Source organism: Pseudomonas sp. PA-7-1E (assembly GCF_021605325.1).
GTDB lineage: Bacteria > Pseudomonadota > Gammaproteobacteria > Pseudomonadales > Pseudomonadaceae > Aquipseudomonas > Aquipseudomonas fluorescens_BV.
This window is the reverse complement of record NZ_WKFA01000019.1, coordinates 56,831-98,718: the sequence shown is the minus strand read 5'-3', so window position 1 is coordinate 98,718 and position 41,888 is coordinate 56,831. Positions and strand designations below refer to the sequence as shown.

Annotated in this window: 32 protein-coding genes and 4 tRNA genes; 21 read left to right on the top strand and 15 right to left on the bottom strand. The window is 60.3% G+C overall.

Going from position 1 to position 41,888, the window contains the following annotated elements; genetic code table 11:
* Positions 1-1,431: dihydropyrimidinase (hydA, locus tag GIW79_RS14970; RefSeq protein WP_236477383.1), on the bottom strand; the 1,431-nt coding region annotated here is incomplete at its 3' end.
* A 593-nt stretch (positions 1,432-2,024) separates the two neighbouring features.
* On the opposite strand from hydA, the gene GIW79_RS14965 reads away from it, so the two are divergent.
* A complete protein-coding gene (locus GIW79_RS14965; RefSeq protein ID WP_034127956.1) occupies positions 2,025-3,512 on the top strand; it encodes an NCS1 family nucleobase:cation symporter-1 in 1,488 nt (495 codons plus the stop codon).
* Positions 3,513-3,657: 145 nt separating this feature from the next.
* Positions 3,658-4,941, top strand: a complete 1,284-nt coding sequence (locus GIW79_RS14960; RefSeq protein ID WP_236455075.1) for a Zn-dependent hydrolase — start codon at positions 3,658-3,660, stop codon at positions 4,939-4,941.
* A 123-nt stretch (positions 4,942-5,064) separates the two neighbouring features.
* Here the strand turns inward: GIW79_RS14960 and GIW79_RS14955 are convergent, their stop codons facing one another.
* The 3 genes from GIW79_RS14955 to GIW79_RS14945 are packed head-to-tail and all read right to left on the bottom strand — an operon-like array spanning position 5,065 to position 10,844.
* Positions 5,065-6,480, bottom strand: a complete 1,416-nt coding sequence (locus GIW79_RS14955; RefSeq protein WP_205548649.1) for an efflux transporter outer membrane subunit — start codon at positions 6,478-6,480, stop codon at positions 5,065-5,067.
* On the bottom strand, positions 6,464-7,633 hold the full coding sequence (locus tag GIW79_RS14950; protein WP_181125308.1) for an efflux RND transporter periplasmic adaptor subunit: 1,170 nt from the start codon (positions 7,631-7,633) through the stop codon (positions 6,464-6,466). The genes GIW79_RS14955 and GIW79_RS14950 overlap by 17 nt, the downstream gene beginning before the upstream one ends.
* Entirely contained in the window at positions 7,623-10,844 is a 3,222-nt protein-coding gene (locus tag GIW79_RS14945) for an efflux RND transporter permease subunit (protein WP_089042219.1), read from the bottom strand. Before GIW79_RS14945 ends, GIW79_RS14950 begins: the two co-directional genes overlap by 11 nt.
* Before the next feature lie 206 nt (positions 10,845-11,050).
* Between GIW79_RS14945 and GIW79_RS14940 the strand changes: the two genes are divergently transcribed.
* Entirely contained in the window at positions 11,051-11,461 is a 411-nt protein-coding gene (locus GIW79_RS14940) for a PA0061/PA0062 family lipoprotein (RefSeq protein WP_034127951.1), read from the top strand.
* Here the strand turns inward: GIW79_RS14940 and GIW79_RS14935 are convergent.
* Positions 11,458-11,619, bottom strand: coding sequence for a hypothetical protein (locus GIW79_RS14935; protein ID WP_164919344.1), 162 nt, complete (start codon positions 11,617-11,619; stop codon positions 11,458-11,460). The genes GIW79_RS14940 and GIW79_RS14935 overlap by 4 nt on opposite strands.
* A gap of 212 nt (positions 11,620-11,831) precedes the next feature.
* Between GIW79_RS14935 and GIW79_RS14930 the strand changes: the two genes are divergently transcribed.
* Positions 11,832-12,497: a peptidase C39 family protein gene (locus tag GIW79_RS14930; RefSeq protein WP_127880778.1), complete on the top strand. Its 666-nt coding sequence runs from the start codon at positions 11,832-11,834 to the stop codon at positions 12,495-12,497.
* Between the two features lie 52 nt (positions 12,498-12,549).
* Here GIW79_RS14930 and pbpG read toward each other — a convergent pair whose 3' ends face one another.
* A complete protein-coding gene (pbpG, locus tag GIW79_RS14925; protein ID WP_236455073.1) occupies positions 12,550-13,473 on the bottom strand; it encodes a D-alanyl-D-alanine endopeptidase in 924 nt (307 codons plus the stop codon).
* Between the two features lie 207 nt (positions 13,474-13,680).
* Positions 13,681-14,535, bottom strand: coding sequence for a bifunctional methylenetetrahydrofolate dehydrogenase/methenyltetrahydrofolate cyclohydrolase FolD (gene folD / locus GIW79_RS14920; RefSeq protein WP_003192259.1), 855 nt, complete (start codon positions 14,533-14,535; stop codon positions 13,681-13,683).
* 275 nt (positions 14,536-14,810) lie between these two features.
* Here folD and GIW79_RS14915 point away from each other — a divergent pair.
* The 10 genes from GIW79_RS14915 to GIW79_RS14870 all read left to right on the top strand — a co-directional run bounded on the left by GIW79_RS14915 (position 14,811) and on the right by GIW79_RS14870 (position 24,238).
* Positions 14,811-14,887: transfer RNA gene (locus tag GIW79_RS14915), tRNA-Arg, on the top strand.
* Between the two features lie 32 nt (positions 14,888-14,919).
* Positions 14,920-14,995 (top strand) — tRNA-His (locus GIW79_RS14910).
* Between the two features lie 57 nt (positions 14,996-15,052).
* Positions 15,053-15,137, top strand: a tRNA-Leu gene (locus GIW79_RS14905).
* Between the two features lie 77 nt (positions 15,138-15,214).
* A tRNA-His gene (locus GIW79_RS14900) sits at positions 15,215-15,290 on the top strand.
* 403 nt (positions 15,291-15,693) lie between these two features.
* A complete protein-coding gene (tig, locus tag GIW79_RS14895; protein ID WP_034127949.1) occupies positions 15,694-17,004 on the top strand; it encodes a trigger factor in 1,311 nt (436 codons plus the stop codon).
* A gap of 91 nt (positions 17,005-17,095) precedes the next feature.
* Positions 17,096-17,731: an ATP-dependent Clp endopeptidase proteolytic subunit ClpP gene (gene clpP / locus GIW79_RS14890; protein ID WP_003192255.1), complete on the top strand. Its 636-nt coding sequence runs from the start codon at positions 17,096-17,098 to the stop codon at positions 17,729-17,731.
* Between the two features lie 112 nt (positions 17,732-17,843).
* Positions 17,844-19,127: an ATP-dependent Clp protease ATP-binding subunit ClpX gene (clpX, locus tag GIW79_RS14885; RefSeq protein ID WP_003192254.1), complete on the top strand. Its 1,284-nt coding sequence runs from the start codon at positions 17,844-17,846 to the stop codon at positions 19,125-19,127.
* Positions 19,128-19,316: 189 nt separating this feature from the next.
* Positions 19,317-21,713 (top strand): endopeptidase La, encoded by a 2,397-nt coding sequence (lon, locus tag GIW79_RS14880; protein ID WP_034127948.1) that lies wholly within the window; start codon positions 19,317-19,319, stop codon positions 21,711-21,713.
* Between the two features lie 149 nt (positions 21,714-21,862).
* Positions 21,863-22,135, top strand: coding sequence for an HU family DNA-binding protein (locus GIW79_RS14875; RefSeq protein WP_003174819.1), 273 nt, complete (start codon positions 21,863-21,865; stop codon positions 22,133-22,135).
* A 228-nt stretch (positions 22,136-22,363) separates the two neighbouring features.
* Positions 22,364-24,238, top strand: a complete 1,875-nt coding sequence (locus GIW79_RS14870) for a SurA N-terminal domain-containing protein (RefSeq protein WP_034127947.1) — start codon at positions 22,364-22,366, stop codon at positions 24,236-24,238.
* Positions 24,239-24,438: 200 nt separating this feature from the next.
* Here the strand turns inward: GIW79_RS14870 and nhaA are convergent, their stop codons facing one another.
* Both nhaA and GIW79_RS14860 read right to left on the bottom strand, forming a co-directional pair.
* Complete coding sequence (nhaA, locus tag GIW79_RS14865) at positions 24,439-25,782, bottom strand: Na+/H+ antiporter NhaA (protein ID WP_034127946.1); 1,344 nt, start codon at positions 25,780-25,782, stop codon at positions 24,439-24,441.
* A gap of 118 nt (positions 25,783-25,900) precedes the next feature.
* The gene (locus tag GIW79_RS14860) at positions 25,901-27,082 is read right to left on the bottom strand and encodes an MFS transporter (protein ID WP_127880739.1); all 1,182 of its coding nucleotides are present in this window, start codon (positions 27,080-27,082) and stop codon (positions 25,901-25,903) included.
* Between the two features lie 117 nt (positions 27,083-27,199).
* Between GIW79_RS14860 and GIW79_RS14855 the strand changes: the two genes are divergently transcribed.
* Both GIW79_RS14855 and GIW79_RS14850 read left to right on the top strand, forming a co-directional pair.
* The gene (locus GIW79_RS14855; RefSeq protein ID WP_169918742.1) at positions 27,200-28,099 is read left to right on the top strand and encodes a LysR family transcriptional regulator; all 900 of its coding nucleotides are present in this window, start codon (positions 27,200-27,202) and stop codon (positions 28,097-28,099) included.
* 88 nt (positions 28,100-28,187) lie between these two features.
* Entirely contained in the window at positions 28,188-28,979 is a 792-nt protein-coding gene (locus tag GIW79_RS14850; RefSeq protein WP_181125311.1) for a DUF2242 domain-containing protein, read from the top strand.
* 366 nt (positions 28,980-29,345) lie between these two features.
* Here the strand turns inward: GIW79_RS14850 and GIW79_RS14845 are convergent, their stop codons facing one another.
* On the bottom strand, positions 29,346-30,380 hold the full coding sequence (locus GIW79_RS14845; protein WP_034127942.1) for an AraC family transcriptional regulator: 1,035 nt from the start codon (positions 30,378-30,380) through the stop codon (positions 29,346-29,348).
* A 4-nt stretch (positions 30,381-30,384) separates the two neighbouring features.
* Positions 30,385-31,515, bottom strand: coding sequence for a carbon-nitrogen hydrolase family protein (locus tag GIW79_RS14840; protein ID WP_034127941.1), 1,131 nt, complete (start codon positions 31,513-31,515; stop codon positions 30,385-30,387).
* A 211-nt stretch (positions 31,516-31,726) separates the two neighbouring features.
* Here GIW79_RS14840 and GIW79_RS14835 point away from each other — a divergent pair, with 211 nt between their 5' ends.
* Positions 31,727-33,766, top strand: a complete 2,040-nt coding sequence (locus GIW79_RS14835) for an NADPH-dependent 2,4-dienoyl-CoA reductase (RefSeq protein ID WP_236456086.1) — start codon at positions 31,727-31,729, stop codon at positions 33,764-33,766.
* A gap of 56 nt (positions 33,767-33,822) precedes the next feature.
* The gene (locus GIW79_RS14830; protein ID WP_236456084.1) at positions 33,823-34,764 is read left to right on the top strand and encodes a 1-aminocyclopropane-1-carboxylate deaminase/D-cysteine desulfhydrase; all 942 of its coding nucleotides are present in this window, start codon (positions 33,823-33,825) and stop codon (positions 34,762-34,764) included.
* Between the two features lie 68 nt (positions 34,765-34,832).
* On the opposite strand, the gene GIW79_RS14825 is transcribed toward GIW79_RS14830, so the two are convergent.
* The 3 genes from GIW79_RS14825 to GIW79_RS14815 form a co-directional block, all read right to left on the bottom strand.
* A complete protein-coding gene (locus GIW79_RS14825) occupies positions 34,833-35,387 on the bottom strand; it encodes a cytochrome b (protein WP_034127939.1) in 555 nt (184 codons plus the stop codon).
* Between the two features lie 114 nt (positions 35,388-35,501).
* On the bottom strand, positions 35,502-36,329 hold the full coding sequence (gene phnX / locus GIW79_RS14820) for a phosphonoacetaldehyde hydrolase (protein WP_236456082.1): 828 nt from the start codon (positions 36,327-36,329) through the stop codon (positions 35,502-35,504).
* Positions 36,330-36,426: 97 nt separating this feature from the next.
* A complete protein-coding gene (locus GIW79_RS14815; RefSeq protein ID WP_034127937.1) occupies positions 36,427-37,551 on the bottom strand; it encodes a 2-aminoethylphosphonate--pyruvate transaminase in 1,125 nt (374 codons plus the stop codon).
* A gap of 112 nt (positions 37,552-37,663) precedes the next feature.
* Here GIW79_RS14815 and GIW79_RS14810 point away from each other — a divergent pair, with 112 nt between their 5' ends.
* Positions 37,664-38,518 (top strand): LysR substrate-binding domain-containing protein, encoded by an 855-nt coding sequence (locus tag GIW79_RS14810; protein WP_057974941.1) that lies wholly within the window; start codon positions 37,664-37,666, stop codon positions 38,516-38,518.
* Here the strand turns inward: GIW79_RS14810 and GIW79_RS14805 are convergent.
* The gene (locus GIW79_RS14805) at positions 38,494-39,384 is read right to left on the bottom strand and encodes a LysR substrate-binding domain-containing protein (protein WP_034127935.1); all 891 of its coding nucleotides are present in this window, start codon (positions 39,382-39,384) and stop codon (positions 38,494-38,496) included. The two genes, GIW79_RS14810 and GIW79_RS14805, sit on opposite strands and share 25 nt — an antisense overlap.
* A 258-nt stretch (positions 39,385-39,642) precedes the next feature.
* Between GIW79_RS14805 and GIW79_RS14800 the strand changes: the two genes are divergently transcribed.
* Together GIW79_RS14800 and GIW79_RS14795 are read left to right on the top strand one after the other, a co-directional pair.
* Entirely contained in the window at positions 39,643-40,968 is a 1,326-nt protein-coding gene (locus GIW79_RS14800; RefSeq protein ID WP_236455936.1) for an MFS transporter, read from the top strand.
* A gap of 109 nt (positions 40,969-41,077) precedes the next feature.
* On the top strand, positions 41,078-41,782 hold the full coding sequence (locus tag GIW79_RS14795; protein WP_003192227.1) for a YebC/PmpR family DNA-binding transcriptional regulator: 705 nt from the start codon (positions 41,078-41,080) through the stop codon (positions 41,780-41,782).
* The last annotated feature ends 106 nt before the right edge of the window (positions 41,783-41,888 follow it).

Below are 41,888 nucleotides of genomic sequence, written 5' to 3'. Positions count from 1 at the left end.
TTCCGTGGTCTCGTGGGCTCGGAGATGTGTATAAAGAGACAGCTCGAACACCGAGGGATACGCCGGCCGCTGCACATACCGCCCGGCCCCTCGCTGCGCGCGCAGGTCACCATCGGCCCATACCAGCTTGCCCTGGCTGATGGTGTGGCTGGGCACGCCGCGCACGGTCTTGCCTTCGAAGATGTTGAAGTCCACCTGCTGATGGTGGGTCTTGGCGGAAATGGTCCGCGTGCCCTCGGGGTCCCATAGCACCAGGTCGGCATCGGCGCCTACGCGTATCGCGCCTTTGCGTGGGTAGAGGTTGAAGATCTTCGCGGTGTTGGTGGAGGTCAGCGCGACAAATTCCTGCATCGACAAACGCCCGGTATTGACGCCTTCGTGCCACAGCAGCGCCATGCGGTCTTCAATGCCGGCGGTACCGTTGGGGATCTTGCTGAAGTCGTCACGCCCGGCGGCTTTTTGCTCGGCGCAGAAACAGCAGTGGTCGGTGGCGGTGGTGTGCAGGTTGCCCGCTTGCAGGCCGTGCCACAGCGCCTCTTGGTGCCCGCGTGGGCGGAATGGCGGGCTCATCACATAGCCGGCGGCGGTCTGCCAGTCGGGGTGCTGGTACACGCTGTCATCGAGCAACAGGTGGCCGGCGAGCACCTCACCGTACACCGCCTGGCCCTTGCCACGGGCATAAGTGATTTCATCCAGGGCTTCCTTTGTCGACACATGCACCAGGTACAGCGGCGTGCCGATGGTCTCGGCAATCCGGATGGCACGGCTGGCCGCTTCGCCTTCCACCTGGGACGGACGCGACAGCGGATGGGCTTCCGGCCCGGTGATACCCTGGGCCATCAGCTTGCGTTGCAGGTGGTACACCAGCTCGCCATTTTCGGCATGCACCGTGGGCACCGCGCCGAGTTCCAGGCAGCGTTCGAAACTGGCGACCAAGGTGTCATCGGCAGCCATGATCGCGTTCTTGTAGGCCATGAAATGCTTGAAGCTGTTGATGCCGTGATGGCTGACCAGCTCGGCCATTTCCTCGCGTACCTGCTCGCTCCACCAAGTGATCGCTACATGAAACCCGTAGTCGGCGGCAGACTTTTCGGCCCAGCCGCGCCACTGGTGGAAAGCTTCCATCAGCGATTGCTGTGGGTTGGGAATCACGAAGTCGATGATCGACGTGGTACCACCGGCCAAGCCTGCCGCCGTGCCACTGAAAAAGTCTTCACTGGCCACGGTGCCCATGAAGGGCAGTTGCATATGGGTATGGGGGTCAATGCCGCCTGGCATCAGGTATTGGCCGCTGCCATCGAGTATTTCGCAGCCTGTGGGAATATCCAGATTCGTGCCAATGGCGCGAATTAGACCCTCTGCGCATAACACATCGGCGCGGTAACTTTCATCATGGGTAATAACGGTGGCGCCACGGATCAACAGCGACATGTCGAGTTCCTCACAGGCTTGACCGGCTTGTGCCAGTTCTAAGTGTTGTAATGCTGCGTACCGAGGGTCGGTTAATTCCTGTCATCGGTGACAGGAATAGAAACTAGCCCGAGTTTTTCGAATGAGCAAGAAGATTTTTATCAAGCTTTTAATGTTTTTATCTAATTGATTTATAAGGTAAAAATACTATTTTCACCAAAATGAAGCACGCCAACCCTGTTTTGACGCACTTGACAGGTTCTTGATCTGTTCAATATTTCTTATTGCAAATCAGGCGCTTGAGATATGCCGCTTGACGGCGTCGAGAAATAAAAATAATTGTGATGCACCAGTTTGAGACCTGCAGGTTCCGGCAACTTGCGTATTGTTTAGCCTGACGCGTGCGGCAAGTAGCACAGGCTCAATTGGAAAGCTGATAAACATCAGCAAGTTATACAAGCGGTGCGGGTTCAGAGGCGGTTGTCGGCACGGTTATTGAGTGCACGGGCAGTTGGCCGGAACCCTGGATGTCATGTTGTTGATGCGGTACTCCGGCCACCTGAACCTAGCGTGCAGGTGAGCAACAATAATTTTAAAAAAACCGTGGAGCGGCCATGCAACAGAACAGATCGCAAGTCATCGAGCGCAACGGCCTGTACGAACTCGACGCCGGCCCCGACGTCCTCGACAGCCCTCGCTACAACCACGATATGGCACCTACCAAAGTGCACGAGCGCACCTGGAACAAATGGCACATCACTGCGCTGTGGGTCGGCATGTCGATCTGCGTGCCCACCTACACGCTGGGTGGGGTGCTCACGGCGTATTTCGGGCTGTCGGTGGGGGAGGCGCTGATGGCGATCCTGCTGGCCAATATCGTGGTGTTGATCCCGCTGACCCTCAACGCGTTTCCCGGCACCAAGTACGGCATTCCGTTTCCGGTGCTGTTGCGTTCGTCCTTTGGCATCCTCGGTTCCAACGTACCGTGCCTGATCCGCGCGCTGGTGGCCTGCGGCTGGTTTGGTATCCAGACGATGTTTGGCGGTCTGGCGATCCACCTGTTCCTGGGCTCGATTTTCGACGGCTGGAAAGCCCTCGGCGGGACCGGTGAGGTGATCGGTTTCATGCTGTTCTGGTGCTTGAACCTGTGGGTGGTGCTGCGCGGCGCCGAGTCGATCAAGCGCCTGGAAACCTTGTCGGCGCCGCTGTTGGTCGCCGTAGGAGTTGGTCTGCTGGTATGGGCGATGCCGAACGTGTCCCTCAGCGAGCTGATGGCTATTCCACCCAAGCGCCCCGAAGGCGCCAGCCTCACCGGTTACTTCATGGCGGGGCTTACGGCGATGGTGGGCTTCTGGGCCACCTTGTCACTGAACATTCCCGACTTCAGCCGCTACGCCAACAGCCAGAAAGACCAGATTCTGGGGCAAATCTTCGGCTTGCCGCTGACCATGTTCCTGTTCGCCGCCCTCGGCGTGGTCATGACCGCCGCCTCGGTGAAACTGGTGGGGGTGAGCGTCTCCGATCCGGTGAGCCTGATTGGTCATATCCAGAGCCCGGTGTGGGTGGCCATCGCCATGGCGCTGATCATCGTCGCCACCTTGTCCACCAACACTGCGGCGAACATCGTCTCGCCCACCAACGACTTCCAGAACATCGCGCCCAAGCTGATCAACCGCACTACGGCGGTGATCCTCACCGGCCTGGTAGGGCTGGCGTTGATGGCCCATGAACTGCTGAAAAAACTCGGGCTGATTGTCTCGGACGTCAGCCTGGAAACCGTGTATTCCAATTGGCTGCTGGGCTATTCAAGCCTGCTGGGGCCGATTGCCGGGATCATGGTGGTGGACTATTTCATCACCCGCAGACAACAGTTGGACCTGGCCGGCCTGTACCGCGACGACGTGTACCCGGCCTGGAACTGGAGCGGCTTTGTCGCCTTTGGCGTACCGGTGGTGCTGACGCTGCTGTCGCTGGGCAGCGATGCGTTCAGCTGGTTCTACAGCTACGGCTGGTTCACCGGCTCGGCGTTGGGCGGGGTGTTGTATTACGGGCTCAATGCCAAGCGCGCTAGCACTCCACTCACCGCCAAATCCCCGTTGTAAACACGGTTCAGGTGGGAGCTGGCTTGCCTGCGATAGCGGACTATCAGTTAAAGCCGTGTCGCCTGACACACCGCTATCGCAGGCAAGCCAGCTCCCACAGTTGACCGCGTTAATTCATAAGAACCTGTAGCCTGAGGAGACCCCCATGAACGCTGCCCTCGACGTTCTGCAATCGACCCATCAGCACATCAACCGCGACCGTCTGTGGCAGTCGCTGATGGACCTGGCCAAACTCGGCGCCACCCCCAAAGGCGGAGTGTGTCGCCTGGCCCTTACCGACCTCGACCGCAAGGCTCGCGATCTCTTCGTGCAGTGGTGTGAAGCGGCGGGTTGCACCGTGACCATCGACGGCATCGGCAATATCTTTGCGCGCCGTCCCGGCCGCAATCCCGACCTGCCACCGGTGATGACCGGCAGCCATATCGACACCCAGCCCACCGGCGGCAAGTTCGACGGTTGCTTCGGCGTGCTGGCCGGTGTGGAAGTGCTGCGCACCCTTAACGACCTGAATGTGGAAACCGAGGCGCCGCTGGAAGTGGTGGTATGGACCAACGAAGAAGGCTCGCGTTTCCCGCCGTGCATGATGGGCTCAGGGGTGTTTGCCGAGAAGTTCAGCCTCGCCGATACCCTGGCCAAGGTCGATACGGACGGCGTCAGCGTGGGGGATGCGTTGAACGCGATTGGTTATGCCGGAACACGGTCGGTCAGCGGGCATAAGGTCGGCGCGTATTTCGAGGCCCATATCGAACAAGGGCCGATTCTGGAGGATGAACACAAAACTATCGGCGTGGTGCTCGGCGCCCTCGGGCAAAAGTGGTTTGACCTGAAGCTGCGCGGTGTTGAAGCCCATGCCGGCCCTACACCCATGCACTTGCGCAAGGATGCCCTGGTAGGCGCGGCAGCGGTGGTGGCCGCCGTGAACGCTGCGGCCTTGGCGCACCAGCCCCATGCATGCGGCACGGTGGGGTGCCTGCAAGCGTATCCGGGATCGCGCAACGTGATTCCCGGTGAGGTGCGCATGACCCTGGATTTTCGTCATCTGGAACCGGCACGGCTGGACTCGATGATTGCCCAGGTGCGTCAGGTGATCGATGACACCTGCGCCAAACATGGCTTGAGTTTCGATATGCAGCCCACGGCGGACTTCCCGCCGCTGTACTTCGACAAAGGCTGCGTGGAGGCGGTGCGCGATGCCGCCAATGGCTTGGGCTTGTCGAACATGGACATCGTCAGCGGGGCAGGGCACGACGCGATTTTCGTCGCTGAGCTGGGCCCGGCGGGGATGATCTTTGTACCGTGTGAAGGCGGCATCAGCCACAACGAAATCGAAAATGCCGCGCCGGATGACCTGGCGGCAGGTTGTGCGGTGTTGTTGCGCGCGATGGTGGCCGCTTCAGCGGCCATTGCCAGCGGCAAGTTAGCCGCCTGAATGATCGTTCCCACGCTCCGCGTGGGAACGCCGCTCAGGACGCTCTGCGTCCGCCCTTGAAATCGTGACGCGGAGCGTCACAGGGTGCATTCCCACGCAGAGCGTGGGAACGATCAGTGGGTATTAACCCGGCTGCCAGCCGCCGCCGAGTGCGGTCAAAAGTCCCACGCTCGCCTGCAACTGCCGGGTCTGCACCGCCTGCAACGTTCTCTGTGCCTGCAACGCGGCGGTTTGGGCGGTGACCACGTCCAGGTAACTCACCGCCCCGGCCTGATAGCTGTTCATCGCCAAGGCTTGGGTATGTTGCGCCGCCTCTGCGGCCGCTTGTTCGTCCTCGGCTTGCTGCTGCAAATCCCGCAGTTGCGCGAGGTTATCTTCCACCTCACGCACGGCTTTCAATACGTGGGTACGGTACTGTGCCGAGGCTTCCTCGAATTCGGCCTTGGCCTGGCGCTCGTTGGCGCTCAAGCGTCCGCCATCGAAGATCGGCAGGTTCATCAGCGGCCCCAGTGCCCAATACCGGTTGCCGGCGGACAGCAGGTTGCCAACGCCTTGGGTCTGCCCGCCCAGCACACCGGTCAAACTGAAATCCGGGAACCACGCCGCCTTGGCCACGCCGATCGTTGCGTTGGCCGCAAACACACGACGTTCAGCTGCGGCAATGTCTGGACGACGCTGCAGCAAGTGGCTGGGCAACTGCGCCGGAATGCTTGGCAACGCCATTAGCTGCGGGCTGGGCGGCAATGAAAAATCACTGGCCGTCACGCCCACCAATTCGCCGATGGCATGCTCGGCGAGGTTGCGCTGGCCACGCACTTCGTCCAGCTGCGCCTTGGCTTCGGCCAGTTGGTTCTGCGCGCGGGTCAGGTCCAATTCCGAGGCAATCTGGCCTTCATAACGGCTGCGGGTCAGTTGCAGCGCCTGGCTGAAGTCTTGCAACGAAGTGCTCAGGATTCGGCGCTGCGCATCCAGCCCATTGAGCTGCACATACAGGCTCGCCAACTGCTGTTGGAGGCTCAAGCGCACCACCGCCAAATCATCAAAGGACGCTTGTGCCTGGGCATCGCCCGCGGCGACCTGGTTGCGGATTCTGCCCCACAGGTCGAGGTCGTATCCCAGGGAGAACCCAGCGGTATTGCTGTTGTACACCGACGGCTGTGTAGTACCGCGTAACGGTCGTGAATCCGATTGACGCTGGCGCAGCGGTTGCACGCTGGCGGTGATTTGCGGGAAAAGGCCCGCGTGCAGTTGACTGGCATAGGCCTGGGACGCATCGAAGTGCGCCAGCGCCGCGGCAAGGTCCGGGTTGGCCTTGAGCAGTTGCTGTTGCAGCGCGTTCAGGCGCGAATCGTTGTAAAGCTGCCACCACTGGGGCGCCAGTTGATCCGACGGTTGCGCGCTGTGCCAGGGGCCATCGCTGGTTTGTTCGCGGTAGTGGGCGGGCAGGTCAATCGACGGCACCGTATAGGTGGGCGCCATCGAGCAACCCTGCAACGCCAGTACCATCAGTGCCGCCAGCGGCTTAAGCCTTGGGCGCATGCGCACCTCCCGAGGCGTCGGCCAGTTGCACCGGGTCGCCTTCGCGCAGGGCGTCGGGCGGGTTGTCGATGATGCGGTCAGCAGGCTTCAGGCCTTGGTCGATCACCAGGCGCTCGCCGAGGTCCAGGCCAATATGAATGTCTTGCAGGTGCACATGGTTGCGACCGTCCAGTACCGCAACCTGGGTGCCCTGGGCGCGGAAGATCAAGGCGCTGGCCGGGATGCTCACGCCATGGGTATCGGCCGGAATCGGCAGGGTGACTTCGGCGTAATCGCCTGGCAGCAGTTCGCCGTTGGGGTTGTCGGCAACGAACTGGGCGAGCAGGGTGCCAGAGCGGCGGTCGATGGCAGTGGAGTCACCGATCAGGTGTGCCTTGAAGTGCTCGCCGGGGTGCTCGGGGACGGTCAGTTCGGCCTCAAGGCCCGTATGAATGACCGCTGCATAGTTCTGCGGCACCGGCACGTACAAGCGCAATTGGTGGGTGTCGGCAATGTTGAACAGTTCCGGATCGCTGGCGTTATCGGCCTTGATCAACTGGCCGATGTCCGTGTTGCGGGCAGTGATGGTGCCAGCGAATGGCGCTCGAAGGGTCTTGTAGCTTTCCAGGGCGCACAGTCGTGCGTAGTCCGCTGCCGCGGCTTCGGTGTTGGCCTTGGCGGCTGCGGCGTTGGAGGTTTTCTCATCGGCGTCCTGGCGCGATACCGAATGGCTGGCCAGCAGGTTTTGCCAGCGGGTCGCCGTGGTGGCTGCCAGGCGTGCATTGGCTTGTTGCTGGATCAGGCGGGCATGGGCCTGGGCCAGTTGTTGGTCGAGGTCTGGGCTGTCGATTTCGGCGAGGATTTGCCCGGCCTTGACCTGGGCACCGATGTCGACTTTCCAGTCCTTCAAGTAGCCGCTGACCCGCGCATGGATCGCCGCTTTGCTCCATGCGTCCAGGTGGGCGGGCAGGCGCAGGGTGTCACCGCCGGCGTTTGGCTTGGGTTGGAACACCATTACCTGGGGGACGGCGGCGGCTTCGGTCCAGGCGGTGACCGACTGCTCGTGCAGCGTACGCGCGTGCAGGCCGCTGGCGACTAACAGGGCAGCCAACGTCAGGCCACCCACACCCAGGAGCATCAGACGCTTGCGCGAGGGTTTTTGATCAGGCGACATGGGGCGTTTCTCCAGCAGTTGCGCGAGTAGGATGACGACCGTGGACCAGGCTGAAGACCACGGGAACAAACAACAAAGTGGCGATGGTGGCGAAGACCAGGCCACCGATGACCGCCCGGCCGAGCGGGGCGTTCTGCTCCTCGGAAATCGCCAGGGGCAACATGCCAATGATCATTGCCAGGGCGGTCATGCACACCGGGCGAAAGCGCGTATAGCCGGCTTCTAGCGCGGCTTTCAACGCATCGCCGTGTTCGGCCAGGCGCTCACGGCAGAAGCTCACCACCAGGATCGAGTTGGCGGTGGCCACGCCCATGCACAAGATGGCGCCGGTGAGTGCTGGCACCGACAACGAGGTGCCACTGAGAAACAGCATCCACACGATGCCCGCCAATGCTGCCGGCAACGCCGTGATGATCACAAAAGGGTCGGCCCATGATTGGAAGTTGACCACGATCAGCAAGTAGATCAGCACCACCGCGCCGAGCAGTCCGAAGCTCAAACCACTGAACGCCTCATGCAGCGCATCGATCTGCCCGTGCAGGCTGATGGTCGCGCCTTTGGGGCGCAGGGACGCAGTGTCATCCAGCACCTTTTGCACATCACGGGCCACACCGCCGAGGTCGCGGCCTTGCACGTTGGCGTACAGGTCCAGGGTAGGCTCGATGTTGTAGTGGGTCACCACGGCCGGGCTCTGTACCCGGGAGATGGTTGCCACGCCGCCGAGAATTTGCGCCTGCCCATCGGCACCGGTCACTGGCAGCGCTTCCAGGGACGGCAGGCTGTCGAGGCGGTATTGCGGGGTGGCGGCGACGATGGAGTAAGACACGCCGTTGGCCGGGTTGAGCCAGAAGGTCGGCGCGGTTTGCGAGCTGCCGGCGAGGGAGGCGACCATGCTGTTGGTGACGTCACGCTCGGTGATGCCCAGGCCATTGGCGCGCATACGGTCCACGTTTACTTGCAGCGAGGGGTAGCCGGTGGACTGCTGGATCCGCAGGTCGGCAATCCCCGGTACATGTTGCAAGCGCCGTTCAAGCTCGACGGCATAGGCGCGGTTTTCCGCGTCATTGCGCCCGGAGATTTTGACGTCCAGAGGGGCGGGAGCGCCGAAGTTGAGGATCTGGCTGCTGATGTCCGCCGGCAGGAACGCAAAGTGGCTGCCGGGGAAACTTTGCGGCAGGGCTTCGCGCAGTTTTTTCACATAGTCGGCGGTGGGCGCGTGGTGCGTTTTTAAGCTGACTTGAATATCGCCATCTTGCGGGCCGATGGTGCCGCTGCTGCTGTAGGCCATGTCGATGCCGCTGAGCGGAATGCCGATATTGTCGACGATGGTGTCCAGTTCTTCGGCCGGGATGACCTCGCGGATCCGCTCTTCGATGCGGTCGAACGCCGCGGCGCTTTCTTCGATGCGCGTGCCCAGTGGCAAGCGCACATGCAGGGCCAAGGCACCCGCATCGGTGGCCGGGAAAAAGTCCTGGCCCAGGCTCGGCAACAGCAGGAACGACGCGAGTACGCAGGCCAGGAACCCGACAATAAAGCGCTTGCGTGCGCCCAGCGCCAGCGTCAGCAGGCCATGGTAGGTGTCGCGGATATTGGAAAAGTGTCGTTCGAATCCCTGTTGAAAATTCAGCACCGATTGCAGCAACGCATTGCGCGGCCTCACGTGCTGTTCACCCTCGTGGTGATTGATGAATGCATCTTCCGGATGATGCCCCGCGCCTGCCTCCGGCCTATGTGGTTTGAGCAAATACATCGCCAGCGTCGGCACCAGGGTACGCGAGAGAATGAACGAACTGGCCATGGCAAAGATCACCGCCAGCGCCATTGGCCGGAACAGGTAACCGGCGATGCCTTGCAGCAAAAACATCGGCACGAACACGATGCAGATGCACAACAGCGAGACGAAAGCCGGGCCGACGATTTGCGCGGCGCCGTCGAGAATCGCGGCCTTCACCGCCTTGCCTTGCTCCAGGTGCCAGTTGATGTTCTCGATGGTCACCGTGGCGTCGTCCACCAGGATGCCCACCGCCAACGCCAGCCCGCCCAATGTCATCACGTTGAGGGTTTGCCCACTGACGGCCAACAGCGCGATGGCCGACAGCACTGCCAGAGGAATCGACGCGGCGATGATCAAGGTCGAGCGCCAACTGCCGAGAAACAGCAGGATCATCGCACTGGTGAGCAGTGCGGCAATGATGCCTTCCTGGGCCACGCTGCCCACCGACTGCTTGACGAACACCGAGGCATCGCCCAGCAGCGAGGTTTTCAGCGACGGTGGCAAGGTTTCGTTGATGCGCGGCAGCATCTGCCGGATACCGTCGATGATCGAAAGCGTGGAGATGCTGCCGTTTTTCAGCGCCGGCATCAGCACGGCGCGATGGCCGTCGACCCGCACGATATTGGTTTGCGGTGGTGAACCGTCGCGCACATGGGCCACTTGGCCGATGGTGATCAGCGCACCGTCGACGGTCTTGATCGGCAAGTCGTTGAGCTCATCAATCGCCTTGGGGCTGTTGTTGAGCAGGATCGTGTATTCGTTGGGGCCGAGCTTGGCGGTGCCCACCGGGATGATCTGGTTCTGCAGCGCCAGGGCGTTGCCCACGTCTTGGGCCGACAAGCCTTTGGCGGCCAGGGCTTGAGGGTCGAGGTCGAGGGTGATCTGCCGTTGCTTGCCACCCATTGGGGTGGGCATGGCCAGGCCGGGCAGGGCGCTCAAGGGCAGGCGGATATTGTTCTGCACCAGGTCGCGAATTTTGGCTTCCGAAAGGCTGGGGCTGGAGAACGCCATTTGCAGGATCGGCACCGTGGAAGCGCTGTAGTTGAGGATCAGCGGCGGGGTGATGCCCGGTGGCATTTGCTTGAGCACGGTTTGTGACACCGCCGTGACCTGGGCATTGGCGGTACGGATATCGACGCCAGGCTGGAAGAAGATCTTGACGATGCCCATGCCGGGCAACGATTGCGACTCGATATGTTCGATGTCGTTGACGGTGGTGCTCAGGGAGCGTTCGTAGGTGTAGATCACCCGGCCGGCCATGGCGTCCGGAGACAGGCCGTTGTACTGCCACACCACGGCGACCACGGGAATGCCGATATCGGGAAAAACATCCGTGGGCGTACGCAGGGCCGCCATCGGCCCGATGATGCAGATGAATATAGCCAGCACGATGAAGGTGTACGGCTTGTGCAGTGCGGTCTTTACCAGCCCGAGCATGCGTGAGTCTCCGAGAAGAGCAGGATTGCAAACCCCGGCAGTCTTGACCGACCCACCTAACACGCACCTTTCAGCCAGGTGAAGGAAGTTTTAGTCAAGGGCTGAAGATACTTTCATAGGGATTCATTTGTTCCAGGAAGGGCGGCTCATCAAGCTTGTCAGCCATCGGATACGAGCTTTTCATTCATGCCCTTTGGAGCCCTGTCATGTCACTCAAACCACTGTTGTTAGTTCCCGTCCTTGGCTTTGTCTGTTTACTGTCGGCCTGCGCCGGCCCGATCCCCAAGGCGGACCCCAGCGAAGCCTGGATCGGCTTGCAGGAAGAAGCGCCGAATGACCTGATGGCCGAGCGTGTCGATGGCAAGCGGGTGGACGATGGGCGCTATTTTGAGGTGACCCCGGGTGACCATCGCCTGGACGTGACTTTATTTGAAGACGAGCCGGGTGATGACAACCAGCAGGACTGCCAGGGCCGCATCGAGTACAAGCATTTCAAGGCAGGTGAGCACTACACCCTGGTGGAGTCGAGCCTGGGCACCACGGTGCGCGCGTCTCTTGAGGACGGCCACGGCAAGGAAATTGCCGCGACCCAGGACTTCAATTGCATGCCTGGCTAGGCGTGATGCGCCGTCGCCTTGTGCGGTTCTGCAGGTGCAGCAGGTTTGACGTGGGGGTGATGATGCCGGCGCGTCACGCGCATGACTCCCCACAGCATGGCGGCGGCGACGGCCAGCCAACCACAGATCAACAGGAAAATCGTTGTCGCAAGGCTCATTCGGGCCTCCTTTCGCCCACTTGGGGCACACACAGTCTTCTCAATGGACAGTCTAGTCAGCTGGCGGTTGCCTGCTATTGACCAATGGTCGAGTCGGTCCAACTTCTTTGCTCTATCAGCGCCGCTTTACTGAGCCAGTGGGCTATACCGGCGGGGCGGGGCGCCCTATGATCGGAGGCCTTTACCGGCAGTTGATCAAGAGAGTGAAAAAATTGCGCTTACGGTCGAACCTTAAAACCTCCTTGCTGCTCGCCGCTGCCCTTGGGCTGGCGGCCTGTGCCAGCAGCACACCATCGAAACTGCCAGGCTTGCCGGAGCGCGTTGAACTCACTGGCGTGCCGACCTTTCGCAGCGAGGCTTATCAGAGCGGTCCTACGGCACTTGCCAGCATGCTGTCGCAACAAGGCATTGTCATGACACCGGGTTTGCTTGATAAACCGCTGCACCTGCCCGGCGCCGAGGCGGACCTTGAGCGCAACATGCAAGTGTTGGCACGTGAATACGGGCTGATGGTGTATCCACTGGAGGCCAAGCTGACCGCCGTGCTGGCGCAGGTGGCGGCGGGTTACCCGGTGATGGCGCGGATCAACGCCAGTTATTGGTCCGGGGCGCGCTATGTCGTGGTGGTGGGGTTCAACCAACAGAAGAGTACGGTGCTGTTGCGCTCTGGCAACGAGCGCCGGCTGATCATGAGCTTCAGCGACTTCGAGTCGGCGTGGGCGAGCGCGGGCCATTGGGCCATTCTGACCCAGCGCCCGAGCCAGTTGCCGGCCAATGTGGACGTGCAGCGCTGGCGCGATGCGGCCAACGCCACGGCGCAGGCGGGGCAGGAGCAAGCGGCGGCCCAAGCGCTCAAGGTGTTGGCAGAGAAGAAGTGAAGCTCAAATAGTGTGGGAGCGGGCAAGCCCGCTCCCACACTAAAACCGTTGCTTATCGACGCACTTCCGCAGCGGTCGCTCGGTTCTTGAGGTTTTTATCGGCCTTGTAACGCAGCGCCACATCCGGCACTGCGCCGCCTTTGCCGGTCTCGACCCAGCTACGAATACGGCTGGCATCGGCAAAATGGGTGAACTTGCCAAAGGCATCCAGAATCACCAGCGACACCGGGCGATTGCCCATGCTCGTCACCAACACCAGGCAATGGCCGGCCTGGTTGGTGAAACCGGTCTTGGTCAGCTTGATATCCCAGTTGGCGCGGTTGATCAGGTGATCGGTGTTGGAGAAGCCCAAGGTGTAATTAGGCTTGCGGAACGACACGGTCTTTTCCTTGGTGGTGCTCAACTGGCTCAGCATCGGAAACTTGCGCGCATAGGCCAGCAGCTTGCTCAGGTCGCGGGCGGTCGACACGTTATGGATCGACAGGCCGGTGGGCTCCACGTAGTGGGTGCTGGTCATGCCCAGGGACTTGGCCTTGGCGTTCATCGCGGCAATGAAGGCCGCGTAACCGCCTGGATAGTGGTGGGCGAGGCTGGCGGCGGCGCGGTTTTCCGAAGACATCAGCGCGATCAGCAGCATTTCCTTGCGTGGCATCTGGCTGCCGATCTTCACCCGGGAGAACACGCCTTTCATCTCGGGCGTGTCGGTGATGTTGATGTCGATGTATTCGTCCATGTTCTGCTTGGCTTCGAGGACGATCAGGCCAGTCATCAGCTTGCTCACCGAGGCGATAGGTACCACCACGTCAGGGTTGCTGGAATAAATGACTTTATTGGTCTGCAAGTCGACCAGCATGGCGCTGCCGGAGGCGATCTGCAGCTTGGAGGCGTCACGCGGGGCCAGGGTGGATTCGGCGGCGTGGGCGAAGGTGCCTGTTAACGCAAAAAACAGGCTGACAATAGAAAGACGAATTTTCACGCGGATGAACTCGCTAAAAAGTAAGGAAATGCCGTTGTAGAACGGGTCTTAAGACAAATGACGTTACATTTTAGGAGTATGGATGAAGAACTGTCGAATGTTCTTCTAGAACCAGACGAAAGTGCCTAAAAACTAAGAAAAAACGGTTTTTTTACGGGCAATAAAAAGCCCTGCGCTAAGGCAGGGCTTTTTCATCACCTCTGGTTATTACCCGTGCAGCGTTTCCGCTGCATATAAGGTGTTTTCCAGCAAGCAGGCCCGGGTCATCGGCCCGACACCGCCGGGGACCGGCGTGATCCAGCCTGCTCGGGGCAGGGCGGTTTCATACACCACGTCGCCCACCAACTTGCCGTCTTCCTGGCGGTTGATACCCACGTCAATAACGATGGCGCCTTCCTTGATCCACTCACCCTTGACCAGGCCCGGCTTGCCGGCGGCGACTACCACCAGGTCGGCACGGCCGACGTGGCCGGCGAGGTCCTTGGTGAAGCGATGGGTGACGGTCACGGTGCAGCCGGCCAGCAGCAGCTCCATGGCCATCGGGCGACCGACGATGTTCGATGCGCCCACCACCACAGCGTCAAGGCCGTACAGGTCGACACCGGTGCTTTCCAGCAGCGTCATGATGCCTTTAGGCGTGCATGGGCGCAGCAGGGGAATGCGTTGGGCCAGGCGGCCGACGTTATAAGGGTGGAAACCGTCGACGTCTTTGTCCGGGCGGATGCGCTCAAGCAGTTTGGAGGCGTCCAAATGCTCTGGCAGCGGCAGTTGCAGGAGGATGCCGTCCATGCCCGGGTCATCGTTGAGGCTGTCAATCAGGTCGGTCAGGGCCTGTTGAGTGGTGTCCGAAGGCAAGTCGTAGGCCTTGGAAATAAAGCCGACCTCTTCACAGTCTTTACGCTTGTGCGAGACATAAACCTGAGAGGCAGGATCGCTGCCGACCAGGATCACCGCGAGGCCAGGCGTGCGCAGGCCTTGCTGGCTGCGCTCGGTGACTCGTTTGGCGATCTGCTGGCGCAGGCTGGCGGCGATTGATTTGCCGTCGATAAGTTGTGCAGTCATTACGCGTGATTAACCATCGAGAGGGGGAAGAAAAGTGCGCGCATTCTCGCATGCCAAGGCGCGAGGGCAAAGGCGCTTGGTCTGCAAATTGCCCTAACCCCTTAAATAAAATCAGTTTTTTTCAAAAAAGATTTGACGGGTTTCCAGGGCATCTATACTATTCGTCGCACTTGTCGGGCACAGCCTAGCACTGGTTAAGAAGGTCGAGCAGAATAGTTGTACTGCAAGGCTGGAAGCACTTAGTTTGTAATCCTCCAAGAGTACAGATTAATAAGGCGCCCGTAGCTCAGCTGGATAGAGCATCCGCCTTCTAAGCGGATGGTCGCAGGTTCGAGTCCTGCCGGGTGCGCCATTAGGCAGCTTTGGCACAAGTAGCGCTATATGGTGGGCGTAGCTCAGTTGGTAGAGCACGGGATTGTGACTCCCGTTGTCGAGGGTTCGATCCCCTTCGTCCACCCCATATTCTGAAAGGCGCCAGATTTAACAGTCTGGCGCCTTTGCTTTAAGAGCTTCAAGCGCGGATGTGGTGGAATTGGTAGACACACTGGATTTAGGTTCCAGCGCCGCGAGGCGTAAGAGTTCGAGTCTCTTCATCCGCACCAATTAAAGCTTTTCCCGGTCGTCAGGCGGGGCAGGGCTCAACAAAGAAGTGGTTTGGTTTCTTTGTTAACGCATTATGGTGGGCGTAGCTCAGTTGGTAGAGCACGGGATTGTGACTCCCGTTGTCGAGGGTTCGATCCCCTTCGTCCACCCCATATTCGAAAGGCGCCAGATTTAACAGTCTGGCGCCTTTTTTGGTTTTGGCGGTTTGATATTGGGTGGTTGCAGGTGCTGGGCTGCCCCAGCAGGGCGTGTCGTCGTATTTATGTATCTCGATGATGCCGCGTTGCTTGCTCGCCTTGTTCGCAGGGCGGGCCGTCAGGGAGATGAATGGTTGTTCCTTCTATATATTGAGAGAGGGGCGGCGCAGAGCCCTGGCGCAATTTGGCTGTATTTGTCACCGGGGCGAGGTACTTCAGTGCTTTCGTACCGATAAATTGCCGGCTGTTTTTCGCGGTGTTTTCAGTAGGGTGACTTCTTGAGTTTGACCCACTAGAATGCATGCCCTTGATTGGGGTCGGAAATGGCCGGCTAATGTCTGTGCAACGAGGAATATCCATGCAAGTTTCTGTTGAAAATACTACTGCTCTCGAGCGCCGCCTGAGCATCACCGTGCCGGCAGAGCGTATCGAGACTGCGGTCAACAAGCGTCTGCAGCAGACTGCCCAAAAGGCCAAGATCGCTGGTTTCCGTCCAGGCAAAGTGCCTATGAGCGAAATCAAGCGTCGTTTTGGTGCCGATGCGCGCCAGGAAGCTGTAGGTGACGTGATCCAGGCTTCCTTCTACGAAGCCGTTGTCGAGCAGAAGCTGAACCCTGCTGGCTCGCCTTCGATCGAGCCCAAGTCCCTGGAAGCGGGCAAGGACCTGGAATACGTTGCCGTATTCGAAGTGTTCCCGGAATTTGAAGTGGCCGGTTTCGAAGGTATCGAAATCGAGCGTCTGAGCGCCGAAGTGGCTGATTCGGACCTGGACAACATGCTGGAAATCCTGCGCAAGCAGAACACTCGTTTTGAAGTGGCCGACCGTGCCGCCCAGAACGAAGACCAACTGAACATCGATTTCGTTGGCAAGGTTGACGGCGAAGTCTTCGCTGGCGGCTCCTCCAAGGGCACTCAGCTGGTGCTGGGTTCCAACCGCATGATTCCTGGTTTCGAAGACGGCCTGGTTGGCGCCAAAGCCGGCGAAGAGCGCGTTCTGAACCTGACTTTCCCTGCTGACTACCAGAACCTGGACCTGGCTGGCAAAGCCGCCGAGTTCACCGTTACCGTCAACAGCGTTTCCGAGCCTAAGCTGCCAGAGCTGAACGAAGAGTTCTTCGCTCAGTTCGGCATCAAGGAAACCGGCATCGAAGGCTTCCGCACCGAAGTTCGCAAGAACATGGAGCGTGAGCTGCGCCAGGCTATCAAGTCCAAGGTCAAGAACCAGGTCATGGACGGTCTGCTGGCCGCCAACCCGATCGAAGTGCCTAAGGCCCTGCTGTCCAACGAAGTGGATCGCCTGCGCGTTCAAGCGGTTCAGCAGTTTGGTGGCAACATCAAGCCTGACCAACTGCCGGCCGAGCTGTTCGAAGAGCAAGCCAAGCGCCGCGTTGTGCTGGGCCTGATCGTGGCCGAAGTGGTCAAGCAGTTTGACCTCAAGCCAGACGAAGACCGCGTTCGCGAAATGATCCAGGAAATGGCTTCGGCCTACCAGGAGCCTGAGCAGGTCGTGGCTTGGTACTACAAGAACGAGCAGCAGATGAACGAAGTACGTTCGGTTGTGCTGGAAGAACAAGTTGTGGATACTGTTCTGCAGAAGGCTAAGGTGACCGATAAAGCGGTCTCTTACGAAGAAGCAGTCAAACCGGCGGAAGCAGCACAAGCCGACTGATTGTCCAACTCGTTGGAAATTCAACCATAAGCCAGCCTCGCGCTGGCTTATGCGTTTTCAAGACATGACTATTTGGGAGTAACTGCAGAGCATGTTCCGTAATTCCTATATTCAGCAGAACTCTGATATCCAGGCCGCAGGCGGCCTGGTCCCGATGGTTGTCGAGCAGTCCGCTCGTGGCGAACGCGCCTACGACATCTACTCGCGCCTGCTCAAGGAGCGAGTGATCTTTCTGGTTGGCCCGGTAGAGGACTACATGGCCAACCTGATTTGTGCGCAATTGCTGTTCCTTGAAGCGGAAAACCCGGACAAGGACATCCATCTCTACATCAACTCACCGGGCGGTTCGGTGACTGCGGGCATGTCGATCTACGACACCATGCAGTTCATCAAGCCAAACGTGTCGACCACCTGTATTGGCCAGGCGTGCAGCATGGGCGCCTTCCTGCTGACCGCGGGTGCCGAAGGCAAGCGTTTCTGCCTGCCGAACTCGCGTGTGATGATTCACCAGCCACTGGGCGGTTTCCAGGGCCAGGCGTCGGACATCGAAATCCACGCCAAGGAAATCCTCTTCATTCGTGAGCGTCTCAACACGCTGATGGCCAAGCACAGCGGGCGCACCCTGGAAGAAATCGAGCGCGATACCAACCGTGACAATTTCATGAGCGCTGAAGCCGCCAAGGAATACGGGTTGATCGACGCAGTGATCGACAAGCGCCCCGCTTAATATAAGCCGCTCAAAATAGGGCTGGTCGGCATCTCCGACCACTGGCGGGCTTGAAAAAGCCCGCATAAGCCTTCATCTTGTGTTGCAAGCCTATCGGATTTGGATCGAACGAATGACTGACACCCGCAACGGCGAGGACAACGGCAAGCTGCTCTATTGCTCCTTCTGTGGCAAAAGCCAGCATGAAGTACGCAAATTGATTGCCGGCCCCTCGGTGTTTATCTGCGACGAATGCGTCGACCTGTGCAATGACATCATCCGTGAGGAGGTGCAGGAAGCCCAGGCCGAGAGCAGTGCGCATAAATTACCTTCGCCTAAAGAAATCAGCGGCATCCTTGACCAGTACGTCATTGGTCAAGAGCGTGCAAAGAAGGTTCTGGCCGTAGCGGTGTACAACCACTACAAGCGCTTGAACCAGCGTGACAAGAAAGGTGACGAGGTTGAACTTGGCAAGAGCAACATCTTGCTGATCGGTCCTACAGGCTCGGGTAAAACCCTGCTTGCAGAAACCCTCGCTCGCCTGTTGAACGTTCCGTTCACCATCGCCGACGCCACCACCCTCACCGAGGCTGGCTACGTGGGTGAAGATGTCGAGAACATCATTCAGAAACTGCTGCAGAAGTGCGACTACGACGTAGAGAAGGCCCAGATGGGTATTGTCTACATCGACGAGATCGACAAGATCTCGCGCAAGTCGGACAACCCGTCGATCACCCGGGACGTTTCCGGTGAAGGCGTGCAGCAGGCCCTGTTGAAACTGATCGAAGGCACGGTTGCTTCCGTTCCGCCACAAGGCGGCCGCAAGCACCCGCAGCAGGAATTCCTTCAGGTTGATACGCGCAACATCCTGTTCATTTGTGGCGGTGCGTTCTCCGGTCTGGAGAAGGTGATTCAGCAGCGTTCCACCCGTGGCGGCATTGGTTTCAGTGCGGAAGTGCGTAGCAAGGAAGAAGGCAAGAAGGTTGGGGAGTCCCTGCGTGAAGTCGAGCCTGACGATCTGGTCAAGTTCGGTCTGATCCCGGAATTCGTTGGCCGTCTGCCGGTCCTGGCCACGTTGGACGAGTTGGATGAGGCGGCTTTGATCCAGATCCTCACCGAGCCGAAAAACGCCCTGACCAAGCAATACGGCAAATTGTTCGAGATGGAAGGTGTAGACCTCGAGTTCCGTACCGACGCGCTGAAATCGGTGGCCAAGCGGGCACTGGAGCGCAAGACCGGTGCACGTGGCCTGCGTTCTATTCTCGAAGGCGTATTGCTCGACACCATGTACGAAATCCCCTCGCAGTCCGAGGTGAGTAAAGTGGTGATCGACGAAAGCGTGATCGAAGGCAAGTCCAAGCCACTGTATATCTACGAAAACAGTGAGCCGGCTGCCAAGGCTGCACCCGACGCGTAAGCGTTCAGCAGTTGCGGTACAAGCAAGGGGCCTCTAGGGGCCCCTTGTTTTTTTGGGGGCTTTTCTCGGAGCGGTGGTTAAATTCGCGTGTATTCATGCGTTTAACTACTGGCATTGAGCTTGTTTTTTTTGCATGTAACCCCCATCTTGGTTTCAAGCTTATTTTTGAACTGTCATAGAGGCGAAATCATGAAGACAACCATCGAATTGCCTCTCCTGCCGTTGCGTGATGTCGTCGTCTATCCGCACATGGTTATCCCGCTGTTCGTGGGGCGCGAGAAGTCTATCGAAGCCCTCGAGGCCGCGATGACGGGCGACAAGCAAATCCTGCTGTTGGCCCAGAAGAATCCTGCTGATGATGATCCAGGTGAAGATGCCCTGTATCGCGTCGGCACCATTGCCACTGTCCTGCAATTGCTCAAACTGCCCGATGGCACCGTCAAGGTGTTGGTCGAAGGTGAGCAGCGCGGCGCCGTAGAGCGTTTCATGGAGGTGGACGGCCACCTGCGCGCAGAAGTGGCGCTGATCGACGAAGTCGAAGCCCCGGAGCGGGAGTCCGAGGTGTTCGTGCGCAGCCTGCTCTCGCAGTTCGAGCAGTATGTGCAGTTGGGCAAGAAAGTTCCGGCTGAAGTCCTGTCGTCCCTCAACAGCATTGATGAGCCAAGCCGCCTGGTCGACACCATGGCCGCCCACATGGCGCTGAAGATCGAGCAGAAGCAAGACATCCTCGAAATCATCGACCTGTCGGCCCGTGTCGAACACGTGCTGGCGTTGCTGGATGGCGAAATCGACCTGCTGCAGGTTGAGAAACGCATCCGTGGCCGTGTGAAGAAGCAGATGGAGCGTAGCCAGCGCGAGTACTATCTGAATGAGCAGATGAAGGCCATTCAGAAAGAACTCGGTGACGGCGAGGAAGGCCACAACGAAATCGAAGAGCTGAAGAAGCGTATCGATGCCGCTGGCCTGCCCAAAGACGCCCTGACCAAGGCCACCGCGGAGCTGAACAAGCTCAAGCAGATGTCGCCGATGTCGGCCGAAGCCACCGTGGTGCGCTCGTATATCGACTGGTTGGTGCAAGTGCCGTGGAAAGCCCAGACCAAGGTGCGCCTGGACCTGGCCCGTGCTGAAGAGATCCTCGACGCTGACCATTACGGCCTGGAAGAGGTCAAGGAGCGCATCCTTGAGTACCTCGCCGTGCAAAAGCGTGTGAAAAAAATCCGCGGGCCGGTGTTGTGCCTGGTCGGGCCTCCAGGTGTGGGTAAAACATCCCTGGCGGAATCGATTGCCAGCGCGACTAACCGCAAGTTCGTGCGCATGGCCTTGGGTGGCGTGCGTGACGAAGCGGAAATCCGTGGTCATCGCCGCACCTACATCGGTTCGATGCCAGGAAGATTGATTCAAAAGATGACAAAGGTGGGTGTACGCAACCCGCTGTTCCTGCTCGATGAAATCGACAAAATGGGCAGCGATATGCGTGGCGATCCGGCGTCGGCCTTGCTCGAAGTGCTTGATCCCGAGCAGAACCATAATTTCAACGACCATTACCTGGAAGTCGACTACGACTTGTCTGACGTAATGTTCTTGTGCACCTCCAACTCCATGAACATTCCGCCAGCCTTGCTGGATCGGATGGAGGTGATTCGTCTGCCGGGATACACCGAAGACGAGAAGATCAACATCGCCGTCAAGTACCTGGCGCCCAAGCAGATTTCGGCCAACGGCCTGAAGAAGGGCGAGATCGAATTCGAGGTCGAGGCGATCCGTGACATCGTGCGCTACTACACCCGCGAGGCCGGTGTACGGGGCCTTGAGCGCCAGATCGCGAAGATCTGCCGCAAGGCGGTGAAGGAGCACGCGCTGGAAAAACGCTTCTCTGTGAAGGTAGTTGCCGATTCCCTGGAACACTTCCTGGGCGTGAAGAAATTCCGCTACGGCCTGGCCGAGCAACAGGATCAGGTCGGCCAGGTGACTGGTTTGGCGTGGACTCAGGTAGGTGGCGAATTGCTCACCATCGAAGCTGCGGTGATTCCGGGCAAAGGCCAATTGATCAAGACCGGTTCCCTGGGGGACGTGATGGTCGAATCCATTACCGCCGCGCAGACCGTGGTGCGCAGCCGCGCCCGCAGCCTGGGCATCCCGCTGGACTTCCACGAGAAGCACGACACCCATATCCACATGCCGGAAGGGGCGACCCCTAAAGACGGCCCTAGCGCTGGCGTAGGCATGTGCACGGCGCTGGTATCAGCGTTGACCGGCATTCCTGTACGCGCCGATGTGGCGATGACCGGGGAAATTACCCTGCGTGGTCAGGTATTGGCGATCGGTGGTCTGAAAGAGAAATTACTCGCTGCGCACCGGGGTGGAATCAAGACCGTGATCATTCCTGAAGAGAATGTTCGCGACTTGAAGGAAATTCCTGACAATATCAAGCAGGATCTTCAGATTAAACCGGTTAAATGGATTGACGAGGTCCTGCAAATTGCGCTGCAATACGCGCCGGAGCCCTTGCCGGATGTGGTCCCGGAGATAGTCGCGAAGGACGAAAAACGCGAGTCCGATTCCAAGGAAAGAATTAGCACGCATTAATGTGTTGGAGCCTGGGGGGCTTCCTTGACAGCTTTTTAGAGCCCTTGTTATAAAGCGGCTCTTAAGTGTCTGTAGGCCATTCAGCACTGGTTTTGCTTTTTACCAAAAAACTTAGAATCATACTCAATAGATATATAAGGGGACTTAGAGTGAACAAGTCGGAACTGATTGATGCTATCGCTGCATCCGCTGATATCCCGAAAGCTGCTGCTGGCCGTGCGCTGGACGCAGTAATCGAATCCGTCACTGGCGCTCTGAAGGCCGGCGACTCCGTGGTACTGGTAGGCTTCGGTACTTTCTCTGTGACTGACCGCCCAGCTCGCACTGGCCGTAACCCACAGACCGGCAAAGCACTGCAAATCGCTGCTGCCAAGAAACCAGGTTTCAAAGCCGGTAAAGCCCTGAAAGAAGCCGTTAACTAAGCTTCGTTCAAGCCTTTGCTTACCCGGGTCGGACGCAGGTCTGGCCTGGCAGCGGAGCGGTAGCTGACCCACGTATCGGGTCGCCACGCCGGGGGTGCAGATTCGAACCCCCGTCCGCTCCGCCAGTTACGAGAAGGCGCATCCTCGGATGCGCCTTTCTTCTATCCGGACTCTACCCACGCTCCACGGTTGCCTAATTTTTGAAGTTCAACCGTTTCTGGGGGACGCATGCTGCAAAATATCAGGGACAATTCACAAGGCTGGATTGCCAAGACCATTATCGGGATCATCGTCGCTTTGATGGCGTTCACCGGTATCGAAGCCATTTTCCAGGCTTCGGGTAATAACAAGCAGGACGTGGCCAAGGTCAATGGTGAAGAAATCACCCAGACCGAACTGAGCCAGGCCGTCGATATGCAACGGCGCCAGCTGATGCAACAGTTGGGCAAGGATTTCGATGCTTCCCTGCTGGACGAAAAACTGCTGCGCGATGCTGCCCTCAAGGGCCTGATCGACCGCAAGCTGCTGCTGCAAGGTGCTGCCGATTCCAAGTTCGGCTTCTCGGAAGCGGCGCTGGACCAGGTGATCCTGCAGACGCCGGAATTCCAGGTGGACGGCAAGTTCAACGCCGAACGCTTTGACCAGGTGATCCGTCAGCTGGGCTATAGCCGCATGCAATTCCGTCAAATGCTGACCCAGGAAATGCTGATCGGCCAGGTTCGCGCAGGCATCGCCGGCAGCGGTTTTGTGACCGACGCCGAGGTGCTGGCATTTGCCCGTCTGGAAAAACAGACCCGCGACTTCGCTACCGTCAACATCAAGGCTGACCCTGCGGCGGTGAAACTCACCGACGACGAGGTCAAGGCCTACTACGACCAGCACGCCAAAGAGTTCATGACCCCGGACCAGGTGGTCATCGACTATCTGGAGTTGAAGAAGTCTTCCTTCTTCGACCAGGTCAGCGTCAAGGACGATGAGCTGCAGGCTGCCTACGAGAAGGAAACCGCCAACCTCGCTGAACAGCGTCGTGCCGCGCATATCCTGATTGAAGTCAACGACAAGGTCACCGAGGCGCAAGCCAAGGCCAAGATCGAAGACATCCAGGCGCGCCTGGCCAAGGGTGAGAAGTTCGAAGCCCTGGCCAAGGAGTTCTCCCAGGACCCAGGTTCGGCCAACAATGGCGGTGACCTCGGCTTTGCCGGCCCTGGCGTTTATGACCCGGACTTCGAAACCGCGCTGTACGGCTTGAAGCAAGACCAGGTGTCGGCGCCAGTGCGCACTACCTTCGGTTGGCATCTGATCAAGTTGCTGGGCGTTGAAGCGCCTGAGGTGCCATCGTTCGCCAGCCTGAAAGACAAGCTGACCCGCGAGCTCAAGGCACAGCAGGTTGAACAGCGTTTTGTCGAAGCGACCAAGCAATTGGAAGATGCGGCATTCGAAGCCTCTGACCTGGCCCAGCCGGCGTCTGACCTGAAGCTGACCGTCCACACTTCCGCGCCGTTTGGCCGTGAAGGTGGCGAAGGTGTTGCGGCCAACCGTGCCGTGGTCACTGCAGCCTTCAGCCCGGAAGTGCTGGATGAAGGTGCAAACAGCAGCGCTATCGAGCTGGACCCGGAAACCATCATCGTGCTGCGTGCCAAAGAGCATCTCAAGCCGGCCCAGTTGCCGCTGGAGAACGTCGCTGCGGCCATTCGCACCCAGATGACCAAGGAGCGCGCGAGCGCTGCCGCCAAAGCCCATGCCGACGAGTTGATCGCCAGCCTGCGTGATGGCAAGACCGCGCTGGACCAGCCGGTTGACGGCCAGGCCTGGAAGGTGACTGAGGCAGCTACCCGTGGTCAGGACTCCATCGACCCGGCCGTGCTGCAAGCCTTGTTCCGCATGCCCAAGCCTGCGGCCAAGGACAAGCCGACCTTCACCACCGTGACCCTGCGCGATGGCAGCCTGGTGATCGTGCGCTTGAACGGCGTGAACGAAGCAGCGGCCCCTACGGACGAAGAAAAAGCGCAATACCGCCGCTTCCTCGCTTCCCGTATTGGCCAGCAGGACTTCGCGGCCTACCGCAAGCAGCTGGAAACCCAGGCAGACATCAAGAAGTATTGATGCCGGCCTGAATAAAAAGACCCCGACCTGAAAAGGCCGGGGTCTTTTTTTGCCCTTGATAAAGCGGCTACTCAGTTAAATGGGACTGTCACTGTGGCGAGGGAGCTTGCTCCCGTTGACTGCGCAGCAGTCCCGGCTTTTTAGGGCCGCTTCGCGACCCAGCGGGAGCAAGCTCCCTCGCCACAGGTTGGTGCTCTGCCTCAGATAGGCTTGGCAGCAAACTTGAGCTTGCCCCATGTCAACCCGATCACCGCCGCCAGGGTTGAAGCCGCCAATACGCTCAGCTTCGCAGCCGACAGCAGGGCCGGGTCGGAAAATGCCAGGGAAGAGATAAAGATCGACATGGTGAAACCGATCCCCGCCAGCAGGCCGACGAGGCCAACGCCCGTCCAGGTCACACCGTCCGGCAGCTTGCAGATGTTGAGCTTGACCAGCGCCAGGCTCGCCAGCATCACGCCCAGAGGCTTGCCGAGCACCAGGGCGAAGATGACGCCCATGAACACACCGTGGGCCAGCGGGTCATCCAGATTGAAACCGTCCAGGCTCACACCGGCGTTGGCCAATGCAAACAGCGGCATCACGCCGAACGCTACCCAGGGGTGCAGCGCCGATTGAACACGCTGCACCGGCGGCAGTATTTCCCGTTGAGCTTCGCGCAATTGCTTGAGGGGCGTGGCGACTTGCTGGGTCCCTTCGGCTGGCTGCGAGAACCGGTCCATCAGCTCGTTGAAGGTGCGTTCGATGGTTTCCAGCGGGCGTTCCCGCGTGGGCTTGGAATTGACGGGGGTCATCAAGCCAAGGATCACCCCGGCGAGCGTTGGGTGCACGCCGGTCTTGAGCAGGCCAAACCACACGATAGCGCCTGGCAGCAGGTAGATCGCCGCCTTGCTGATGCCCATGCGTTGGAACACCAACACCAGGGCCAGCCCGCCGGCAGCAATCACCAAGCCCATGTAGTCGAGGCTGGCGGTGAAAAAGATCGCGATGATCAGGATCGCCACGATGTCATCGATGATCGCCAAGGCCAACAGCAGGATGCGTACGCCACTGGGAATCGATTTGCCCAGCAGCGCAAGCACACCCACGGCAAAGGCGATGTCGGTCGCGGTGGGGACTGCCCAGCCACTCGCGGCGGCGGTGTCGTGGTTGAGCAGGGTGTAGATGAGTGCGGGCATCAGCACACCGCCCAACGCCGCGCCCAAGGGCAGCGTGGCCAGCTTCAGGTTGGCGAGGGCGCCGTCTTTGATTTCCTGGCGGATCTCGGCACCGACCACCAGAAAGAAAATGGTCATCAGCCCGTCATTTACCAGAAAATGCAGGGAGCGCGACACGCTGTAATCACCCAGCCCGAGGGTGATGGGCGTGTTCCAGAAATGCTCGTAGGTCGCGGCGGCGGGGCTGTTGGCCCACACCAGCGCGACGATGGCGGCCAGCAGCAGCACGATCCCGCTGACGGCTTCGATGTGTGAAAAGCGCTCAAGGGCGGACAGCGCGCCCTCAGTCAAGCGCTGGGGGCGGGGGATGGCGGGGTGTTTATCAGGCACGACAAATCTCCATTGGCGGCCCGACCAATGCTTGGCTTTTAACCTGCGCCGTGCTTTATGCAACAACGCACCCAGGGGCGATGATAGGAAGGTGAGGAATAAGTTGTAAACAAACTTGTCATCGCGCGGGCAGCGCTTTACCCCGGATTGCGCCCAGCGCCAACACGATCAATCCTAGAACTGCCCATGGAAATGCCACGACGCCCCAACGTTCGAGCAAGAGCCCGCCCACTAATCCACCTCCGGCGATGCCCAGGTTCCATACCGTGACCAACATCGATTGGGCGGCATCGGCCGAGTTGCCAGCCGACTTGGCCAGCGCGGTTTGCAAGAGCGCGGGCAGCCCACCGAAGGCGAGCCCCCACAACGCCACGCTGACGTAAATGGCGACTACGCAGTTGAACCATAATCCGAGCAGCAGGGCCGCAACGGCGAACATCGCGCAACTGATGAGGGTCAGTAGCCTCAGGTGCCGGTCAATCCAGACGCCTACCAGCCAGATACTCAGCAGGGCCATCAGGCCGAACACCAGCAGCACGCGATCAATCTCGCGGCCGATACCGGCGGGCACCAGCAAAGGGGCGATGTAGGTATAGAGAATGTTATGTGCGAGCACGTAGGTAAAGGTCACCCAGAGCACCGGCCGTATGCCTGGCAACGCCAGTACCTGACGTAAGCCGAGGCGTTTGCTTGGCGGTTCACCGGCAAAATCCGGCAGTTGCCAACGCGCCCATACCAGCAGTAACAGGGTCAGGCCAGTCATGATGGCAAAACTGGCGCGCCATCCGACCAGCGTACCCAGCAGGGTGCCGGCGGGCACGCCGAGGGACAAGGCCAGCGGCGCACCCAGCATGGCCACGGCAATCGCCCGGCCCTGCAGATGAGGTGCGACCATACGACTGGCGTAACCCGCCAGCAAGGCCCACAGCAAGCCCGCGAACACACCGGCGAAAAATCGTGCAGCCAAGGTCAAGCCATAGTGGCTGGAAAAGGCGGTGACACTGTTAACCAATGCAAAGCCGCCGATGGCGATCAACAGCAACGGCCGCCGGCGCCAACCCCGGGTCAGCAATGTCAGCGGGATAGCGGCGAGCAACGAGCCGAGCGCATAGAGCGTTACCAGTTGCCCGACCAGAGCCTGGGAGACCCCGAGCCCAGCACCGATTTGCGGTAACAAACCGGCGGGCATTGCCTCGGTGAGGATGGTGATAAAGCCGGCGCAGGCCAACGCCAGCAAACCGGCCAGTGGCAGGGGTTCAGCGTGGGGGGCTGTATCGATCAATTGGGGGCTGTCGTTCATCGGGGCTCTCCTTGAAAGGGTCAAGGCGCCAGGGTAGGGGGCTGCAAGGCGCGGAAAAACAGGCTAAGGTTCCGAACTTATCGGACGTTGATGTCCGCAATCGGCAAAGGCATCACCATGGACAATCTGGGCAGCCTCTCGGTTTTTGTGCAGGTCGCGCAAACGCTTAGCTTCACCGCTGCGGGCCGTGCACTGGGCGTGTCATCGTCGGCGGTGGGTAAAAGCATTGCGCGAATGGAAGAGCGCCTGGGCGTCAGGTTGTTTCATCGCAGCACCCGCAGCATCACTCTGACCAGCGAGGGCGCGCTCTTCCTGGAACGTTCGCGGCGCATCCTGGCGGAGTTGGAAGCGGCCGAACAGGAATTGACTGAGGTCACTGCCAAGCCTCGCGGCAAGCTGCGGATCAGTGTGCCCCAAGTGCGTGGTTTGTTGATGCCGGTGATCAGCGATTTTATGCGTGCCTACCCGGACATCGAGTTGGATGTGGATTTTTCCGATCGCATGGTGGACGTGATAGAGGAGGGCTTCGACGCGGTGATTCGCACCGGCAAGCCAGAAGATTCGCGCTTGATGGTGCGCCATCTAGGGCATTACCAGTTGGTCCTCGTCGGTACGCCCGGCTACTTCGACCAGCACGGCACCCCCCGGCGGCCCCAGGACCTGAATCATCACGCCTGCCTGCGGCACAAATTCTGCGCCACCGGTAAGCTGGAGCCTTGGCCGCTGCGTCATGTCCCGGGCGCGGCAGAACTGAACCTGCGCGCACCGCTGGTCAGCACCACCATCGAGTCCCTCAATCATGTGGTGCAAGAAGGACTGGGCATTGCGTGCCTGCCGGACTACATGGTCAACCAGGCCGTACAGCATGGGCGTTTGCGACGGGTGCTGGATGAGCACCTCGAACATCGCGGCAGTTTCTGGTTGCTGTGGCCGGCCAGTCGCCATGCTTCGGCCAAGCTGCGGGCCTTTATCGATCATATGTGCGCCGGGCTTTTTCCTACTGACGCCGCTGTCTGAGCTTGAGATGTTTTACCGACAGGAATCGCGCTTCAATGTCGTGTTCTGTTGCACAATACCGTCCGGACCGTTTTCTTCAGGATTTTCAATGTCGACATCATTTCACTTGCGCAATCTCGGGTTGGCGCTGGTGCTGGCGGGCGCCGCGGGCTGCTCGTCACCCAAGACCGCTATCTATGAACATGAGAATTTCGACGATTCCGGTACGTTTTCCCGCGATTACCCAGTCAGCGATGTGGCGGCCTGTGAAGCTGCGCGCCGTGCCCTGCTGAGCCAGGGCTACATCATCACCAGCAGCGATCCGAAGTTGGTGGCCGGCAACAAGAGCTTCCAGCAGACCGGCGAGACCCACCTGCAGATCAGTTTCAATGTGGTGTGCGCTGCTGATGGCAAGGGCAGCAATCACTCGACGATGTTTGCCAACGCCTTGCAGGACCGCTATGCGCTGAAGAAGGTCAACAACTCCGCGAGCCTCGGTGTGGGCGTGCTGGGCTCGGTGTCGATGCCGATTGGCTCCACCGACGACTCGATGGTGAAGGTGGCAAGCGAGACCGTCTCGGCACCGAAGTTCTACGAGCGTTACTTCGCGTTGGTGGACGTGTTCCTGCCGCAGGAAGTAAAGCAGGCCGAGCATATCTCCGAGCAGCCCAAGGCCGACCTCGGCGTGCCCGAGCCCAAGACCGCTCCGGCAGCCGAGAAGGTTGAAGCGCCGAAGGATGTGCCTGTAGCGCCTGCCGCTGCAGAGCCGCTTGCGCCACCACCTGAGGCTGCACCGATTGCACCGGTGACAGAGCCTGCTCCGGCTGCACCGGCGCCGACTGATCCGTCCTTGCCGGCGCCGACGGAAGCGATTCCACCGCTTCCGACGCCTGCGCAGTAACGCAATGCTGTTCTGATGTGGGAGCGGGAATGCTCGCGAATACGGTGTAACAGTCGCCAAGTGTGTTGAATGACACACCGCTTTCGCGAGCAAGCCCGCTCCCACATTTTGACCGAGGTTGCGGTTGAGTTAAATCCAGTGATCGCCGCTACGTTTAATCCTGAAGAGCAGGAATGTCACGGCGTCGACATTTTTTCGTCATGACGGCACTTTAGGCTGGGTTCGCAGGTCATTAATCTGCAACCGCTTTCAACACGAAAAGGAGTCCACCATGGACGATTACCAGGAAGAGCTGCTGGAGTATCAGGCATTCGAGCTAGACCCACTGGATCCTGCCGACGATGCCACCGAGCTGTAACACCGACTTCAGGCGGAGTGGCGCTGACTGCGGCGAAATTCCCCTGGGGTCTGGTTGTTCCAGCGTCTGAAGGCCCTTTGGAAGGCTTGGGCCGAAGCAAAACCGAGCAAGTAGGCGATCTCGCCGAACGCCAGTTCCGTATCGCGAATGTAGGTCATGGCCAGGTCGCGACGGGTGTCATTGAGGATCGCGCGAAACTGCGTGCCTTCCTCGGCCAGTTTGCGCCGCAATGTCCAGGTTGGCAGCTTCAAGCGTGCCGCCACTTCCTCCAGGTCGGGTTCCCGGCCGCCATTGAGCATCGGCCCGAGCAACCGGGTAATGCGCTCGCGCAGGCTGCGGGTGCGGGTCAACTGCTCTAATTCCCTTTCACACAGCTGTAGCAACAGGTGCCAGGTGCTTGGGCAATGCTGGGGGTTGCGCAGCGCCAGGGTGGGTTGGCTGAGGCGCAGTTGATTGACCTCGGCGCCGAAGTGGACCACGCCCTCTCCCAGCACCCTGTAGTGGTCGTGGTAGTCCGGCGCGTCGAATTCGATTTCAATGCGCTGGGCCTGCACCGGCTGTTGGGCCAGGCCAGACAATTGCTGCAGCCAGCCGGCGATGATCGAATCCACCACAAAGCGGTTATAGGTGTTGTAGGGGCTGATGGAATAAAACCTCAGCCACGCGCCTTCGGCGTCTTCATGAAAGCTTGATTGCCCGCGATAGTTGGAGCCGTACAGTGCTTCAAAGCGTGTGAGCGTGCGTGCCGCTTCGCGCACGGTGGGCGCTTGGGCGGCAGTAACGCCGGCAAGACCAGCCTGGCTCAAGCGGCTGAGCTGGCCCATACGCAGGCCCAGGCCGGGGTTGCCGGTCAGTTGGATGGCCGCGTGGCCCAGGCGCATGTAGCGCGGGATCGACAAGCGTGCGCCGGCCTCAGCCAGGCGAGCTGGATCGAGGCCGTATTGCAGCAGCAGGGGCTGTGGGTCCAGGCCGTGGCTGTGGATGGCGTCGGCCAGGGTGTGCACGAAGCCCACCGACAGATCCCCCAGGCGCACCGGCTTCACGGCGCTACAGCCAGATATTCAGCAGGCGCGCACCATGGGCGTCGCCATCGGCGAAGACTTGCCCATTGCGGCTGAGAAAACTTTGGCCGGCGCTGCCCAGGTCCCAGAATTGTCCGCGCAGAAAGACGCTCATGCCCGCGGTGGCTTCGCTGACAGGCGGCTGGCTGATCAGGGTAAGGCGACGCCAGGCCGCGCCCTCACTGGTTTCTTCAGGCTTGAGGCTCACTTCTGAGGGCGTAGACACACTCTTGAAACCGCGCCACGGACGGTCCCAGGTATCGCGGCCGGTGACAAAAGCGGGTACCGCGATCAATTGCGCGCCTTGCTCGTTGAGCTTGCGGTAGTTGTCCGGGTACCAGCTGTCGCTGCCGACCAGAATGCCCAGGCGCCCGGCGGGGGTATCGACAACGTTGACGACATGCTCATCGCCAGGTTCTATAAAGCCACGTTCATCGTAGATCGGGTAAAGCTGGCGCTGCGGCTGGCCCAGCGGCAAGCCGTCGGCGGCGAACACCACGCTGGCGTTGTACAGCGCGCCGTGGCCGATCTCCAGTTGCCCCTGGATCACGCTCGGGTTGGGCAGGGCGATGGAACCGGCCACCAGGGTCACGCCAAATTCTTTGGCGAGGCCGCCAAACAACACTTGATAGTCGCGGGCCATGGCGGGGGCTTTCATGCGCAGGTACGCATCGTCCATGCGATTGTCGCCAGTGGCGCTGATCCAGGCTTTGGCAAATTGCAGCGGGTTGCTGATCGACAGCCAGTTCATGGCGTCCTTGAGGTGAGCGGCCTGGTACAGCTCATTCTTTTCTCCGCCGAGCATCAGCCAAGTGCCGATATGTTCCGGCAGCACCACAACGGTCTTGGCATTGATCAACCCAAGGTCCCGGGCATTTTGCAGGTAGGCCGACAGCTTCAGGTGCAGGCGTTCCAGGCTCTGGTAATCGGCAGGGAACAGTTCCGGCTGGATACCCAGCAGGTTGCCCCGGTCGGCTGGTTCGCCCTCGTTGACGGCGAGGGTGATGCGCAGGTCGGACAGGTAATGCGCCACGGGGCGCTCCTGGGTCCAGACCAGATACGCGGCGAGTGAGGCAACCAGGGCCATGATGACGGTGAACGCTAGAAGTTTACGCATGGGGCAACAGACAACAGACCAGGTGCAGGGTTCGCGACTAGGGTAGGGCCCATGGCGTGGCTTGCCAAGGGGCGCTGTGCATTTGGATCAATAACTTGTCAGTTTCAGTCATTGAGCCGTGGTCCACCGCCTCTTAGTCTGTGGGACATAAACCGATGGCACGCCGTTCGAGTGCGCCACGTCCCGTGATGATCCGTTGTGGAGCTGTACCATGACCGCTGCTGCCTACCCGCACCTGCTGGCCCCGTTGGACCTGGGTTTCACCACCTTGCGCAACCGAACCCTGATGGGTTCGATGCACACCGGCCTGGAAGAAAAGCCCGGCGGTTTCGAGCGTATGGCGGCCTATTTTGCCGAGCGCGCCCGTGGCGGCGTAGGCCTGATGGTCACTGGCGGCATTGGCCCCAATGATGAAGGCGGCGTGTACGCCGGTGCAGCCAAGCTGACCACCGAAGAAGAGGCGAGCAAGCACAAGATCGTTACCCAAGCCGTGCATGACGCGGGTGGCAAGATCTGCATGCAGATCCTCCACGCCGGGCGTTACGCCTACAGCCCCAAGCAGGTGGCACCGAGCGCTATCCAGGCGCCGATCAACCCGTTCAAGCCCAAGGAACTGGATGAAGAGGGCATCGAAAAGCAGATCCAGGATTTTGTCACCTGCTCGCTGCTGGCCCAGGTCGCCGAGTATGACGGCGTCGAAATCATGGGTTCCGAAGGCTACTTCATTAACCAGTTCCTCGCTGCCCATACCAACCATCGCACCGACCGTTGGGGCGGCAGCTTTGAAAATCGCATGCGTCTGGCGGTGGAAATCGTGCGCCGCGTACGCGAAGCCGTAGGCCCGAACTTCATTATCATCTTCCGCCTGTCGATGCTCGACCTGGTGGAAGGCGGCAGTGTCTGGGAAGAAATCGTGCAGTTGGCCAAGGCCATCGAACAGGCCGGCGCGACGATCATCAACACCGGTATCGGCTGGCACGAAGCACGTATCCCGACCATCGCCACCAAGGTACCCCGTGGTGCGTTCAGTAAAGTCACGGCCAAATTGCGCGGTTCGGTACAGATTCCGCTGATCACCACCAACCGCATCAACACCCCGGAAATTGCTGAGCAGATCCTGGCCGAAGGCGACGCCGATATGGTCTCGATGGCGCGGCCGTTTCTCGCCGACCCCGAGTTCGTCAACAAGGCCGCCGCCGGGCGCGCCGATGAGATCAATACCTGCATCGGCTGCAACCAGGCATGCCTGGACCATACCTTTGGCGGCAAGCTCACCACCTGCCTGGTCAACCCGCGGGCGTGCTACGAAACCGAGCTCAATTACTTGCCGGTCAAGCAGATCAAAAAGGTCGCGGTCGTCGGCGCAGGCCCTGCGGGTTTGGCCGCGGCTACCGTGGCCGCAGAGCGCGGGCATCACGTGACCTTGTTCGACTCCGCCAGCGAGATCGGCGGCCAGTTCAATATCGCCAAGCGCGTGCCGGGCAAGGAAGAGTTCTTCGAGACCCTGCGTTATTTCAAACGCAAATTGCAGACCACCCACGTCGAGCTGTGCCTCAACACCCGTGTCGACGTTGCGCAACTGGTAGCGGGCGGTTATGACGAAGTGATCCTGGCCACCGGCATCGCACCGCGTACCCCGGCGATTCCCGGTGTCGACAACGCCAAGGTCCTGAGTTACCTGGACGTGATCCTCGAGCGCAAGCCGGTGGGCAAGCGCGTGGCGGTGATCGGCGCCGGCGGCATCGGTTTTGACGTGTCTGAATTCCTCGTGCACCAAGGCGTCTCCACCAGCCTGGATCGTGAGGCGTTCTGGAAAGAATGGGGCATCGACACTCAGCTGCAAGCCCGTGGTGGCGTGGCCGGGATCAAACCCGAGCGCCACGCGCCGGCCCGTGAAGTGTTCCTGCTGCAACGCAAGGCTTCCAAAGTGGGCGATGGCCTGGGCAAGACCACGGGCTGGATCCACCGCACCGGTTTGAAGAACAAGCAGGTGCAGATGCTCAACAGCGTCGAGTACTTGAAGATCGACGATGAAGGCTTGCATATCCGCATCGGCGCCGAGGGCGAGCCGCAAGTCCTGGCGGTGGACACTATCGTCATCTGTGCCGGCCAGGACCCGCTGCGCGAATTGCACGACGGCCTGGTCGCCGCGGGCCAGAACGTGCACCTGATCGGTGGCGCCGATGTGGCGGTCGAACTGGACGCCAAGCGCGCCATCAACCAGGGCTCGCGCCTGGCTGCAGAGCTGTAAGGCGCCAAGAGGGGCGGTGTTAGACTACCGCCCTCTTTTCATTCAGATACCTGCCGATGGGCCCTTTCGGCTGGCTTCCTCACGCGCCCCTTGAACCCTTGCACCTGGACTGGCTGAACGGTGTCGAGCTGGCCGTGCTGCGCCTGGACCGTATCGATCCGCTGATCAGTGGCAACAAGTGGTTCAAGCTCACCGAGCACCTGGCCCAGGCCCGACACGCTGGAGCCACCGGGGTGATGAGTCTCGGCGGTGCGTACTCCAACCATTTGCATGCGCTGGCGGCGGCGGGCAAGCGCTTTGGTTTTTCCACGGTCGGCCTGCTGCGGGGCCATCCTCAAGACACCCCCACGGTTCTCGACCTCAAAGCGTTTGGCATGCAACTGCATTGGCTCGGTTATGGCGGTTATAGGGCGCGGCATGAAGCGGGTTTCTGGTTGCCTTGGCGCGAGCAGTATCCTGGCTTTCATCCGATACCCGAAGGCGGCGGTGGGCTGGCCGGTGCGCAGGGCTGTGGCGTGTTGGTCGAGCAGGCGCGGGCGCAACTGGACAGCCTCGGTTGGAGCGATTACGACGCCTGGTGGTTGGCGGCGGGTACCGGCACGACACTGGCCGGGCTGGCACTGGCGGAGGCGGGCGCGCATCCGGTATATGGCGCCATGGCGGTGCCGGATGACCACGGTGTGGCGCAGAACGTGAGTGCCATCGTGCAGGACGGTTATACATTGCTGGACGCCAGTCGCGGCGGCTTTGCCAAAGCCGATCCACTGTTGCTCGACTTCATTCAGCGCACCGAACAAGCGTGCGGTCTACCGCTGGAACCGCTTTACACCGGCAAGGCGCTGCTGGCGTTGAAACAGCAGATCGAGGCCGGACGCTTTGCCCCCGGCATGCGCCTGATCTTCATCCATACCGGCGGCCTGCAAGGCCGCCGAGGCTTCAGCGACTGGCGCAAACCTCTTGTGGGAGCTGGCTTGCCTGCGAAAGCGGTCTTGCAGTAAGAGGCACTGTGACTGACACACCGCCTTCGCGGGCAAGCCCGCTCCCACAGGGGAGCTAATTGGCTGGGTTAAAGCCTCCTCCCACCCGGCATCATGCGCAGCGCCGTGTTATCGCGCATCACGTAATGATGAAAGATCCCCGCCAACGCGTGCAGCCCGATCAGCCAGTACCCGATCTGGCCAAACAGCACATGCCAGCCTTCAATCTCCTTGGCCAGTGCCTTGTTTTCCCCAATCAACGGCGGCAACTCCATCCCATAGAACATCACCGAGTGCCCTTCGGCGCTGACGATCAACCAGCCGGCAATCGGCATGCCGATCATCAACGCGTACAACGCAGCGTGCATCAGTGTCGCCAGCAGGCTTTGCCATTGCGGCGGCGCCGGCAGGATCTTCGGTGCCACCCCCAGGCTGCGTGCAAACAGGCGTAGCCATACCAGTACAAACACGGTAAGGCCGAGCATGAAGTGCATTTCAACAATCAAGGTGCGCGCACCGCTGCCTTTGGGGAATTGGCCGCGCAGTTCAATGCAGGCGTAGACCACCGCCAGCAGCACCACCATCAACCAGTGCAACGCAATCGACATGGTGCTGTAGCGTGTATCGGAATTTTTCCACGGCATCGCTGTGTTCCTCACTCATCAGGGCATACCTCCATTCTTTAGCGATGGAGTGCATTAACTCTATGCCTGTTTTGAGCGCTGCGCTTGTTGCCAATGCTGTTGTCTTGACCTCGGTCAGTAGGCCTGCGGCATTTCCCCGCGGGCCAGGCGCTGGTTGATGTCACTGATGACCCGTGGCAGATCGGTGATGGTGTCAATCAGGTAGTGTGGGCGTGAAGCTTCGAACATCGCCTCGATGCGCTGGCGCTCGCTGGCCAGTGTGTCGGTGTCCAGGGCGCGGAATTGCTCGTAGGTGAGGCCCAGCGCATTGCCCGAGCAGGTCAGGGCCACGGTCCACATGCCGGCACGGCGACCTTCGAGAATGCCCGGCACGGTGTCGTCGACCTTCACGCAGGCCGCCACATCATCAATGCCCAGGGCGATCACGTTGGCCAACGCCTGGGCCGGCCATGGTCGGCCGTTGGGCACTTCGTCAGTGGCCACGACGTGGTCGGCGACGTAGCCGTTGGTGGCGGCCAGGGCCACGACCTTGTCCATCACCTGCTTGGGGTAGCCAGAGCAGGAGCCGATCTTGATGCCTTGGCCGCGCAGCGCTGCAATGGTGTCGAGGGCGCCGGGGATCAGGGCCGAGTGCTCGGCGATTTTCTCGATCTGCAGCGGCATGAAGCGCTGGTAGATGGCGGTCACGTCGTCGTCGGTGGGCGTGCGGCCGAACGCCTTGCGGTAGCGTTCGGCAACCTGCGGCTGGTCGCAGAGCGTACGGATATGGTCCCACTTGCCCACGCCCATCGGGCCACGGGCTTCCTCGATCGACACCTGCACGTCGAACTCGGCGAAGGCCTCGACAAAAATCTGCGTGGGGGCGAAGGAGCCGAAATCGACCACGGTGCCAGCCCAGTCGAGGATAACGGCCTGGAGGGTGTTGGGGGTTTGATAGTTCATGGTTCAGATCCTGTGGGGTAATAACATTCATCTATGTAGGAGCTTGCTCGCGAAAAACATCCAGGCGCCGCGTTAACTCAGGATGCCCGCGTTTTCGTTAACACTCTTCGCGAGCAAGCTCGCTCCTGCACATTTCTTGCAGCACCTCGGCGATGGCCTTGACGGCTGCGCGCATGTCGGCCGCGTCGACATGACCGATGCAGCCCACGCGAAAGGTTTCCACCTGGGTCAATTTGCCCGGGTACAGAATGAAACCCTTGGCCTTGACCCGTTCGTAGAACGCTTTGAACTGATAGCGAGGATCGTCGGGGGCGTGGAAGGTGGCAATGATCGGCGCCTGGATAGCCGCCGGTAGAAAACTGCGCACGCCTAGTTCGGCCATGCCGTCCAGCAAGGCCTGGCAGTTATTTGCATAGCGCTGGTGACGGGCGGGCAGGCCGCCTTCCTCGGCGTACTGCAACAGCGCTTCATGCAGGGCGGCGACAACGTGGGTCGGCGGGGTGAAGCGCCACTGGCCGGTTTTGGTCATGTAGCTGTGCTGGTCGAACAGGTCCATCGCCAGGGAATGGCAGTTGCCCTGTGCCGCGGCCAGTGCGTGTTTTTCCGCAAAGACAAAGCCCATGCCCGGTACGCCTTCCAGGCATTTGCCCGAGGCGGCGATCAGCGCGTCGAAGGGGATTTCGCGGGCATCAATCGGTAGCGCGCCGAAGGAACTCATGGCGTCGATGATCAGGCGCTTGCCGTGGCGTTTGACCACCTCGGCGATCTGCGGCAACGGGTTGAGAATGCCGGTACTGGTTTCGCAATGGATCAGTGCGACATGGGTGATGGCGCTGTCGGCGTGCAACAGACGATCCACATCGGCGGCAGTGGTGGGCTCGTCTTCGGCGGTTTCAAAGGTGCTGAATTCGCGGCCAAGCACCTCGCAGATTTTCGCCAGGCGCTTGCCGTAGGCGCCGTTGATGAGCACCAGCACCTTGCCCTTGCGGGGGACCAGGGTGCCGATTGCAGCTTCGACGGCGAAGGTGCCGCTGCCTTGCAACGGCACGCAGTGGTGGCTGTCGGCGCCGTTGAGGATCGCCAGCAACTGGCTGCACACACTGGCTGTGAGCTGGTTGAAGCGGTCGTCCCACGAGCCCCAGTCCGTCATCATCGCCTGGCGGGTGCGGTTCGAGGTGGTCAGGGGGCCGGGGGTCAACAGGATCGGCGCGGCAGTGGGCATGTCAAATCCTCGCAAGGTGTTGGGGTTCAAGCTACGGCGCCTAAATTGCAGTTTGGCTTGTCATCAATCAAATTGTTTGTTGTTATGCGAGCTATCAGTGAGGCCGATAGCTATGAATCTGTTCCAACTGCGTGCATTCGATGCCGTGGCCCGTGAGGGCAGTTTTACCCGCGCGGCGGCTCGGCTGTTTATCAGCCAGCCGGCGGTGACCGGGCATATCAAGGCGCTTGAGGAGCACTACCAGATCCCGCTGTTGCGCCGCACCGCACGTCGGGTGGAATTGACCGAGGAGGGCGCACGCCTGGCGGCCATCACGCGGGCTATCTTCGGGTTGGTCGACGAGGCGCAAACCCTGCTGGAGGCCAACCGCCAGTTGCTCACCGGGCGCCTGGAAGTGGCGGCGGATGGCCCCCACCTGGTGATGCCGATGATCGCCAGCCTGCGTGCGCGCTACCCCGGCATTACCGTGAACCTGCGTTTGGGCAATGCCCAGGAAACCCTGGCGGCGTTGCTGTCCGAACATGCGGATGTGGCGGTGCTCACCGAGGTGGAACCGCGCAATGGCCTGCACTTGCAACCCCTGGACCAGTCACGGATTTGCGCCTTGGTGCCGGCCGCACACCCGTGGTCCAAGCAGCCCGACGGTATTGAACTGGCGCAGTTGCATGAGGTGATCATGGTGCTGCGCGAGCCCAGTTCCACCACCCGCCGCACCTTTGACGACGCCTGCCTGGCGGCGAATGTGCAGCCCAAAGTGCTGCTGGAACTGGACAGTCGGGAAGCTGTGAGCGAGGCGGTGGCGGCAGAGTTGGGCGTGGGCGTGGTGTCGTCGATGGAGGTCAGCCCGGACCCGCGTGTGCAGGCGGTGCCGATCCTCGGCGATGGCCTGCTGAATCGGCATATGCTCGGCTGCATGGAGCGCCGTCGCTCGCTGCGCTTGATTCAGGCGTTCTTCGAGTTGGCGTGAAGGCTTTCACGCACGATCTCCAGAAAGGTCGCGACCACACGGCGTGAACTCTGCTCTTTCAGGCACACCAGGGTTTCTTTCATGCGTTGGGTGCAATCGCGGATCGGCATGGCGTACACCCGTGCATCGGCACCGAACTCTGCCGCCGACACCACGCCCACGCCAATCCCTACCACCACGGCTTCACGGGCGGCCTCGCGGCCTTCCACCTGGATCGCCGGACGAATGCGCAGGCCGGCCTGGCGCATTTCCTGTTCCAGGGTCTGACGGGTGACCGAGCCGGTTTCCCGCAGTACCAGCGGGGTGTCATCGAGGTCGGCCAGGCAGATCGACTCGCGCCCGGCCCAGGCATGGTCCCGTGCGACAAAAGCCAGCAGTTGGTCGTCCGGCAGCGGCACTGACAACAGGCGCACATCATCGACATCGCGCCCCAACAGCGCCAGATCGGCCTGGTAGTTGTAGAGGCGCGACAGTGACTCATCGGTATTGCCCGTTTCGATCTTCACGCTGATCCCAGGGTAGCGCTGGCAGAAGCGCGCAATCTGCGGCAGGACGTGCACGGGCGCATCCACCGCCAAGGTGAGGGTACCGGTGAGCAGGGCGCGCGAATCCTGCAGCAACTCTTCGGCTTCGGCCTCGATCACAAACAGGCGTTGGGTGATACCCAACAGGCGTTCACCCAGATCGGTCAGGCGCACCGAACGCTTGTTGCGGTGAAACAGCAACACGCCGAAGCGCTCTTCAAGTTTGCGCACCTGGTCGGAAATCGCAGGCTGGGTCAGGAACAGCCGTTCTGCGGCCCCGGTAAAACTGCCGTGAATGGCCACCGCATGGAAGGCTTTGAGCTGGGCATGGGAAACCGACATGGTACGTCCTCTTAAAACCTGAGCTTATATTTGAAATACGATAAATCGATTTTACCTATGAGTCAGCCATTGTTTTGATGCACCTCAGCCGCCGTAGGTTGAGTCCTACAACCACGGCGGCCATGGGCGCAGGCACATCGCACCCATCTGACCAATACCGCGCTATCCAAGGCCCGGCATTGCAGTGCTCAACCATAAGAACAACAGGCGTTTTCTTTCGATTCTGCCGGCACACTCACACCTGAGGTCAGAACCACCATGAATATCCCTATGGGTAGTATCAAGCGTTGGCGCGTGCAGATTTTCGCCATTACCTGGCTGGCGTACGCCGCGTTCTATTTCACCCGCAAAGCCTTTTCGGTGGCAAAGCTGGGGATTGGCGACGAACCGAGTTTCCCCCTCGACAAAATGACGATGGCTAACCTGGATGGCCTCTATCTCGCAGCGTATGCGGTGGGCCAGTTCACCTGGGGCATGCTTGCAGACCGCTTCGGGCCACGGGTAGTGGTGCTCGGTGGCTTGTTGATTTCCGCAGGCGCGGCGCTGGTGATGGGCACCTGTGCCACTTTGCCGATTTTTGTCACCTGCATGTTGGTACAGGGCTTGGCCCAGTCCACTGGCTGGTCGGGGTTGTGCAAGAACCTCGGTAGTTTCTTCCCGGCCCAGCAGCGGGGGCGGGTGCTGGGGCTGTGGAGTTCGTGTTATGCATTTGGCGGGTTGGTCGCGTCACCGTTTGCCGGTTGGTGGGCTTATACGCTGATCGGCAGCTGGCATGCGGCGTTTATTTCCAGCGCCGCAGTGGTCGCGGTGGTGGCCGTGCTCTTCTTTATGTTCCAGCGCAATACCCCGCAGGATGTGGGCTTGCCGACAGTCGAGCCCGAGCCGGTGCTGAGCGCCGAGCAGTTGGCCGCCGAACAGCGCGTGAGCGTACTCGAGCCCCTGCGCGCGATCCTGCGCAACCGTACGGTGTTGACCCTGGGGCTGGCTTACTTCCTGCTCAAGCCGGCGCGCTACGCGATTCTGTTGTGGGGGCCGGTGATCGTCTACGAGCAGATGCCGTCGGTGGGCAAGGTCGGTGCCGCCATCGTGCCCACCGCGTTTGAGCTGGCCGGTTTATTGGGGCCGGTGTTGATCGGCCTGGCCTCCGACAAGCTGTTCGGTGCTCGGCGCATGCCCGCCTGCGTGCTCAGCCTGTTGGCGCTGACGGTTGCCCTGGCGTTGTTTATGGGCGCGCTGCACACCGGCAGTGTGGTGCTGGTGATGACGTTGCTGTTTGTCATGGGGCTGACGCTGTATGGGCCGGACTCGATGATCAGCAGCACGGCGGCCATCGACTTCGGCACCGCCAAGGCCGGCGCTACCGCTGCGGGCTTTGTCAACGGCTGCGGTTCGGTGGGAGCGATCCTGGGTGGTTTGCTGCCAGGCTATTTCGATACCGTTACGGTATTTATTGTGTTTGCCGGTGCGGCACTGTTTTCGTCGCTGGTGCTGATGCCCTACTGGAATGCCAGGCCCGCCGTACTGGCCCAGGCCGGGGATTTTGTGCCGGACCGCAATGCGGTGATCAAACCCTTGCGCACCTGAGTACCCTGGCCGGTTTTTTGGTGGAACGAAGCGTTCTCGCGCTATAAACTCTGCCCCCAAAGCGCCGGCCAGTAGACGTTTCGGCGCGATGGAAATAAGAGAGTGAGTCATGGGCGCACAGTGGAAAGTCAAACATAAAGAAGCGGCAGCCAATGCCAAGGGCAAGATTTTCGGCAAGCTGGTGAAAGAAATCACCATCGCCGCCCGCAACGGCGCCGATACCGCGACCAACGCGCACCTGCGCCTGGTGGTGGAACAGGCCAAAAAAGCCTCGATGCCCAAGGAAACCCTGGACCGCGCGATCAAAAAGGGCGCCGGTCTGCTCGGTGAGACCGTGCAATACCACCGCGTGACCTACGAAGGTTTCGCGCCGCACCAGGTGCCTTTGATCGTCGAGTGCGTGACCGACAACATCAACCGCACCGTGGCGGAAATCCGCGTGGCCTTCCGCAAGGGCCAACTGGGCGCTTCCGGTTCGGTGGCCTGGGATTTCAACCATGTGGGCCTGATCGAAGCATCGCCGGACACGCCAGACGCCGATCCAGAAATGGCCGCCATCGAAGCCGGCGCCCAGGACTTTGAAGAGGGTGAAGAAGGCGCCACCTTGTTCATTACCGAAACCACCGACCTGGATGCCGTGCAGAAAGCCTTGCCGGAGCAGGGCTTTACCGTGCTGTCGGCCAAGCTGGGCTATATCTCCAAGAACCCGGTCAGCGGTTTGACCGATGAGCAGATGGCTGAAGTCGAGGCGTTCCTGGAAGGCCTGGACAACCATGATGATGTGCAGGATATGTTTGTCGGCCTGGCGGGCTGATGTTTATCTGAGTACACGCGGTCAACCTGTGGGAGCGGGCTTGCTCGCGAATGCGGTGTGACAGTCAACAGATGTATTGGCTGTTCCACCGCATTCGCGAGCAAGC

Bases quoted from the DNA above. Each gene is read 5' to 3' on its own strand.
- GIW79_RS14965 (WP_034127956.1), top strand. From the start codon at position 2,025: ATGCAACAGAACAGATCGCAAGTCATCGAGCGCAACGGCCTGTACGAA.
- GIW79_RS14960 (WP_236455075.1), top strand. From the start codon at position 3,658: ATGAACGCTGCCCTCGACGTTCTGCAATCGACCCATCAGCACATCAAC.
- GIW79_RS14955 (WP_205548649.1), bottom strand. From the start codon at position 6,480: ATGCGCCCAAGGCTTAAGCCGCTGGCGGCACTGATGGTACTGGCGTTG.
- GIW79_RS14950 (WP_181125308.1), bottom strand. From the start codon at position 7,633: ATGTCGCCTGATCAAAAACCCTCGCGCAAGCGTCTGATGCTCCTGGGT.
- GIW79_RS14945 (WP_089042219.1), bottom strand. From the start codon at position 10,844: ATGCTCGGGCTGGTAAAGACCGCACTGCACAAGCCGTACACCTTCATC.
- GIW79_RS14940 (WP_034127951.1), top strand. From the start codon at position 11,051: ATGTCACTCAAACCACTGTTGTTAGTTCCCGTCCTTGGCTTTGTCTGT.
- GIW79_RS14935 (WP_164919344.1), bottom strand. From the start codon at position 11,619: ATGAGCCTTGCGACAACGATTTTCCTGTTGATCTGTGGTTGGCTGGCC.
- folD (WP_003192259.1), bottom strand. From the start codon at position 14,535: ATGACTGCACAACTTATCGACGGCAAATCAATCGCCGCCAGCCTGCGC.
- tig (WP_034127949.1), top strand. From the start codon at position 15,694: ATGCAAGTTTCTGTTGAAAATACTACTGCTCTCGAGCGCCGCCTGAGC.
- clpP (WP_003192255.1), top strand. From the start codon at position 17,096: ATGTTCCGTAATTCCTATATTCAGCAGAACTCTGATATCCAGGCCGCA.
- clpX (WP_003192254.1), top strand. From the start codon at position 17,844: ATGACTGACACCCGCAACGGCGAGGACAACGGCAAGCTGCTCTATTGC.
- lon (WP_034127948.1), top strand. From the start codon at position 19,317: ATGAAGACAACCATCGAATTGCCTCTCCTGCCGTTGCGTGATGTCGTC.
- GIW79_RS14870 (WP_034127947.1), top strand. From the start codon at position 22,364: ATGCTGCAAAATATCAGGGACAATTCACAAGGCTGGATTGCCAAGACC.
- GIW79_RS14860 (WP_127880739.1), bottom strand. From the start codon at position 27,082: ATGAACGACAGCCCCCAATTGATCGATACAGCCCCCCACGCTGAACCC.
- GIW79_RS14855 (WP_169918742.1), top strand. From the start codon at position 27,200: ATGGACAATCTGGGCAGCCTCTCGGTTTTTGTGCAGGTCGCGCAAACG.
- GIW79_RS14850 (WP_181125311.1), top strand. From the start codon at position 28,188: ATGTCGACATCATTTCACTTGCGCAATCTCGGGTTGGCGCTGGTGCTG.
- GIW79_RS14840 (WP_034127941.1), bottom strand. From the start codon at position 31,515: ATGCGTAAACTTCTAGCGTTCACCGTCATCATGGCCCTGGTTGCCTCA.
- GIW79_RS14835 (WP_236456086.1), top strand. From the start codon at position 31,727: ATGACCGCTGCTGCCTACCCGCACCTGCTGGCCCCGTTGGACCTGGGT.
- GIW79_RS14830 (WP_236456084.1), top strand. From the start codon at position 33,823: ATGGGCCCTTTCGGCTGGCTTCCTCACGCGCCCCTTGAACCCTTGCAC.
- GIW79_RS14825 (WP_034127939.1), bottom strand. From the start codon at position 35,387: ATGCCGTGGAAAAATTCCGATACACGCTACAGCACCATGTCGATTGCG.
- phnX (WP_236456082.1), bottom strand. From the start codon at position 36,329: ATGAACTATCAAACCCCCAACACCCTCCAGGCCGTTATCCTCGACTGG.
- GIW79_RS14815 (WP_034127937.1), bottom strand. From the start codon at position 37,551: ATGCCCACTGCCGCGCCGATCCTGTTGACCCCCGGCCCCCTGACCACC.
- GIW79_RS14810 (WP_057974941.1), top strand. From the start codon at position 37,664: ATGAATCTGTTCCAACTGCGTGCATTCGATGCCGTGGCCCGTGAGGGC.
- GIW79_RS14805 (WP_034127935.1), bottom strand. From the start codon at position 39,384: ATGTCGGTTTCCCATGCCCAGCTCAAAGCCTTCCATGCGGTGGCCATT.
- GIW79_RS14800 (WP_236455936.1), top strand. From the start codon at position 39,643: ATGAATATCCCTATGGGTAGTATCAAGCGTTGGCGCGTGCAGATTTTC.
- GIW79_RS14795 (WP_003192227.1), top strand. From the start codon at position 41,078: ATGGGCGCACAGTGGAAAGTCAAACATAAAGAAGCGGCAGCCAATGCC.